General features: G+C 57.7%; 48 protein-coding genes and 2 tRNA genes (1 of these 50 only partly in view). 16 read left to right on the top strand and 34 right to left on the bottom strand.

Going from position 1 to position 57,671, the window contains the following annotated elements:
• Window positions 1-1,259: the 5' portion of an excinuclease ABC subunit UvrB gene (gene uvrB / locus FDY93_RS08780; protein WP_138235364.1), read on the bottom strand. It extends 766 nt beyond the left edge of the window; 1,259 of the gene's 2,025 nt are visible here — the first part of the coding sequence; its start codon is at window positions 1,257-1,259; its stop codon lies off the left edge, out of view.
• A gap of 232 nt (window positions 1,260-1,491) precedes the next feature.
• On the opposite strand from uvrB, the gene FDY93_RS08775 reads away from it, so the two are divergent.
• Window positions 1,492-1,567 (top strand) — tRNA-Asn (locus FDY93_RS08775).
• A 78-nt stretch (window positions 1,568-1,645) separates the two neighbouring features.
• Window positions 1,646-1,721: transfer RNA gene (locus FDY93_RS08770), tRNA-Asn, on the top strand.
• 77 nt (window positions 1,722-1,798) lie between these two features.
• On the opposite strand, the gene FDY93_RS08765 is transcribed toward FDY93_RS08770, so the two are convergent.
• The 14 genes from FDY93_RS08765 to gyrA form a co-directional block, all read right to left on the bottom strand.
• The gene (locus FDY93_RS08765) at window positions 1,799-3,799 is read right to left on the bottom strand and encodes a polysaccharide biosynthesis protein (RefSeq protein ID WP_246068518.1); all 2,001 of its coding nucleotides are present in this window, start codon (window positions 3,797-3,799) and stop codon (window positions 1,799-1,801) included.
• A 90-nt stretch (window positions 3,800-3,889) separates the two neighbouring features.
• The gene (locus FDY93_RS08760) at window positions 3,890-4,771 is read right to left on the bottom strand and encodes an MraY family glycosyltransferase (protein ID WP_171018943.1); all 882 of its coding nucleotides are present in this window, start codon (window positions 4,769-4,771) and stop codon (window positions 3,890-3,892) included.
• An 11-nt stretch (window positions 4,772-4,782) separates the two neighbouring features.
• A complete protein-coding gene (locus tag FDY93_RS08755; RefSeq protein ID WP_138235362.1) occupies window positions 4,783-5,712 on the bottom strand; it encodes an NAD-dependent epimerase/dehydratase family protein in 930 nt (309 codons plus the stop codon).
• Window positions 5,713-5,809: 97 nt separating this feature from the next.
• The gene (locus tag FDY93_RS08750) at window positions 5,810-6,106 is read right to left on the bottom strand and encodes a ComEA family DNA-binding protein (RefSeq protein ID WP_138235361.1); all 297 of its coding nucleotides are present in this window, start codon (window positions 6,104-6,106) and stop codon (window positions 5,810-5,812) included.
• 197 nt (window positions 6,107-6,303) lie between these two features.
• Window positions 6,304-7,020, bottom strand: a complete 717-nt coding sequence (gene pyrF, locus FDY93_RS08745) for an orotidine-5'-phosphate decarboxylase (RefSeq protein WP_138235360.1) — start codon at window positions 7,018-7,020, stop codon at window positions 6,304-6,306.
• A 56-nt stretch (window positions 7,021-7,076) separates the two neighbouring features.
• Window positions 7,077-8,264, bottom strand: a complete 1,188-nt coding sequence (gene lapB / locus FDY93_RS08740; protein WP_138235359.1) for a lipopolysaccharide assembly protein LapB — start codon at window positions 8,262-8,264, stop codon at window positions 7,077-7,079.
• A gap of 1 nt (window position 8,265) precedes the next feature.
• Window positions 8,266-8,574 (bottom strand): lipopolysaccharide assembly protein LapA domain-containing protein, encoded by a 309-nt coding sequence (locus tag FDY93_RS08735; protein ID WP_246068517.1) that lies wholly within the window; start codon window positions 8,572-8,574, stop codon window positions 8,266-8,268.
• A 76-nt stretch (window positions 8,575-8,650) separates the two neighbouring features.
• Window positions 8,651-8,959 carry an integration host factor subunit beta gene (gene ihfB, locus FDY93_RS08730; RefSeq protein WP_138235358.1) on the bottom strand — a complete coding sequence of 103 codons (309 nt, stop codon included), beginning with the start codon at window positions 8,957-8,959 and terminating at the stop codon, window positions 8,651-8,653.
• A 140-nt stretch (window positions 8,960-9,099) separates the two neighbouring features.
• Complete coding sequence (rpsA, locus tag FDY93_RS08725) at window positions 9,100-10,779, bottom strand: 30S ribosomal protein S1 (protein WP_138235357.1); 1,680 nt, start codon at window positions 10,777-10,779, stop codon at window positions 9,100-9,102.
• Between the two features lie 180 nt (window positions 10,780-10,959).
• Window positions 10,960-11,646: a (d)CMP kinase gene (cmk, locus tag FDY93_RS08720; protein WP_138235356.1), complete on the bottom strand. Its 687-nt coding sequence runs from the start codon at window positions 11,644-11,646 to the stop codon at window positions 10,960-10,962.
• A gap of 87 nt (window positions 11,647-11,733) precedes the next feature.
• Window positions 11,734-14,007: a bifunctional prephenate dehydrogenase/3-phosphoshikimate 1-carboxyvinyltransferase gene (locus FDY93_RS08715; protein ID WP_138235355.1), complete on the bottom strand. Its 2,274-nt coding sequence runs from the start codon at window positions 14,005-14,007 to the stop codon at window positions 11,734-11,736.
• Window positions 14,008-15,111, bottom strand: a complete 1,104-nt coding sequence (gene pheA / locus FDY93_RS08710) for a prephenate dehydratase (protein ID WP_138235354.1) — start codon at window positions 15,109-15,111, stop codon at window positions 14,008-14,010.
• Between the two features lie 40 nt (window positions 15,112-15,151).
• A complete protein-coding gene (gene serC, locus FDY93_RS08705) occupies window positions 15,152-16,231 on the bottom strand; it encodes a 3-phosphoserine/phosphohydroxythreonine transaminase (protein ID WP_138235353.1) in 1,080 nt (359 codons plus the stop codon).
• Window positions 16,232-16,482: 251 nt separating this feature from the next.
• Window positions 16,483-19,065 carry a DNA gyrase subunit A gene (gene gyrA, locus FDY93_RS08700; RefSeq protein ID WP_138235352.1) on the bottom strand — a complete coding sequence of 861 codons (2,583 nt, stop codon included), beginning with the start codon at window positions 19,063-19,065 and terminating at the stop codon, window positions 16,483-16,485.
• 247 nt (window positions 19,066-19,312) lie between these two features.
• Here gyrA and FDY93_RS08695 point away from each other — a divergent pair, with 247 nt between their 5' ends.
• From FDY93_RS08695 to FDY93_RS08675, 5 genes are all read left to right on the top strand, one after another.
• Window positions 19,313-20,668 (top strand): TRZ/ATZ family hydrolase, encoded by a 1,356-nt coding sequence (locus tag FDY93_RS08695; protein ID WP_138235351.1) that lies wholly within the window; start codon window positions 19,313-19,315, stop codon window positions 20,666-20,668.
• A 209-nt stretch (window positions 20,669-20,877) separates the two neighbouring features.
• Window positions 20,878-21,582: a bifunctional 2-polyprenyl-6-hydroxyphenol methylase/3-demethylubiquinol 3-O-methyltransferase UbiG gene (ubiG, locus tag FDY93_RS08690; protein ID WP_138235350.1), complete on the top strand. Its 705-nt coding sequence runs from the start codon at window positions 20,878-20,880 to the stop codon at window positions 21,580-21,582.
• An 18-nt stretch (window positions 21,583-21,600) separates the two neighbouring features.
• Window positions 21,601-22,266, top strand: a complete 666-nt coding sequence (locus tag FDY93_RS08685; RefSeq protein ID WP_138235349.1) for an HAD family hydrolase — start codon at window positions 21,601-21,603, stop codon at window positions 22,264-22,266.
• A 43-nt stretch (window positions 22,267-22,309) separates the two neighbouring features.
• Complete coding sequence (locus FDY93_RS08680; protein WP_138235348.1) at window positions 22,310-23,065, top strand: YciK family oxidoreductase; 756 nt, start codon at window positions 22,310-22,312, stop codon at window positions 23,063-23,065.
• 513 nt (window positions 23,066-23,578) lie between these two features.
• On the top strand, window positions 23,579-24,232 hold the full coding sequence (locus FDY93_RS08675) for an OmpW family outer membrane protein (RefSeq protein ID WP_240914202.1): 654 nt from the start codon (window positions 23,579-23,581) through the stop codon (window positions 24,230-24,232).
• A gap of 84 nt (window positions 24,233-24,316) precedes the next feature.
• On the opposite strand, the gene FDY93_RS08670 is transcribed toward FDY93_RS08675, so the two are convergent.
• Window positions 24,317-24,697 (bottom strand): VOC family protein, encoded by a 381-nt coding sequence (locus FDY93_RS08670; protein ID WP_138235346.1) that lies wholly within the window; start codon window positions 24,695-24,697, stop codon window positions 24,317-24,319.
• 232 nt (window positions 24,698-24,929) lie between these two features.
• Between FDY93_RS08670 and murQ the strand changes: the two genes are divergently transcribed.
• Entirely contained in the window at window positions 24,930-25,865 is a 936-nt protein-coding gene (gene murQ, locus FDY93_RS08665; protein ID WP_138235345.1) for an N-acetylmuramic acid 6-phosphate etherase, read from the top strand.
• Window positions 25,866-26,145: 280 nt separating this feature from the next.
• Here the strand turns inward: murQ and FDY93_RS08660 are convergent, their stop codons facing one another.
• Window positions 26,146-26,472: a hypothetical protein gene (locus FDY93_RS08660; protein ID WP_138235344.1), complete on the bottom strand. Its 327-nt coding sequence runs from the start codon at window positions 26,470-26,472 to the stop codon at window positions 26,146-26,148.
• Between the two features lie 170 nt (window positions 26,473-26,642).
• Between FDY93_RS08660 and FDY93_RS08655 the strand changes: the two genes are divergently transcribed.
• The 4 genes from FDY93_RS08655 (at window position 26,643) to FDY93_RS08640 (ending at window position 30,524) form a co-directional block, all read left to right on the top strand.
• Complete coding sequence (locus FDY93_RS08655) at window positions 26,643-27,089, top strand: hypothetical protein (protein WP_138235343.1); 447 nt, start codon at window positions 26,643-26,645, stop codon at window positions 27,087-27,089.
• 299 nt (window positions 27,090-27,388) lie between these two features.
• Window positions 27,389-28,540: a sigma-70 family RNA polymerase sigma factor gene (locus FDY93_RS08650; protein WP_138235342.1), complete on the top strand. Its 1,152-nt coding sequence runs from the start codon at window positions 27,389-27,391 to the stop codon at window positions 28,538-28,540.
• A gap of 232 nt (window positions 28,541-28,772) precedes the next feature.
• Complete coding sequence (locus FDY93_RS08645; protein ID WP_240914201.1) at window positions 28,773-29,309, top strand: acyloxyacyl hydrolase; 537 nt, start codon at window positions 28,773-28,775, stop codon at window positions 29,307-29,309.
• Between the two features lie 201 nt (window positions 29,310-29,510).
• Complete coding sequence (locus tag FDY93_RS08640) at window positions 29,511-30,524, top strand: glycosyltransferase family 4 protein (protein WP_138235340.1); 1,014 nt, start codon at window positions 29,511-29,513, stop codon at window positions 30,522-30,524.
• 15 nt (window positions 30,525-30,539) lie between these two features.
• On the opposite strand, the gene FDY93_RS08635 is transcribed toward FDY93_RS08640, so the two are convergent.
• The gene (locus FDY93_RS08635) at window positions 30,540-31,739 is read right to left on the bottom strand and encodes a glycosyltransferase (protein ID WP_138235339.1); all 1,200 of its coding nucleotides are present in this window, start codon (window positions 31,737-31,739) and stop codon (window positions 30,540-30,542) included.
• A 268-nt stretch (window positions 31,740-32,007) separates the two neighbouring features.
• Here FDY93_RS08635 and FDY93_RS08630 point away from each other — a divergent pair, with 268 nt between their 5' ends.
• Together FDY93_RS08630 and FDY93_RS08625 are read left to right on the top strand one after the other, a co-directional pair.
• A complete protein-coding gene (locus tag FDY93_RS08630; protein ID WP_138235338.1) occupies window positions 32,008-32,937 on the top strand; it encodes a TraB/GumN family protein in 930 nt (309 codons plus the stop codon).
• Window positions 32,938-33,100: 163 nt separating this feature from the next.
• On the top strand, window positions 33,101-34,342 hold the full coding sequence (locus FDY93_RS08625; protein WP_138235337.1) for an OprO/OprP family phosphate-selective porin: 1,242 nt from the start codon (window positions 33,101-33,103) through the stop codon (window positions 34,340-34,342).
• Between the two features lie 90 nt (window positions 34,343-34,432).
• Here the strand turns inward: FDY93_RS08625 and FDY93_RS08620 are convergent, their stop codons facing one another.
• The gene (locus FDY93_RS08620; protein WP_138235336.1) at window positions 34,433-37,999 is read right to left on the bottom strand and encodes an indolepyruvate ferredoxin oxidoreductase family protein; all 3,567 of its coding nucleotides are present in this window, start codon (window positions 37,997-37,999) and stop codon (window positions 34,433-34,435) included.
• Window positions 38,000-38,252: 253 nt separating this feature from the next.
• Between FDY93_RS08620 and FDY93_RS08615 the strand changes: the two genes are divergently transcribed.
• Window positions 38,253-38,723 (top strand): Lrp/AsnC family transcriptional regulator, encoded by a 471-nt coding sequence (locus FDY93_RS08615; RefSeq protein WP_010131435.1) that lies wholly within the window; start codon window positions 38,253-38,255, stop codon window positions 38,721-38,723.
• 390 nt (window positions 38,724-39,113) lie between these two features.
• On the opposite strand, the gene FDY93_RS08610 is transcribed toward FDY93_RS08615, so the two are convergent.
• Window positions 39,114-39,623 (bottom strand): shikimate kinase, encoded by a 510-nt coding sequence (locus FDY93_RS08610; RefSeq protein WP_138235335.1) that lies wholly within the window; start codon window positions 39,621-39,623, stop codon window positions 39,114-39,116.
• A gap of 60 nt (window positions 39,624-39,683) precedes the next feature.
• Window positions 39,684-40,406, bottom strand: coding sequence for an acyltransferase (locus tag FDY93_RS08605; protein WP_138235334.1), 723 nt, complete (start codon window positions 40,404-40,406; stop codon window positions 39,684-39,686).
• A gap of 150 nt (window positions 40,407-40,556) precedes the next feature.
• Here FDY93_RS08605 and FDY93_RS08600 point away from each other — a divergent pair, with 150 nt between their 5' ends.
• Window positions 40,557-41,213: a class I SAM-dependent methyltransferase gene (locus tag FDY93_RS08600; protein ID WP_138235333.1), complete on the top strand. Its 657-nt coding sequence runs from the start codon at window positions 40,557-40,559 to the stop codon at window positions 41,211-41,213.
• Here the strand turns inward: FDY93_RS08600 and FDY93_RS08595 are convergent.
• The 13 genes from FDY93_RS08595 to FDY93_RS08535 form a co-directional block, all read right to left on the bottom strand.
• Window positions 41,139-42,260: a prenyltransferase/squalene oxidase repeat-containing protein gene (locus tag FDY93_RS08595; protein ID WP_138235332.1), complete on the bottom strand. Its 1,122-nt coding sequence runs from the start codon at window positions 42,258-42,260 to the stop codon at window positions 41,139-41,141. The genes FDY93_RS08600 and FDY93_RS08595 overlap by 75 nt on opposite strands.
• Entirely contained in the window at window positions 42,257-43,045 is a 789-nt protein-coding gene (locus FDY93_RS08590) for a class I SAM-dependent methyltransferase (RefSeq protein ID WP_138235331.1), read from the bottom strand. The genes FDY93_RS08595 and FDY93_RS08590 overlap by 4 nt, the downstream gene beginning before the upstream one ends.
• On the bottom strand, window positions 43,045-44,451 hold the full coding sequence (locus tag FDY93_RS08585) for a glycosyltransferase family 4 protein (protein WP_138235330.1): 1,407 nt from the start codon (window positions 44,449-44,451) through the stop codon (window positions 43,045-43,047). The genes FDY93_RS08590 and FDY93_RS08585 overlap by 1 nt, the downstream gene beginning before the upstream one ends.
• A 229-nt stretch (window positions 44,452-44,680) precedes the next feature.
• Window positions 44,681-45,472 (bottom strand): OmpW/AlkL family protein, encoded by a 792-nt coding sequence (locus tag FDY93_RS08580; protein ID WP_138235329.1) that lies wholly within the window; start codon window positions 45,470-45,472, stop codon window positions 44,681-44,683.
• 364 nt (window positions 45,473-45,836) lie between these two features.
• Entirely contained in the window at window positions 45,837-47,225 is a 1,389-nt protein-coding gene (locus tag FDY93_RS08575; RefSeq protein WP_138235328.1) for a glutamine synthetase family protein, read from the bottom strand.
• A 79-nt stretch (window positions 47,226-47,304) separates the two neighbouring features.
• A complete protein-coding gene (locus FDY93_RS08570; RefSeq protein WP_138235327.1) occupies window positions 47,305-48,654 on the bottom strand; it encodes an aspartate aminotransferase family protein in 1,350 nt (449 codons plus the stop codon).
• Between the two features lie 339 nt (window positions 48,655-48,993).
• Window positions 48,994-50,283, bottom strand: a complete 1,290-nt coding sequence (locus tag FDY93_RS08565; protein WP_138235326.1) for a cyanophycinase — start codon at window positions 50,281-50,283, stop codon at window positions 48,994-48,996.
• A complete protein-coding gene (locus tag FDY93_RS08560) occupies window positions 50,280-50,684 on the bottom strand; it encodes a helix-turn-helix domain-containing protein (protein WP_166215413.1) in 405 nt (134 codons plus the stop codon). Before FDY93_RS08560 ends, FDY93_RS08565 begins: the two co-directional genes overlap by 4 nt.
• A gap of 14 nt (window positions 50,685-50,698) precedes the next feature.
• Window positions 50,699-51,871 carry a beta-aspartyl-peptidase gene (gene iadA / locus FDY93_RS08555; protein WP_138235324.1) on the bottom strand — a complete coding sequence of 391 codons (1,173 nt, stop codon included), beginning with the start codon at window positions 51,869-51,871 and terminating at the stop codon, window positions 50,699-50,701.
• A gap of 19 nt (window positions 51,872-51,890) precedes the next feature.
• Window positions 51,891-53,402, bottom strand: coding sequence for a putative basic amino acid antiporter YfcC (yfcC, locus tag FDY93_RS08550; RefSeq protein ID WP_138235323.1), 1,512 nt, complete (start codon window positions 53,400-53,402; stop codon window positions 51,891-51,893).
• A gap of 81 nt (window positions 53,403-53,483) precedes the next feature.
• Window positions 53,484-55,778, bottom strand: coding sequence for a TonB-dependent receptor domain-containing protein (locus tag FDY93_RS08545; protein WP_138235322.1), 2,295 nt, complete (start codon window positions 55,776-55,778; stop codon window positions 53,484-53,486).
• The gene (locus FDY93_RS08540; RefSeq protein ID WP_171018940.1) at window positions 55,732-56,343 is read right to left on the bottom strand and encodes a TonB-dependent receptor plug domain-containing protein; all 612 of its coding nucleotides are present in this window, start codon (window positions 56,341-56,343) and stop codon (window positions 55,732-55,734) included. The genes FDY93_RS08545 and FDY93_RS08540 overlap by 47 nt, the downstream gene beginning before the upstream one ends.
• Before the next feature lie 386 nt (window positions 56,344-56,729).
• Window positions 56,730-57,530: a PPC domain-containing protein gene (locus FDY93_RS08535; protein WP_181954061.1), complete on the bottom strand. Its 801-nt coding sequence runs from the start codon at window positions 57,528-57,530 to the stop codon at window positions 56,730-56,732.
• Window positions 57,531-57,671: the final 141 nt, after the last annotated feature.

The following is a 57,671-nucleotide window of genomic DNA, read 5'->3' as shown; positions in this document are numbered from 1 at the left end:
TCCACAAGCCCGGTAGGACGCACCAGCTGTTCCACCACTGCGCCGGCATGCTCCGCTTCATACTTGCCCGGCGTCGCAGAAACAAAAATGGTTTGCGGCGCAAGCTGCTCCCACTCCTCAAATTTGAGCGGCCGGTTGTCCAGCGCCGAAGGTAAACGGAAACCGTACTCCACCAAGGTTTCCTTGCGCGAGCGGTCGCCGCGGTACATGCCACCGATTTGCGGCACGGTGACGTGGCTTTCATCGATAAACAGCAGGGAGTCGTGTGGCAGATAGTCAAACAAGGTGGGCGGCGGCTGCCCGGCATCGCGCCCCGAGAGGTAGCGGGAGTAATTTTCCACACCGTTGCAGTAGCCGAGCTCCTGCATCATTTCCAAATCGTAACGGGTCCGCTGCTCGAGGCGCTGGGCTTCCAGTAATTTGTTGTTTTCGCGCAACCGCTCCAAGCGATCTTTCAGTTCCTCCTTGATCTGGTCGATCGCCTCAAGAATCGTCTCCCGCGGTGTCACGTAGTGGGACTTGGGGAAGATGGTGATACGCGGCACCTTCTGCAGCACTTCTCCAGTCAGCGGATCAAACAGGGTGATCTCTTCAATTTCCTCATCAAACAGCGACAGGCGCACCGCTTCCAGGTCAGAGTCCGCTGGATAGATGTCGATAATATCTCCTCGCACGCGATAGGTAGCACGGCGGAAGTCGGCGTCGTTGCGGGTGTACTGCAGTTCCGCCAGGCGGCGCAATATAGTTCGCTGGTCGACGATATCGCCCCGGTCGAGGTGCAGCACCATCTTCAGGTACTTATCCGGGTCGCCCAGACCGTAAATGGCAGACACCGTGGCGACGACGATCACGTCCTTGCGCTCAATCAGTGCCTTGGTGGCAGACAAGCGCATCTGCTCGATATGCTCGTTGACCGAGGCATCCTTCTCGATAAAGGTGTCGGAGGAAGGCACATAGGCCTCCGGCTGGTAGTAGTCGTAATAAGAAACGAAATACTCCACCGCATTGCGCGGGAAAAACTCTCTGAGCTCCCCATACAGCTGCGCCGCCAGCGTTTTATTGTGCGCCATGACAATGGCGGGCCGCTGCAGCCGCTCAATGACATTGGCCATGGTGAATGTTTTACCGGAGCCAGTCACGCCCAGCAGTGTCTGGTGTGCCAGACCATCATTGACCCCCTCTACCAGCGCCTCGATGGCGGCCGGTTGATCACCCGCGGGCGCGTACTTACTGGCAACCTGAAACGGTCTAGACTCCATAGTATCCACCTGATCTGTCCTGGACCCGAAGCGGGCACATGCAAGCGGGAAATTGTAGGCGCTATCCCCCGAATAGGCCAAACCGGCAGAATTCAGGTGGCGCTGGGCAGAATATAAACACAGTAAAATCAATGAGTTATTTTTGATTAAAGAGGGTTGACCTACCCGGAGGCGCTCTATAAGATACGCGCCATCTGAACGACACCCCATTCACGGACCGATCAGACACAATTCCGCCTTAGCTCAGTTGGTAGAGCAAATGACTGTTAATCATTGGGTCGCTGGTTCGAGCCCAGCAGGCGGAGCCAAACAGAAAAACCTCGCAGTAAAAACATGCTGCGGGGTTTTTATTTAGAGAGACCAGAAGAGCCTCTCAAGCACGATATTCCGCCTTAGCTCAGTTGGTAGAGCAAATGACTGTTAATCATTGGGTCGCTGGTTCGAGCCCAGCAGGCGGAGCCAAACAAAAACCCCGCACCTGAAAAGGTTGCGGGGTTTTTCTTTTTCACGAAGCTTGAAAACCAACGGGCCAGAGGAGATCACACCTCCGGCACCTCCCCGGTCAAACGCTGCACTCTTCCATGAGCAGTAACAGGCAGGTGTTTGATCTCTGCACGAACAACCGGCACCGAAGATAGCCCCTCTTCGATTCCCGCCGAAGCCCGGACCCATACCGTATCAACCAGCGATTGCCGGGGTGCATAATCTTTTACCGATGCTACTAGCAGGCGATGGACAGCCTCTGCGTCCTGGCGGAGACAAGCCTCTTTCAACTCACCAATAAACAACTGCAGCTGCTCGCTGGGCAAACGCTCCTCTTCCGCGCGCATGATCATCGGATGGTCGGTTCCTGCCACCGCATCTCCCAGCAAAAGCTCTTCGTACAACTTTTCTCCGGGGCGCAGACCGGTTATCTGAATTTCAATATCCCCATCAGGGTTGGTTTCATCGCGCACAGTGTGGCCCATGATCTGAATCAGACGGCAGGCGATGTCGAATATTCGCACCGGCTCCCCCATATCCAGCACAAAGACCTCCCCTTTGCGCCCCATGCTTCCCGCCTGCAACACCAGCTGTGCAGCCTCAGGGATAGTCATGAAATAGCGAGTTACTTTGGGATGGGTAACGGTAACTGGACCACCTGCATTGATCTGATCGGTGAACAAAGGGATAACGGAGCCCGAAGACCCAAGCACGTTACCAAAGCGCACCATACACACGCGGGTGCGCCCGAAACGGTGGCCAAAATCCTGACAGATTAGCTCAGCAAGCCGTTTGGTCGCCCCCATCACATTCGTGGGGCGCACCGCTTTATCCGTGGAAACCAGTACAAACTGCTCAACCCCACAGGCTTCCGCCGCCTCCAACACAGACAGGGTTCCCAGAACGTTATTTTCAGCGCCCATCACAACATTGTGTTCTACCAGAGGCACATGCTTGTAGGCCGCCGCGTGGTAGATGGTGTGCACACTGAATGATCGAATAATTTCGCTCATGCGGGTGCGATTGCGAACATCCCCTAACAGCGCTGTCACTTCTACCTGAAGATTTTCATCATGCTGCTGCTGTCGCAGCTCGCGCTCAATCTGATAGAGGGCAAATTCGGAGGCCTCGACCATAATCAGCCTGGCCGGCTCCCAGTGCAGAATTTGACGACAGAGCTCCGACCCGATGGACCCCCCAGCACCGGTCACCAAAACCACTTTGCCGGCAATTGACGCAGAAATCAGTTCTTTTTGAGGCTCGACCGGCGCTCGCCCGAGAATGTTTTCGTAGATCTGGGAAACATCAGAAACCCGTCCGGCGCTGTCCACCAGCTCTTCCATACCGGGGATGACCTTCACCACAACCCCTCTCTCCCGCAGGTTACGCGTGATTTCCCGCCGGCGCCGCTTGGGAACACCGGGCATAGCCAACAAAACTTCTGAAATGTCCCGCTCGGCGATTACCTCAAGGATATTCGCCGGGCTGTAAACCAGAACACCATCAATCAGGGTATTTTGCTTTGAGGCATTGTCGTCAAAAAAGGCCACAGTTTTATACATCTCACCGTGAACCAATCCCTTGAACAATTGCAGACCCGCGGTTCCAGCACCATAGATCGCGACGCGGGTTTTATGGATTTCCAGCGCCATCTGATAGTAGACGCGCACCAGCCAGCGTGAACCGCCAACCGCGATCAGGGCAAAACACCAATAAATAACCGGTACAGAACGGGGCACACCGGCATAGGTGAGGTAAGACGCCACGGCAAGCACCACTGCGGAGGCAGTGACCCCCTGAAGCACAGCAACCAAGGCCTGCTGCCCCATATAACGAATGACCGTGCGATAAAGCCCAAGACGAAGAAAAATGAAGCTGCTGGAAACCAGTGTCATGACAAGACACAGCATCATCGTGGAGTGGGCAACAAGCGCCGCACCGTTGAAGCGGACCGTCATCGCCAGCAGAAAAGCCACGGTCAGCATCAACAGGTCATAGCACAGCATCAATACCGGCTTGTAGTTATCTTGTGCGACTTTGTAAAAGCGCCTCACCATCCTCCCCCCAATGTATCCCCTCGCAGGGCCGCCTTGGCCCATCCCCTATACAAGTACATCAGAACCTTCCAATGGAACTAAGCTTAGGAATCAAACCAAGCCGAATATTACCAGCAAAAGCGCCGCTGCCGACGTGCATAGCATCACGGTCATTTCTAGAAATAACGCAGTTTTCACGCCGAGTTTCAGTGCCGCCCGCTGATATAAATGCTGTCGGTGCGGTTCCCACCAACGCTCCCCTTTCGCCCCCCTGGCCAACAGCGTCAGTGTGGCATCAAGCCAGAAAGGCAGAAAAATCAGAAGTGGAACCACTAGGTCAAATACGCCCCGCTGCCACCCGGCAGTACTGACAGCAAAGACGGCAAGCCCGATGACTGTTGACCCGGCATCCCCCATGAAGATTCGCGCCTGCGGCCAATTGTAGTACAGAAACACGACACTACTTGCCGCAAGTAAAAAACAGATTCCCGCGAGCTCACCTGCCTCCTCTCGCAGGCAGATTAACCCCAGAGCGCCAAAGCCGATAGCGCTCATACTGCCTGCGAACCCATCCATGCCGTCCATGAAATTGTACAAATTGACAACCCATACACCGGTCACAACCAGTGGGATCCACAATAACCAGTGGGAAAGCTCCGGCTCCAGGCTAATCGACAACAGCGTTACGGATGAGATTTGCGCCACAAATCGAAACCGGGCACTCAAAGAACGCAAGTCGTCTGCCAGTGATACGGCCAGTAACAGAAAAAACGCAATCGCAGCACCAGCAGAAAAATCCACTCCCGCCACTAGGATTCCAACAGACACTCCACCCAGAATCGCCCAACCGCCTGTACGCGGTACCGGAACTTCGTGGAGCGAGCGATGGTTGGGTGTATCCAGAGCAAACTGGGACAATCGAGAGAGCAGCAGCCACAATCCAACAGCGGTCACGGCGGCGGACAGCATCAGCGGCATCCACCACAACTGCATTAGCGCCCCCATCACCCCCTCCTCAAGAATTCAACATATCGTACCCTAGGCTGCCAAGCCAGGCGCGTTTTCAGCCGCGCCGCACTATAAAGCTCACTTCTCTGTGCATCAAGAATAGCTGCCTTAACACCCAGAGCTGCCAATATCTCAAATGGCAACATGATAAATAGCGTCATAATACAGCTGCTCTTCATATGCCTTCCGCTGGCGGCCGAACCGATGGCCGCGAGATCGTAGTAAGCAGGCTCAGCGGCAATGAATATATCACCGTCACATGCGCGCTCCTCCAGCAACGCAATCGCGACCAGCAGGTCGTCAATCGCCACGAAACTGCGATACCCCGTCGCCGGAACAAACGGGAAGTAGCGGCTCAGACGCCTTAGCCCGGATTTCCAGGCAAACGCACGGCTGCGGTGGACGCCCTGCACCCCGCCTTTCCCGCCATATTCGCCGTAAACGGCGGCAGGGCGCAGGACATTGACCCGAATCTTACCCGGGTATGCCAGTAATCGCTGTTCCGCACGCCACTTACTTTGACCGTAGGGATCGCTGGCGGGCTGCCCGGAATCTTCGCAAGCGATCCCCCCACACAAAACCTTCTTCGCTTTCACACTGGAGAGATACAGAAAACTTTCGGCGCCAGCGCCGTTGGCCAGTTCAAGAAGAGCTACAGGCAGCCGACAGTTAAGCCAATCCGCCAGCTCCGGCTGTTGGCGACACCCGGGAATACTGGCAAGACCAGCGGCATATACGATCCTGTCGCCCGCTTTGAACAGACCGCGAAACCATTCATCTGAATACTCCGGGATTTGTTGATGATCGGCACCCTCCATATGCTCACCACGGCGAGAAACCGAGAGAACAGGGAGCCCCCTGTCAACCAGATAACGACACAAGGCCGATCCTATATATCCCGAACTGCCAATAATGACCCACCGCATAACGCTGAATTGTCACCTCTAGAAAAATTCAGCCCCGACACAAAATCAGGCATTACTGAAAAAAAACAGCGCCCTGAGGCGCTGTCTGGAGATTTGGTTACAACTGAATCCGACTCTTGTTTTTCTCCAAGGTCGCCATTCCAATCCCCTTTACTTCGAGCAATTGCTCAATACTGGAAAACTTTCCATTCTGGTCCCGGTATTGGACGATGAGCTCTGCCTTTGCAGGGCCCACGCCCTCCAGGGCTGCGGACAGCTCCTCCGCTGTTGCAGTGTTCAGGTTGATCAGAGTCTGCTCCTTAACAACAGGTTCTTCAGCACTGACCTGCTGGACATTAAGCAGCAACAGTGAAATTGCGAAGAGTGCCGCCAGCGGGATACGGAAAAGTTTCATGGTAAATTCCTTTTAGTCTGTTTATGGGTCTTCATTCCATGGGACCACATACTTCCCCAAGAGGGATTGACTTTACCAATAATTTCTCCGGCTTTTGACCCCTCCGCCATTACACGCCATTACACGCCGTTACAGGTAAATACAACTGGACACAAAATAAGACCCGGTAAAAGCGGCGGCCTCATCTTTCGTGTCCATCAGACACCGCTACTGCGGATATCCTCCACAATTGCCCGCAGAGCGGCGGAGGGATCTTCGGCACCGGTAATCGGCCGCCCGATCACGAGATAGTCCGAGCCATTTTTCAGAGCGTCAACAGGTGTCACGATTCTGCGCTGATCATCGGCGGCGGAGCCGGCGGGGCGGATACCGGGGGTAACAAGAGAGAAGGCACTACCACAGGATTGCTTGAGAGATTCTGCCTCCATCGCCGAACAAACCACGCCGTCGAGACCACTGTTTTTTGCCAGTTGCGCCAATGCCAGCACCTGCTCTTTCAATGGCCGGGTGACACCGACCGGCGCCAACTCCTCTTCCGCAGTACTGGTCAGCACCGTCACCCCGATCAACAGTGGACGCTTGTCACCGAACGATGCCAGCGCTTCTACCGCAGCGCGCATCATCCGCTCGCCGCCACTGGCGTGAACATTGACCATCCATACACCCAGGTTGGCCGCTGCGCGCACAGCTGCGGCAACTGTGTTGGGAATATCGTGAAATTTCAGATCGAGAAATACGTCAAACCCTTTTCCTACCAGCACCCGCACCAACTCCGGGCCAGCGATGGTAAAAAGCTCCTTGCCCACTTTCACGCGGCATATTGCCGGGTCAAGTTGCGCAGCCATCGCCAGCGCGGCTTCCGCATTGTCGTAGTCCAACGCCACAATTACCGGGGATGCAACAGAGTCAGTCAAGGAACACCTCAAAATTTCAAAAAAACGTTTGCCGCTAGTTGCGACCCGCACGGGCGCTACTCGCCCTCGATGCCCTTCACCGAGCGCACGCTGCCCCAGTGTTTACAGCTCGGGCACAACCAGTGCAATTGATTACCGGAGAAACCGCAATTATTACAGCGATAATGGGGGCGACTGGCGATCAGCTGGTCGATCAAGTTTTTGAGCAGGGCCAGGTTTTCTCGAGAACGCCCTTCCGCACTGTCGACATGCAGATTGAGAAAATGCCCCAGGCCTCGCAACGACGGCCGCAGGGCGAGCTGCTGCCCCATGAAAGCTGCCGCTTCCGCCTCGCTCTGCTGTTGAATCCGCTCGGTGAGCGCTATCAGAACACTGTTGGACGGATGCTCCCGAAGCAACGCGCCAAGATATTGTTCCAGCCCCTGTTCGTCATCCACCGCTTCATAGCAGGTGATCAGCAGATCGAGAATTTCCGGAATATAGTCCGGGTTCTGTTTCGGCACCCGCTCGAGCACCTTGATAGCGTCTTGGGGGCGTCCGAGCAAATACTCCAGCCGCCCCAGCAGCAGATTGGCACGCACCGAGTGTCGATCGTAATTGAGCGCTGCGTCGATATGTTTACGCGCACTCAGATAGTCTTTGCCGTTAATCGCCTCTTCCGCGAGTTCGCAGCAAAAATGTGCCTGTACCGGAGCCCACTCTCCCGGCAACCGCTTGAAGCGACGCCCGTGCAACAGATTGACCGCGTGGATTGCCTTGGCCCACTCGCGTTCATCCCGGTATACCTCTACCAGGTACTCAAGACTGGTGTTGCGCAGCTCAGCAGAGGTTTCCACCAGCTCCTGCAGCAGGCGCTCTGCGCGGTCGAGCCAGCCTGCGGCGATATAGTCCCGGGCAAGTTCAAGCTGCGCTTTCTGCTGGCTGATCCGATTCAGGCTGGGGCGGGCAAGCAGGTTCTGATGCACACGAATGGCCTGATCGTGCTCACCGCGCTTGCGCAGTAGGTTGCCGAGAGCGAGGTGGGTTTCAAAGGTGGCGCTACTGACTTCGAGCGCATCGATGAATTTTTCGATAGCGTCGTTGTGGCGTTCGCTGAGCAGGTAATTGAGGCCCTGCGCGTAGGATTGCGCCAAGGCGTGGTGCTGGTTGTTTTTGGCACCTTTCTTTTTGCCACTTTTGCGACCGAGATACCATCCGATGGCGATGGCCGCAAAAATGAAGATGAAAAACGTCAGGTCGCTCAACTCATTCTCCGGCAACCTGGCGACGCACGGTCTGCAGCTCGCGCTCGGTGCGCAACAACTGGCGCTCCAATCCTTTCACCCGGCGCCGCTCCGTCCAGTAGGGCAAAAGACTCGCGAGAAATCCCAGCAGTGCGCCGATCAATAAAAAACCGATCAGCCAGAATCCGACACTGCCCGCAAACAAGGGATAACCGGCAAATCGCGGCGTAATACTTTCCGGATTATCCACGGCGAAATAAACGCCCAGGGCGATACAGGCAAGAGCCAGCACCCCAAACAACAGACGCGAAATCCAGCGCAGAAATGACAAGAAAACCTCCGGCTCCCGAAGGAGTGAAAAACGATAAGTCCGTTACAGTGTTAGCTCACTGCGATCAGCCCGGCAATCACGCGCTTTCATATGTGTCGCGCTGCAACTGCTGATTTACCCTGTCCCTGAGTTCTTTCCCCGGCTTGAAATGCGGCACATACTTGCCCGCCAGCTCTACGGAGTCACCGGTTTTGGGGTTGCGCCCGGTTCTCGGCGCCCTATAGTGCAGGGAAAAGCTGCCAAATCCGCGGATTTCTATCCGCTCCCCTTCCGCAAGGACACTCGACATGGTGTCCAACATGACTTTGACCGCCAGCTCGACATCCTTTACCGGCAGCTGATCCAACCTCAGAGCAATCTTTTCGATCAGTTCAGACTTGGTCATGCAGTCCGCAATCCTTTCTAAGTCATTGATTATTCTGGAATAGCGGCAATCATCTAATAGAAAGCCGGACTGGGCAACCCCAGTCCGGCTTTCGGGCAGCTTCAACTCATGGAGCTGAAGCCTTGAATAGCAAGGACCTATTAGTCTTTGTTATTCATTTGCGCCTTGATCAGGTCACCGATAGTCGCCGGCTGAACCTGCTCAGCCTGCTTCTTGCTGTGATCCTTGATGGCCTGCTTCTCGTCGTCCTGATCCTTGGCTTTGATGGAGAGGCTGATCACGCGGTTCTTACGATCCACGCTGGTGATCTTGGTCTCAACTTCTTCGCCTTCTTTCAGGGCATTACGGGCATCTTCAACCTTATCGCGGCTGATTTCGGAAGCGCGCAGAACACCTTCCACTTCGTCCGCCAGGGTGATGATCGCCTGCTTGGCATCAACTTCTTTCACGGTACCGGTCACGATGCTGCCGCGATCGTTGGTGGCAACGTAGTCAGAGAACGGATCGGATTCCAGCTGCTTGATACCCAGGGAGATACGCTCGCGGTCGGAGTCGATACCCAGGATAACGGTTTCCAGCTCGTCGCCCTTCTTGAACTTGCGCACGGCTTCTTCGCCAGCTTCGTTCCAGGAGATGTCGGACAGGTGAACCAGACCGTCGATGCTGCCGTCCAGACCGATGAAGATACCGAAGTCGGTGATGGACTTGATCTTACCGGAGATTTTGTCGCCCTTGGCAAACTTACGCGCGAACGCGTCCCAGGGGTTTTCCTGGCACTGTTTGATACCCAGGGAGATACGACGACGCTCTTCGTCGATGTCCAGAATCATTACCTCGACCTCGTCGCCAACATTGACAACTTTGGACGGGTGGATGTTCTTGTTGGTCCAATCCATTTCGGAAACGTGTACCAGACCTTCCACGCCTTCTTCCAGCTCTGCGAAGCAGCCGTAGTCGGTCAGGTTGGTGACAACAGCCTTCACGCGGCTGTTCTCCGGGTAACGCTGCTTGATGGATACCCACGGATCTTCGCCCAGTTGCTTCAGACCCAGGGATACACGGCTGCGATCGCGGTCGAACTTCAGAACCTTGACTTCGATTTCGTCGCCAACGTTCACAATCTCGCTCGGATGCTTGATACGCTTCCACGCCATATCGGTGATGTGCAGCAGGCCGTCGATACCGCCCAGATCTACGAACGCGCCGTAGTCGGTCAGGTTCTTCACGATACCTTTAACTGCCATACCTTCTTGCAGGCTGGCCAGCAGAGCTTCGCGCTCTTCGCTGTTGGCCGCTTCCATCACAGCGCGACGGGAAACAACAACGTTGTTGCGCTTGGCGTCCAGCTTGATGACTTTGAAGTCGAGCTCTTTGCCTTCCAGGTGCGCGGTGTCGCGAACCGGACGAACGTCTACCAGAGAACCCGGCAGGAACGCGCGGATGTTGGCAACGTCAACAGTAAAGCCGCCTTTAACCTTGCCGCTGATAACACCTTTAACCACTTCGTCTGCAGCGTGTGCAGCGTCGAGGATTTTCCAGGCTTCAGCGCGCTTGGCTTTTTCACGGGACAGACGGGTTTCACCGAAACCGTCTTCAACCGCTTCCAGGGCAACCTGTACTTCGTCGCCCACCTGCAGCAGCAGTTCGCCTTTCTCGTTCTTGAACTGTTCCGCAGGAATCACACCTTCAGACTTCAGGCCCGCGTGTACGGTAACCCAGTCTTTGTCCACGTCGATTACAACACCGGTAACAATCGCACCCGGTGCCATTTCAACGCTTTTCAGGCTCTCTTCAAATAGTTCAGCAAAGCTCTCGCTCATTACATTACCTATATATATGGACCCTACCGATGGCAACTCTGGATATTAGTCAGCTACCAGTAAGAGTCCCACCGCGCTGCCAGCACGCGGGTCGGATTACAACTGCGGCCGGGCGATTCTGGCTGATCCCGGCCGCTGCTGTTAAAAATCAAATTGTAGGAACTGATTCCCAAAGCGGCATCAACGGATGCGCTGCTTGACCAGTTCGAGCACTTTTTGCAGAACACCGTCTATGTCGATGCTCGTGCTGTCCAGCACCAGGGCGTCTTCCGCCGGCGCCAGCGGGGAGGCTGCGCGGTTCATATCCCGGTCATCCCGGGCGCGGATGTCCTCCAGCAGGTCGCGGAGGCTAACAGAAACCCCCCGCCCCTGCAACTGATCGAACCGCCGCCGGGCGCGCTCTTCCGCGCTGGCGGTCAGGAAAATCTTGACTGGCGCGTCGGGGAAGACAGTGGTACCCATATCGCGGCCATCGGCAACCAGGCCGGGAGGTGCGCGAAAGTCCCGCTGTCGTTGCAGCAGCGCGTCCCGCACCGCGGGAACGGCAGCCACTTTGGAGGCCGCCATACTCACCCGCTCCATGCGGATGTCGCGACTGACATCCCTGCCTTCCAGCAGCGCGCTCACCTCGTTGTTGGCCACGGCAAACTGGATATCCAGATTGCTGGCGATTTCCGCCAACCTCCCGGCATCCTCCAGGTCCACTTCCGCATTCAGCGCAGCGAGCGCCGTCAGCCGGTAAAGCGCGCCGGAATCCAACAGGGCGAAGCCGAGCTTGTCCGCCAGCAACTTGGCGATGGTGCCTTTGCCGGAACCGCTCGGTCCGTCGATGGTGATTACCGGTGCTTTTGTGGTTGCTTCAGTCATAACTAATTCGGTACCGCGTGAGTTAGTTTTGGGGTCGTACGGGGATGGACGCGCGCGAAGCCCGCCCCCACCTGGCAGCACAGGCTTTCAACGCACGTCGAGATTCATACCCGCGCCATTTGCCAGCTCGGCAAAATTCGGGAACGAAGTGGCCACATTGGCGCAGTGCTGGATGCGGATATCCGCACTGGCACGCAGCGCCGCCACCGCGAAGGACATGGCAATGCGGTGATCACCGAGACTGTCCACTTCGCCACCACCAAACACCGCGGCCTCACCATTGCCCCCCTTGCCCTGGATGACAATGCCGTCCGGGGTGGGCTCGGCATTGATACCCAGAATCTTCAATCCGTCCGCCATGGCCTGAATACGGTCGCTCTCTTTCACCCGCAGCTCTTCTGCGCCGGTAAGTACCGTCTGACCTTCCGCACAGGAGGCGGCGACAAAGATGGCTGGGAACTCGTCGATGGCCAGCGGCACCTGATCCTCCGGAATCTGGATGCCTTTGAGCGGCGCGTAGCGCACGCGGATATCCGCCACCGGCTCACCGCCCACCTCGCGACGATTCTCAAGGGTAATGTCCGCGCCCATGGCCCGCAGAATATTGATTGCACCATCGCGGGTGGGATTGATACCCACATGCTGCAGCAGCACATCAGAGCCCGGAGCAATAGACGCCGCCACCATAAGGAAGGTGGCAGAAGAAATATCCGCCGGCACATCAATGTGACAGGCCGCCAGCTTGCCGCCACCGGTCACGCTGGCGCGAGGGCCGTCGCGGCGCACATCGTAACCGAACCCCGCCAGCATGCGCTCGGTGTGGTCGCGGGTGGGCGCAGGCTCGGTGGTGCTGGTCTCACCCTCAGCGTAGAGTCCCGCCAGCAGCACACAGGATTTTACCTGGGCACTGGCCATGGGCAGGGTGTAATCGATGGCTCTCAGGGCCTGGCCACCGGTAATTTTCACCGGTGGGCGCCCGTCCTCGCCGGTCTCCACCGCGGCGCCCATCTCACGCAGCGGATTCGCCACGCGATTCATCGGGCGCTTGGACAGGGACTCGTCCCCGGTCAGCACCGAGTCAAACTGTTGCCCGGCCAGCAGACCGGCAAGCAAACGCATGGAGGTTCCGGAGTTGCCCACGTAGAGCGGTCCGGGCGGTGCCTGCAGGCCGTGCATACCTACGCCGTGAATGGTGACGCGACCATTGACCGGCCCCTCAATCACCACACCCATGTCGCGGAACGCCTGCAGGGTTGCCAGAGCATCCTCCCCCTCCAGAAATCCCTCCACTTCGGTGACCCCCTCCGCCAGAGAGCCCAGCATAATGGAGCGGTGTGACATGGATTTGTCACCCGGTACCCGCAGATCACCATTCACAGCGCCGCCCGGACGGGCGACAAACGTTACTTCCTTCGCTTCCATAGTTTCTGTGTACGCTTTTTTGGCCAGCATTTTAGTGAAATGATCCCGCGCCGCCTTGGCCCGGGTAAATACCCCCATCAAATGTTCGCTGTCGCCGCTGGCAATGGCACTGCGCAGAGATTCCAAATTGGAGGTATAGAGATCGATAGACTTGAGAATCGCGTCCCGGTTGGCAAGCATAATGTCCCGCCACATCACCGGGTCGCTGGAGGCGATGCGGGTAAAATCGCGAAAGCCGCCGGCGGCGTAGCGGAAAATATTTTCATTTTCCGCATCGTGGGCCAGGGTATCCACCAAGCCGAAAGCAATCACGTGAGGCAGATGACTGGTAGCCGCAAGTACTTCGTCGTGCTCTGCCACCGGCATGGACAACACCTCTGCCCCCACCGCTTCCCACATGGCGTGAATGCGCTGCACGTGATCCGCACCGGTATTTTCAAGTGGTGTGAGAATGATGCGATGGGCGATATATAGATCGTCGCGTGCCGCGGTCACTCCGCTCTGCTCGGAGCCGGCAATCGGGTGACCCGGCACCAGGAAGTCCGGCACCCGCCCCCAGACATTTTTTGCCGCCGCGATCACGCTGCCCTTCACACTGGCACCATCGGTCACGGTGACACCCGCGGGCAGACGGTCTTTCAGCTGCGCAAACACCGCCTCCACTGTCAGTGTGGGCACGGCAACAAAGATGACATCGCCCGCTTCCAGCTCCGGCAGGATGTCTCCAAGGTCCGTCACGGACCGATCCACCACACCGAGCGCCACCGCCTGCTCGCAGGTCTGCGCGCGACGCGCCACGCCGATGACTTCACGACAGCCGCTGGCCGCCTTCAAACTCAGCGCCAGGCTACCGCCGATCAGACCGATACCAACCACCACCAGGCGGCCGACAATATTTCCGCGGGCTCCCTGCCCGTTCTGCGCTCCTGCCTCAGACATTTACAGCACTCCGCGGGGGTAGGAGCCGAGCACTTTCATATCCGAAGCGCAGGCGCCAACAGCTTTCAGCGCCGCCGCCACATTCTCGCGCTCGCGGTGCCCAACAAAATCGATAAAAAACACGTAAGTCCAGTTGCCGCTCTGCGCCGGGCGGGTCTCCACCCGGGTCAAGTCGATCTTGTGAGCCTGGAACGGCGCCAACAGATCGTGCAGCGCACCCGGCTCATTGCGCATGGACACCATCAGTGAAGTCTTGTCATCGCCGCTCGGCGGCACAGCCTGGGAGCCGATGATCAGAAAGCGCGTGGAATTATCCGGGCGGTCCTCGATTTTTTCATTGAGGATCTTGAGGCCGTACAACTCCGCCGCCATGTCGCCGGCGATGGCTGCCGCGTTCCACTCCCCTTTCACGCGCTTGGCCGCCTCGGCATTGCTTGCCACCGCCACGCGCTCCACATTCGGGTAGTAGGAATCCAGCCACTTGCGGCACTGCGCCAGGCTCTGGGCATGAGAGTAGATACGGGTGATGGATTCCTTGCGGGTGATATCGGAAATCATCAGATGCTGGTGAATTCGCAGCTCCACTTCGCCGCAGATTTTCAGGTTGGATGTCATGAAGTTATCCAGGGTGTGGTTCACCACGCCCTCGGTGGAATTCTCCACCGGCACCACACCGTAATTGACCGCGCCCGCTTCCACCTCGCGGAATACCTCGTCGATGGCCGCCAGCGGCTTGGATACGGCAGAGTGGCCGAAGTGCTTTAGCGCTGCCTGCTGGGTAAATGTGCCCTCGGGGCCGAGGTACGCCACCTTGATCGGCTCCTCCAGCGCCAGGCAGGCAGACATGATCTCGCGGAACAGCCGCGCCATCTCCTCGTTGGTGAGAGGGCCCGGATTGCGCTCCATGGCCCGGCGCAACACCTGCGCCTCGCGCTCAGGGCGATAGTAAAGCGCGTTTTCGCCATTGGACTTTTTCACTTCCGCCACTTCCAGCGCACAGTTGGCGCGCTCGGAAATCAGCCGCGCAATTTCGCTGTCGATATTGTCGATGCGATCGCGCAGTTCGAGCAGGCGCTCGTCCTGCTTCGGCTTATCTTCAGACATAACTCTTGCCCAAATCCTTAAATTAGTTTCAAACGCCGCATCAACCGTGACGCTGCTCGAAGTCCGCCATAAAAGCAACCAGTGCCTCAACCGCCTCCAGCGGCACCGCGTTGTACAGGGATGCGCGCATGCCACCCACGGAGCGGTGCCCTTTCAGGTTCAGTAATCCGGCCTCCTCTGACTCTTGCAGGAACTGCTTGTCCAGCTTGTCGTCCGCCAGGACGAAGGGGACATTCATGCGCGAACGGCTGTCTTTTGCCACCGGGCTTGAGAAGAATGCGCTGCGATCAAGAAAACCGTACAGCAGCCCGGATTTCTTCAGGCTGAGTTCCGCCATGGCGTTCACCCCACCCTGGGCCTTGAGCCATTTGAACACCAGCCCGGACAGGTACCAGGCGAACGTCGGGGGAGTGTTGTCCATGGACTGGCCGTCGGCGGCAATCTTCCAACTCAGGCTGCGGGGAATTTCCGGCAGCGCGCGATCCAGCAGATCTTCGCGCACGATACCCACCGCAATCCCGGACGGACCGATGTTCTTCTGCGCACCGGCGTAAATAAAGCCAAATTTTTCTACGGGGATCGGTTGCGACAGAATAGTGGAAGACATATCCGCCACCAGCGGGCTCTTCACCTCGGGAATATACGGAAACTCCACACCGCCGATGGTCTCATTGGGCGTGTAGTGGAAATAAGCCGCATCCGCGCTTTCCTGCCAACTGTCCGCTGCCGGCGCGTAGGAAAAATTGCGGTCCTCCGCCGAGGCCACAATGTTGACCTCACCATAGCGCTCCGCTTCCTTGATCGCCTTTTCGGCCCACTGGCCGGTGTGAATGAAGTCCGCCTTCTTGCTGCCGGCGCCAAACAGGTTCATGGGGATCGCGCTGAACTGGGCGGTGGCGCCACCCTGCAGAAACAGCACTTTGTAGTTGTCGGGAATATGCAACAGATCCCGCAGGTCCTGCTCGGACTGCTCCGCCACCGCGACAAATTCCGGAGAACGGTGACTGATTTCCATCACCGAACAGCCCATACCCTGCCAATCCAGCAACTCTTCCTGCGCCTGGCGCAACACCGGCTCCGGCAGCGCCGCAGGACCCGCACAGAAATTAAACTTCCTCATTGATTTCAATTCCCAGAAGATAAACAGACCTGAAGGACGCCTCTAAAAAACATCGCCACCTGGCGCGCGTAGTAGATTTTTGAGGCGCCCCGGATTAAATCTTTGCCAATTCCAGCCATTGCTAAACTGGCAATCACGGAATTCACTCACGCAGGTTACAGGGCTTTCGCCCGCAACCCGATCTGGCCAGCTGAAGTCAAAAAAGGCCGCGAGTTATCGCAGCCTTTCCAGGGTTACAGCGGGCGCGGCCATCACTCGTCCGCAGCGCCATCATCGGCAACGGCCCCGTCTTCGCTGTTGGCATCGTCCGTTTCCTGGATCCGCGCCAACCCCACCAGCTTCTCGCCCTCTTTCAGGCGGATCACCCGCACCCCCTGGGTGTTGCGACCAAGTACGGAGACCTCATCCACCCGTGTGCGCACCATGGTGCCCTGATCGGAAATCAGCATGATTTCCTCACCGGGATGTACCTGGCATGCACCGATCAGTGCGCCATTGCGCTCACTTTCGGCAATGGCGATCACCCCCTGGGTACCGCGGCCCTTGGTGGGGAAGTCGGACGTAGCGGTGCGCTTGCCGTAACCATTTTCGGTCACCATCATCACCGAGCCGCCCTCTTCCGGAATCACCATGGCGATCACGGAAACCCCGTCTGCCATGCGGATACCGCGCACACCGCGGGACACACGCCCCATGGAGCGCACGTTTTCCTCGGCAAAACGGGCGGCCTTGCCGGCGCTGGTCAGCAGCAGTACATCGCGGCTGCCATCGGTAATCGCGGTGGCGACCAGACGATCGTCCTCGTCCAGGTCGATTGCCCGCAGGCCGACACTGCGCGGACGCGAGAAGGCGGTCAGCGGGGTTTTCTTCACCGTGCCATTGGCAGTGGCGAAGAAAATGAAATGGTCTTCATCGTATTCGGACACCGGCATCAGGCTGCTGATGCGCTCACCCTCCTCCAGCGGCAGCATGTTCACCATCGGACGGCCGCGGGAGGCACGGCCAGCGGTAGGCACTTCGTACACCTTCAGCCAGTACACTTTGCCGTGGTTGGAGAAACACAGGATGGTGTCGTGGGAGTTGGCGATCAGCAGGTGCTCGACAAAATCCTCATCTTTCACCTGAGTGGCCGACTTGCCCATACCACCGCGGCGCTGGGCCTGATAGTCGGCCAGCGGCTGGCTCTTGGCGTAACCGCCGTGGGAGATAGTCACCACCTTGTCTTCCGGGGTGATCAGGTCTTCTACCGACAGATCCTGGCGGGAGGCAACAATCTCGGTGCGGCGGGCATCGCCGTACTCTTTTTCCAGCACTTCCAGCTCTTCGCGGATCACCTGCATCAAGCGCTCGGGACTGCCGAGGATTTCCAGGTATTCTGCAATCTGCTCCAGGCGCTCGCTGTACTCCGCCAGCAGTTTGTCGTGCTCCATGCCGGTCAGGCGGTGCAGGCGCAGCTCGAGAATGGCCTGGGCCTGGGCCGGAGACAGGTAATAGGCGCCGTCGCGCATGCCGAATTCTTTTGGCAGCTCATCCGGGCGGCAGGCATCGGCACCGGCGCGCTCCAGGAACTGCTGCACATCACCCACCGGCCAGCCCTTGGCGAGCAGCGCTTCGCGGGCATCCGCGGGGGTGGCAGAGGCTTTGATCAGCTCGATTACCGGGTCGATATTGGAAATGGCGATCGCCAGACCTTCCAGAATATGCCCGCGCTCGCGCGCCTTGCGCAGCAGGTATACGGTGCGACGGGTAACCACTTCCTGGCGGTGGCGAATAAAGTACTCAAGCAGTTCTTTCAGGTTCAGCAGCTTGGGCTGGCCATCGACCAGCGCCACCATATTGATACCGAACACGCTTTCCAGCTGGGTCTGGGAATAGAGGTTGTTCAGAACCACATCCCCAAGCTCGCCGCGCTTGAGCTCGATCACTACGCGCAGGCCGTCCTTGTCGGACTCGTCGCGCAGTTCGGAAATTCCCTCGATCTTCTTCTCTTTCACCAGCTCGGCGATGCGTTCGATCAGGCGCGCCTTGTTCAGCTGGTAGGGAATCTCGTGGATGATGATAGTTTCGCGACTGGTTTTTTCGTCGCGCACCACTTCCGCCTTGGCGCGCACGTAGATACGGCCGCGGCCGGTGCGGTAGGCCAGCAGAATACCGGCGCGGCCATTGATGATGGCGCCAGTGGGGAAATCCGGACCCGGGATGTACTCCATCAGCTCATCGATGGACAGCTCACTGTTATCGATCAGCGCCAGGCACCCTCTCACCACCTCGCTCATATTGTGGGGCGGGATATTGGTCGCCATACCCACGGCGATACCCGAGGAGCCGTTCACCAGCAGATTCGGCACCCGCGACGGCAGCACTTCCGGCATCTGCTCGGAGCCGTCGTAGTTGTCGATAAAGTTGACCGTCTCTTTATCCAGATCCGACAACAGCTCGTGGGCGAGCTTATTCATGCGGATCTCGGTGTAACGCATGGCTGCCGCGCTATCGCCGTCGATAGAACCAAAGTTACCCTGACCATCCACCAGCATGTAGCGCAGAGAGAATGGCTGCGCCATCCGCACGATGGTGTCGTACACCGCACTGTCGCCGTGCGGGTGGTATTTACCGATCACGTCACCCACCACACGGGCGGACTTCTTGTAGGGTTTGTTCCAGTCGTTTTTGAGTTCGTTCATGGCGAAAAGCACGCGCCGGTGCACCGGCTTCAGACCGTCGCGCACATCCGGCAGCGCACGGCCCACAATCACGCTCATCGCATAGTCGAGGTAGGACTGCTTCAGCTCTTCTTCGATATTGATCGGAGAAATTTCTTTGGCTAATTCGCCCATATTTTCAGGCATTCCTTATCGTTAACGCCAACCGCGGGGCAGGCCCCGGCTTCACCCATTGCCGCCGCCGCGCTTTGGGCGGACATCGCAACAGACTGGGAAACTGTTGGGGCCTGCTGCTCGCAGACCCCGATCAAGCGGGCGATTCTACCACAACTGGCGCGCGGTAGGACGACTTGTAGAGACTTGTTCACACCCCCACACATCGCTAAAGTCTGCGACTTTCTTCCAGAACAAAAATCGAGCAATGCCAAGCACCAGCACCCCCACTCAAAACAAGCGACAAACCATCGACACACTGATTCACGCCCGCTGGATCATCCCCGTGGTGCCCAGCCAGCGGGTGTATGAAAATTGCTCACTAGCGATCGACGATGGGGTCATCTCTGCCATCCTCCCCACCGCGGAAGCACGCCACCGCTTCAGCGCACGCGAGGAACACCAGCTCGACCAGCAGATCCTGATTCCCGGCCTGATCAACACCCACAACCACGCCGCCATGAGCCTGCTGCGAGGCTTTGCCGACGACCAGCCGTTGATGACCTGGCTGGAAAAACACATCTGGCCGGCGGAACAGCAGTGGGTCAGCCCTGAGTTCGTCGGCGACGGCACCCGCCTCGCCATGGCGGAAATGCTGCGCAGCGGCACTACCACCTTCTCCGACCAATACTTCTTCCCCGAGGCCGCAGCCGCCGCCGCGCGTGAAGCCGGTATGCGCGCCCAGATCGCCTTCCCGATCATCGACTTCCCCAACGCCTGGTCCAGAAACGGCGACGACGCCATCGAAAAAGGCCTGACACTGCGGGACGACTACCGCTCCCATAGCCGAATCGGCCTCGCCTTCGCCCCCCATGCCCCCTATACCGTGGGCGACGAAACCCTGAAGAAAATCGCCATCTACGCCGATGAACTGCAGATGCCCGTGCAGATGCATCTGCACGAAACCGCAGGCGAGGTGGAAAAAGCCCTCAAAGACACCGGCCTGCGCCCCACCCAGCGCCTGCACAACCTCGGCCTGCTGTCTCCGCAGATGCTCTGCGTCCATATGACCGCCCTGGACGACAGCGACATCGCCCTGGTCCAGAAGACCGGCGCCCACGTCAGCCATTGCCCGCGGTCCAACCTCAAACTCGCCTCCGGCTTCACCCCCGTGGCGAAACTCCTCGATGCCGGCATCAATGTCGCCCTCGGCACCGATGGCGCCGCCAGCAACAACGGCCTCGACATGCTGCTGGAAACCAACACCGCCGCCCTGCTCGCCAAAGCCGTATCCGGCAATGCCGACGCCCTCCCCGCCCACCAGGCCCTCGCCATGGCCACCATCCACGGCGCCCGCGCCCTGGGAATCGACGACGTGACCGGCAGCATCGAAGTGGGCAAAGCCGCCGACCTGTGCGCCATCGACCTGAGCGAACTGGAGCAGCAGCCGCTGCACGATCCGCTCTCGCAACTGATTTACACCGCCAATGGGCACCATGTGCGCAATGTATGGGTGGCGGGGAAACTATTGCTGCGAGATCGCAGACTAATGACCCTGAACGAGGAAGAACTGCGGCAACGGGTTGGGGTGTGGCGTGATAGAATTGCCGGTCGCACAACCTGACACCTAGCGAACGAAGTCAGAACTTAGAATTGAAGCTGGCGCTCCCGGTAACCGTTTCCGGGACCGTCTGCGGCCAGGACGGCCGCAGCCGAGCCCCCATGGATGGGTTAAGGGGGGGCGCCGAGCCCGTGTCCCGGAAACGGTTACCGGGAGCGACGGCGCCAGTGAAGGTGGGGAAAAACGGACCCCACAAACGCAATAAGGCCCAAATGACCAACGTAGATCCGGCGGAAATCGCCAAATTTGAACAATTGGCCAGCCGCTGGTGGGACCAGCAGGGTGAATTCAAACCCCTGCACGAGATCAACCCCCTGCGCGCCAACTACATCGACCAACGCGCCCCCGTCGCCGGCAAAAAACTGCTCGACGTCGGCTGCGGCGGCGGCATTCTCACCGAAGCCATGGCGCAACGCGGCGCCGACGTCACCGGCATCGACCTGGGCGAAGCCCCGCTGAACGTGGCCAGACTCCACGCCCTGGAGAGCGGCGTATCCATCGATTACCAGCGCATTCCCGTCGAAGAACTCGCGGAAAACGCACCCGCCAGCTACGACATCGTGACCTGCCTGGAAATGCTCGAACACGTACCCGATCCGGCCTCGGTCATCCGCGCCTGCGCCCAGCTCGTCAAGCCCGGTGGCCACATCTTCCTCTCCACCATCAACCGCACCCCCAAAGGCTGGCTCTTCGCCGTGGTCGGCGCCGAGTACGTACTGCGTATGCTCCCCAAAGGCACCCACGAATACGGCAAATTCATCCGCCCGTCGGAACTCGGCCGCTGGGTGCGCGAGGCCGGCCTACAAACCCGCGACATCACTGGCATGACCTACAATCCCCTCACCAAGCAGTACAAACTCAACCCGAGGGACGTAGACGTCAACTACCTGATGCACACCATCCGCCCAGCAGAATAAATACTGAAGTACCCGGATATGAAAGCTGTACTCTTCGACCTCGACGGCACTCTGTTCGACACCGCCCCGGATTTCGTGGTGGTGCTCAACCAGCTGCGCCAGCAGGAGCAACTACCACCACTGGCGGACGCCACCATCCGCGAAGTAGTCTCCAACGGCGCCCGCGCCATGGTGCGCCTCGGTTTCGGGGTCGACGAAGGCCAGCTCGGTTTCGACGATCTGCGCCAGCGCCTGCTGGATCTGTACCTGATGCACCTGGCCAAGCACACCGTGCCCTTCCCCGGGATTGAGCGACTGCTAAACCAGCTGGCAGAAAACGACATCGCCTGGGGTGTGGTCACCAACAAACCTTCTGCCTACACCATTCCACTGCTGCAGGCATTCGCGCACCTACCCACACCGGGCGCCGTAATCTGCCCGGATGACGTAACCAACCGCAAGCCGGACCCGGAGCCTATCCTGCTCGCCTGCAGCCGCATTGGTTGTGAACCCGCGGAAGCGGTGTACGTGGGCGATCACGAGCGCGACATCGCCGCCGGACGCGCCGCCGGGATGCCCACCATCGCCTGCAGTTATGGCTATATCGACAGTGGCGACGATCCGGAAAACTGGCACGCCGACCATCTAATTCATGATGCCAGTGAAATCTGGCCACTGTTGCAGCAGTTTTATCTTAAAAAGTGATCGCGGCGCGCGATCGACAATCCATCAACGAGCCCAATCCCCGATGTCTGAAACCATCACCGACTACCAGGCCCCTGCGGACCTGCTGAAAGACAAAATCATCCTCGTCACCGGCGCCGGCGACGGCATCGGCCGCGTGGCCGCGAAAACCTATGCGGCCCACGGCGCCACCGTGATTCTGCTGGGCCGCACCGTGCCCAAACTGGAAGCGGTGTACGATGAAATCGAAGCCGCCGGCGGCGCCAAGCCTGCAATCTTGCCTGTGGATCTGTCCGGGGTGAAATGGGAAGAACTGGAGTTTCTCGCGCAGGGCGTGGAGCAGGAGTTCGGCCGTCTCGATGGTCTATTACACAACGCCAGCCTGCTGGGGCAACGGACCCCCATGGCCAACTATCACTACTCCGTGTGGCAACAGGTTATGCAGGTGAACGTGAACGCGGCCTTCGGCCTCACCAAGGCGATGCTGCCATTACTAGAGGAAGCCAAAGCCGCGTCGGTGATTTTTACCGGTTCCGGTGTCGGCCTCAAAGGCCGCGCCTACTGGGGCGCCTACGCTGTGTCAAAATTTGCCACTGAGGGCATGATGCAGGTATTGGCGGATGAAGTGGATGGCGTGTCGAATATTCGCGTCAACAGTATCAATCCCGGCGCCACACGTACCAATATGCGGGCTGCCGCCTACCCTGCTGAAGATCCGAAAACCGTCGCCACACCGGAAGAAATAATGCCCACCTATCTCTACCTGATGGGCGATGACAGCATTGGCGTAAACGGAAAACAGTTCAACGCGCAAAAATAACTCATACCCGCCAGACCGAACCAAGCCCTCTTACACCTACCGAAGATTGACGCCCCGAAGTCCAGTGCTCATAAACACTGGACTTTGAAGAACTCCGTTAAATTTTTCACCAGCCTGCTGAAAACCATTTCCCTGTTGACGCAATTTCTTGTTTTTGCGCTTTTTTCCAACTTCGCTTCGCACCTCACCTCGAAAAAGATCCCGCCATAAAAAAAACATACACGCCTATTTTGCGTAAAAGTTCCTCAATGGCACGAAAAATTGGTTGTTTTTCCCACAGATCCAAATTTTCAGAATTACACTTTTCATGAACTTCGATGAGTTTTGTTTTCCAATGGTATTTAAGGGGTTACCTCGATGAAATTGACACATTCTTTTGCGCCTTTGTTGTTAGCACCGTTAGCATGCGCGATTTCCAGCGTGGCACTCGCAGGTGACTCTGGCTATGCACCAATGCCGCCGGCACCACCTGTACAGACACAGGAATTCATCGTGCGGGTCGGTGGTTCGTACATGTCACCGAGAAATGACAAAGTCAGCTTTGTGGACGAAACATTCCAGTACTTTGATGCATTCCGCGCTACCGTGGACCCGGATGACGAGTGGGGCTGGCTGATCAATGTCGAATGGAAACCGGTAGATCACTGGGGTTTCGAACTCGGCTATGTCAACGGTGAAACACATTCGGGCGGCGATGCCGACGGTTATCTTTCACTGGTTCTCGATGGCGAGCGCTTCGGCGATGTCGCCAGATTCGAGGCAGACGTCAGCACTGCGAGCCTCAAGTTCTACCCCCTGGATCCATCCTGCATGGTCCAGCCCTACGTTGGTGGCGGGATCAGTTATACCGATTTCAATGGGACCAATTTCCGGGGCGCTACCCGCGCTAATCTGGAAAGCCTGGGGCTTCGCGGTGAATTCGATATCGGATATTCCTGGGGTTATACCTGGCAAGCCGGTGTCGATTTCAACTTCGGCCATGACAGCTCCTGGCTGGTGAATGTCGCCGCCGTGTACGCACGTTCTGTGACAGACATGAGATTCCGGGTGTTCGACGACGTTCCCCCGCCCGCGGGTGAGGATGCGTTCTTCGATTCCTACTCCGGCGATTACATTTATGACCCGTGGATGTTCAATCTGTCTGTAGGTTATAAATTCAGTTTCTGATGATTTGATTCGGCTGATTAAACAGGGCGCCTCGGCGCCCTTTTTTCATACTGTGCGCAGAGCAACGGTTTCCCTTGTGACCACCTACCCAGAGCGCTCGACTCGCCACGGCGGGTTGAGCCGGTTTTCCCCCGCCCAGTAGAGTTTGATCTTATTGCCACTGGGATCATAAAGCACCGCTTCGCGCCACAGCCAGCGCATATCCTCCGGTAGCTGTGCGAATTCGACTCCTTTTTCCTGCAGCATCGCTACCCGCCGATCCAGATCCTGACACTCGAAATAGATCACCGCACCATTGTGAAATTCGCCCTCATCCAGCGACAGTGAAAAACTACTTTCGCCCTGTGGGCATTCAAAGCGCGCGTAGTGCGGCGTATCCACAATTTGCAGGCAACCGAGACGGCGATAAAAGGCCGCGGCCAGCGGCATATCGCGCACCGGCAGGGTTATTTGATTCAGATTCATTGATTGCAACCTAATGTTTTTTTATTCCGGCAAAGCATAACCTCTTGCCGAACTCATGTGCATCCGATCATTTCCCGGCAACTCGGTGGTGCCAACCATTGGGCAGGATTACACTTCAACCATGCACAGACATCGTCCTCCAGACTCACACCGCCAGGAACATGGACCCAAGCGGCCACAGAAGCGCGTATTACCCGTGAAAATAACCGTGCGCCGAACCGGCGGGGAAGATATGAAACAGACACTTGCCAGCGAACTCGGATCGCTCGCCAGCGAGTCGCGCAATCCCGACACACTGGATATCGACCTGCTGCCAACCCTTGGCATTCTGGAAAAAATCAACGATGCCGACAGCCATGTTCCCGGTGTGGTTCGCCAGGTACTGCCGGAAGTGGCGCAGGTGGTGGATGCCGTGGTGGACGCCTTTCGCTGCGGCGGGCGCCTGATCTACATGGGCGCGGGTACCAGCGGGCGTATCGGCCTGTTGGATGCCGTGGAATGCCCGCCAACCTATGGCGTACCGGAGGGCATGGTTATCCCGCTGATCGCCGGCGGGGAAGCGGCGGTACACCGCGCTCAGGAGGGCGCGGAGGACGATCCGGCACTGGGGGCTGAAGACCTCAAAAGCATCGGGTTGACCCCCCGGGATATTGTCGTCGGCATTGCCGCCAGTGGTCGCACGCCTTACGTGACCGGTGGGTTACGCTACGCCCGCAGCCTGGGTTGCACTACGGTGGCACTGGCCTGCAACAAGTCCGCAGCCATTGCAAAAGAAGCGGATATTGCGATCCTTCCGGAAGTGGGCCCGGAAGTACTCACCGGTTCCACTCGGATGAAAGCGGGCACTGCGCAAAAGCTGGTGCTGAACATGATCACCACCGCCAGCATGATTCGCAGCGGCAAGAGTTTTTACAACCTGATGGTGGATGTAAAGGCCACAAATCAGAAGCTGTTGGATCGCACCCGGCGTATTGTGGTGGAGGCAACCGGGGCATCCTATGAAGAAGCAGACCAAGTGCTGGATCAGTGCGATCACAACGCCAAACTGGCGATCATGATGATCCTCAGCGGACTTGAGCGCGCGCCGGCGGAGGCCGCACTGAAGAACGCCGACGGTTTCCTGCGTCTGGCGTTGCAGCGCCTGGAGCGGGAGGCAAAATCCGACTGATCTGCGTCCGCTTACTATCGCTTCAAACAAAAAAATACCTGGCGTTTTCCGTAATACTGTTCACTAAGCAGAATATCGGGCGAAGGTGGCGATGGCGGGTGCGCTCTTGTGAGACCTTCTGCGAGAGGGACCTCGCAGAAGAGCCCCCATGGATGGGTCTACGGCGTGTCTCACAAGAGCGCACCCGGTAGCGGCACCGCCACAGAGCTGCTTAAGAGAACACCACTACGGCGTTTTCCGGGTATTTTTTGTCTGAAGCGATATTGGAGATGCGCTTCTGCTACTCGTGCGCGTGATCAATCTCGGCATCGGATTCTGGCACGGTTTCCATATCGCCCCCGGCTGTTTCCGAGGTTTCATCCAGCGCATGCTCCATGGCCTCAGGCACGTCCGCGAACACATCCTCATCCGCTGCTGCCATCACGTCCTTATCGGCCGGGCTGACGCTGGGCCCGGCGGCCTCAACCTCCGCCATCGCGGCCTGTACCTCTTCGACCATGGCGTCTTCGGCAGTAACCGCGTGGGGTGCCGTAACCTCGAGGTTGGTGTAGTAAAAGTAACCACCTACTGCCGCAATAACGAGCGCGGGAAGTATCAGTTTTTTCATTTCGGACCCCTGATTGTGTTGACTTATGCTTATTCTTACCTGCAATTCCATTGTTCCATGGCCTCACGGGAGGAAACGTGACAAGTGGCTCACTTTGCATTGTCCGCTCCCGCGGCTTGAGGCAGAATTTCCCGTACTCAACGATCGAAACTGACTAAATGGAAAAAATAATGCCGCCCCACTCCCATACATCTCTACTGCTTCCAGCCCTGCTACTGGCGGTGATCTCACTTCCCGCTGCCGCAGTCGAATCTCTCCGCGAACAGTTACAGCAGTGCAGTCAGTTCAGTGACAACAACAAACGTCTCGACTGCTTCGACCAGATTACCGGCAATCTGCACCAACACGCGGAGCAGCAGTTTGGCCAGGAACAGAAACAGGTCATCGACGAGGCTCCCGAGTCCATTACCGCCACCATTGCAAGCGCAGCGGAGGGGGCTTTCGGCAAGTACATCTTTACTCTGGACAATGGTCAGGTGTGGCAACAGGTGGAAAGTGGTAACCGCGCCATTTGGCGTGGCGGCGAGCAGGTCGCCCTGGAGCGCGGCGTATTCGGCTCCTTTTTTATGCGCAAGGTGAGCGGTGGACGCGCCTTGCGCGTCAAGAGGATTGAGTGAACAGATGTACCGCTACTCCCCCGCCAAACCTTTCCGGAATTATATTGTTGAGCAATAAAGCTGTAGGCTTTTTGAACATTTTTGACTATCCCCCCGCCTCAGGCGCGATCTTGCGGTGAGAAAACCCGGGAGTCGCTTTTTCTCCGGCGCACTATTCGACCGTCATCTATAGTCAGTAAGTAGACATGGCGATTTGTGCGCCATACCGCAATCCTGCGAAAGGATGACGCCGGTGGTTTTACGGCAGGCAGAACGGTCGAGACGGCTGCACCGCCCTGCCCCAGCATAAGGTTCAGACTTTGTCCCGAGTAAACATCAACTCAAGGGATGATGAATGGCTGAAGGATAATGGCAACAATCTGACCGGGGATGACTTCCAGCAGGAAGACCCTGAACAATCCATTGAAGCCTCCGGGGATATGATCGAGGAGGACTCCGTATCCGACGATACCCTGGGCGACAGTGTCGGCACACCGATGCAGAACTATCTGAAGCATTTGTATCGTCTAGACCTGCTGACCCCGGAAGAGGAGCACACCACCACCTGTCTGTTGCGGGAACTTGAAGAAAAAATCATCGCCCTGCTGCAGAAACGCGGCACCGATCTGGTTGAGCTGCGCAGTGAAGGTGTGGAGCAGCGCGGCAGTACCGGTGCCTACGATCACGGACTCATCATCGCCAGGGCGGAAGCGTTGCTCAAGGGAGATAAAATCTCTCACCGCGACCGCAGCACCCTTCAAAACCTGATGAAACGCTTCAAGGAACAGCGCAAGAAGCTGATCCAGTGCAACCTGCGGCTGGTCATCGCCATCGCCAAGCGCTTCCGCAATCCCTCAGTGCCGTTTATCGACCTGATACAGGAAGGCAACGTGGGGTTGATGAAGGCCATTGAGCGCTTCAAACCACAGATGGGCTACCGCTTCTCTACCTATGCGTATTGGTGGATTCAACAGGAAATCCAGCTCACCCTGCGGCGCAATGACGACCTGGTGCGCCAACCCGCCAATGTGCAGGACGACCTGCGCAATATCTATCGGGCTATCAATCAGGTGCGATCGGAGGGATTGCCAGCATCAGACGAGAACATCGCCAAACAGAGTGGGCTGGAGCTGGAACGGGTGCAGAGTCTGTTGAAACTGCCCGGCCCCACCAGTTCGCTGGACGACCCCATCTCCGATGATCAGAACAGTACACGGCTCGACTACGCGCCGGCAAACGAGATGCTCAATACCGACGAGCTCGTATCCAGCCAGGAACTGGCGCAGAGGTTGCGGGATGCGGTGGCCAAGCTGCCTCCGCGGCAACGTACGGTGTTGAGCCTCCGTTACGGCCTGATCTCAGACCGCGACTGCTCCTTCCGCGTCATCGGCGAACAGCTGGGACTCAGCCAGGAGCGCGCACGCCAACTGCACTCGGATGCGCTGCGACAGCTCAAGCGGCAGTGGCGCTGACGCGTCTTCATCGCCCTCTTCTCACCCCAGCACCCCCGGCAGTCCGGGCGGTGCTGTTTGCGATCGCGGCGAGAACGGCTAATCTTGCAAAGACCGGCAGCATTCTGCATCCCGGTATTTAAAAGCAATAACTGGCGAATCAACTGGCGATAGCACTATGCCCCGTCCCCGATCTGGCGTTTCCGCAATACGACATTTTTATCTGATGCTCCTGGTCTGCGGCATTGCACTTATGAACGTTCCCGCACACGCCCAGGCACAGAGCAAAGGCGGCTGGATGGAGGGGGCTCAGGAGTTCATCTTGAGCGGTGGCAAGGGGTTGGGAGACGCGCTGATCCAACAGTACTCCATTGCCGGGGCCAATATGGTCGGCGCCAACTGGTCCTATCAGTTTTACGATTACCCCGGCAATCACCACTTCCAGTGGTGGGCCCAGGTGAGCTACAGCTATATGTGGCACGATTACCGAGGCGAAGACCAGACACAACATATCTGGGAGTTGAAACCCATAGTGCGCTGGTATCCACGCAGTGAGGCACAGGGCCTGTTTGGAGAAGCAGGCGTCGGAGTGGCCTACCTCGATGAACGCAGCTTTGGCCGGATTGATCTTTCCACCAACCTAAACTTCTCCCTGCACTTTGCCGCCGGGTATACCCTAAACAGCGGCGACACCCTGTCATTGCGCTACAGCCATTTTTCCAACGGCTATACCAACACCCCGAACCCGGGGTTCGACTTTGCCTCACTGAACTGGCACAAAAAATTCTGACGCACCAACTACCCATCGCCATAACAAAACGGTCATATGGCAATCAAAATCCTGTCACACAGCACAGTAATAATAGCGTCCTCATTAACAGCCGAACTGGCTGACTGGCTGGCGCCGTAATTACACCGGAAGTCTCCGGTGCCCTGCCCAACCGCAATAACAATCATCGCGGCGCTCCAGAGATACCGGACCTGTAGCCGCATGATTCAAACCATCTGCCATCTTATTGCCAGCCGGGAGCACGGCGGGCTCGAAAAACACGTTGCCGACCTGTCGCGCTGGCAGGCGCACAATACCGGCGCTCACATCGCTGTCATTGCCCATCCCCGCTATCTGCAAACTCTGGATGAACGCATCCAATTCATTCCTTTGAATACTGACCGCAGCCGCCACCATCCCAATCTGGTCTGGCGCCTGGCGAGCCTGATCCGCAAGGGCGGTTACCAGATAGTACATGGCCACGGGTCAAAATCTGCACAACTGATGGCCGCGGTGCAGCCCTACACGGAAACCCGCCAGGTCATCACTCGCCACAACGTGCGCCATCCGCGCGACAAACTCGCCAGCGCCTTCGATGCGCGTATTGCCATCAGTCACACCACCGTCGCCAATTCCAAACTGGAGTGGAACATCATTCCCAACGGGGTGGAGCTGTCGGCGCCTGCGGCCAACACGGTGCTGCCTGGGCTGCCGTCCTCTGACGGACCGACGCTGCTGGTGGCAAGTCGCTTAATCAAAGCGCGCTGTGTGGATCAGCTGATTACCGCAATGCCGTTGCTACCCGGTACGCGGTTGATGGTGTTGGGCGACGGGCCGGAGAAAGAAGCCCTACAACAGCTGGTCAGCCGCCTGCAGCTGGACAACCGTGTCGCCTTTTTTGCGGGGAACAATACATTGGCGGACTTCATGCAAGCCGCAGATCTGGTCATCATCCCAGCAGCAGCGGAGAGTACTCCATACACGCTGCTGGAAGCACTGCTGCACCGCACGCCGGTGATTGCCAGCGCGAACGGCAATGCCATCGACCTGCTGCCGCCTGCCTATCTGCTCGACGACGTCGAGCCCATACACATCGCAGAAAAAATTCAGGCGACGCTGCGGAGCACGACATTAGACACGGATTTCGCGCCACTGTTTGCCCGCGCTCAGCAGGAATTCACTCTGGATTCCATGGCCCGGGCCACCTGGCAGGTCTACACAGGGCTTATTGCCTGAGACGGCGGGCGCAAATCACGCAGTCTCTGCAACCCTGCTTCCGGTTGCCGCACGCCCTTCACATAACTGCCGAAACCATCCCACCGTCTGAGTCGTAGTTTCCGCCAGACTGAAGCCGGTGAAATTCACATTGGGTGAGTGGTTCAGAATGGACTCGCAGGTATCGGCAAGTCGCGCGGCCAGGGTCGCATTGCCGCTGCTGGAAAGATCGGGCAACAGCCCCTGCGGAAAACACTGCTGTAAAATTTCTGTGCCAGTTCCAGCCAGCGCCACGGCGGGACAACCCATGGCGAGCGACTCGGTGATGACCCGGCCGGTACCAGCCGGATCACCCGAGAGATCCAGTGTCAACCGAGCGCTGGCGTAAAGCTCACGCATATCGCGGCGGGCCCCAAGAAACAGTACATACTCGGCAAGCCCCATGGTTTCAGCACGGTGCTCAAGACGCCGGGCAAACTTTTCTTGCCCCGGCACCACTTCACCGACAATCAGGCCAAAGATATCCGGGAGCGTCTGTTTCAGCACCGCCAGCAGTTCAAGAAAGCACTCCAGCCCTTTTCCCGGTGCGATGGGTGCCGGCAACAGCAGCCAGTTGCGCCCCTCCAACTGTGGAAACTGGTTCAACAGCTTCTGGTGCCAGTGTCCGGAGACCGGCGCCCACCGGTCCAACTCACGGGTGTTTACCCCGCGGTAGCGCACCTGAGGCCCTGAAGACGCGTCACCATTTCCTCCCGCGGTCGCCTGATTGAGGATGGCGCCGTAGCGCAGTTGCAACTCGCGGGCCAAAGACCCGGATGAAGCCATGACTAACTCACCGCGCGCCAGCGCGCCGTTCACTCGTCCACGGAATAGACCACTGGGCGGCAGAGTATGCAGTGCTGTTACCAGACGCGGCCGCATCGCCTCGGGGAGGGATTGCCACACACACCAAGCGTGCCAGCTGCACAGTGCGTCACGGGCCAGCAGGATATCCGGCCGCAGATTTTCCAGCAGCCGGCGCAGCCTGCCGTGAATGCGCGCGCGAAAAAATGGTTTCTGGTCGACGGGTAATTGATGATGCTGGCAATTGTGCAACGTCAGGCGCGAGACCAGAGTTCCCCCTGCGGAGATCACTGCAGATTCATGCCCCTGCCTTGCGAGCTCCTGAGCGAACTCCAGCGTCTCTTGCGCCAGTTCGCCACCGTCCATAGAAGGTACCAATTGCACAATCCGCATAGCCGAGCAAACTCCATTCCACGATTCAAGATCACCTGCCGCCCGTGCCGCTTTCCGCACAAGATCAATACTTGCACAGGATGCGCGATCAAAAGGCCGGAAGAAAATATCGGAAAAACACTTCCGCAACCAATCTCCCGTCAATTCGGCTTCACAATTGTACCGCTGATTTCTGCGCCAGGGCGCACAATTCTCGTAATGGCGATATAAATCACAAGTCTGGTGGAATCCGGTAGAATTTTTTGACAGAAAATATAAGGAGCACAATATGGAACTCTTCAATCCAGCCCGCCCACCCAGACATCGCACCCACAAAAGCCTCCTGCTTCACTGGTTGCTGCTGTTAATTACCGCGCTGGCAGCGGCTCAGGTCCAGGCGGCCAATGACCGCGGTCTGTTACTGCAGGCCACAAAGGGAGAACATACCGTCTACCTGCTGGGCTCGATCCACCTCGCCGACCAGAGTTTCTACCCATTGCGGGACACCATCATAAACGCCTACAACAACAGCAGTGCGCTGGTGGTAGAAGCGGATGTCGTCGCCATGGAATCCGACCCGCAACTCCAACAGAAAGTCATGCTGGAATCCTTTTATCCACCGGGCGATCAGTTGAAAAACCATATTCCCCCCACCTTGTATGGCGAACTGCAGACCTGGTTGCGGAAACGCCAGATTCCAGAGACACATTTCAGCCGTATGCGCCCCGCCATTGCCATGATTACCTTGAGCATGGTAGAGATGCAGGCGCGCGGGCTGGACCCGAAAGCCGGCATTGACCGCCACTTTTTATTGCAGGCACGCCAGAAGGGCAAAACCACACTGGAACTGGAAAGCGTGATTCAACAACTGCAACTACTGAACAGCCTGGAAAAGCCGGAGCTCTATTTGCAGCAAACCCTGGATCAACTGGCGGAAATGGACAGGTTCGTGCCGCGTATGACCGGGGCCTGGAAGGCCGGCGATCAACAGGCACTTTACGACCTGGTGTTTCGCGAAGGAATTGACGAACACCCTGAATTTGAACAGCTGCATGAGCTACTCTTCTATCGGCGCAACCGCGAGATGGCGAAAAAAATCCAGGATTTCAGCCAGCAACACCAAACTCTGTTCGTGATCGTGGGCGCCGGGCATCTAGTGGGCGACAGGTCTGTCACCGATTTGCTGAAAGGTGTCGGCTTCCATATTACCCAGATCTGATTCGGCGCCCATTACATTAATTTTGTTACCATAATGTGACAGTTGGAAACATTTAATTTTATGGATGTCAATTGTTTCAAAAATGTTTCCAATTTCTGACGAAAATCATGGGCTGATAGTATTCGCCGCCAATAAGACAGCCAAATGATATGGAATCAACACTATGGACCGCCCCCACCAGAGCCTGCTGGCTCTTTCCATAACCTGCCTGCTCTCAGGTACCGCCGTTGCCGATCAAGCAGAAACCAAAGGCAACCTGAAAATCGTTTCCGATGACGGAAACTTTTCCGCGTCTCTCGGCGGCCGTATTCATTTCGACACCTACCTGTTCGACAGCGACCAGGTCAACGCTATCAGCACCACGGAGTTCCGTCGCGCACGTATTACTCTGAAAGGTGACATCTACGACTGGAGCTACATACTAGAGCAGGATTTTGCCGGTGGCAGCACCCTCGATGGCTTCCGCGACGTGTACCTGGCGCACAAGTTCCTCGACGGCGAGGTGCGTATTGGCCAGTTCAAACCCTTTCGCTCCATGGCGGAAATGACCAGCTCCAACGAGCTGACTATGCTGGAGCGGCCATTCTCCAGCGCTACTGGCCTCTACGATGGCAACCAGTTTCAGCAGGGTATCGGCTGGACCGGCGTCCTGGATTGCTTCACCCTCGGTATGATGGCGTTCAATCTGCGCGATGCGGGCACCCCCCGCAACGAGGGCCTGGGAGCCGCCGGCCGTCTGGCCTGGCATCCGGTCAATACCGACCATGAAACCCTGCACCTGGGCACCTCCATCAGCTATGAAAACGCCAATCAGAACTCCAGCGACCTGATGGCCGAAGCAGATTACGCAGGCCGTCGCGGCCCGTCTCAGCTGATGGCACTCACCCCGGGTGACCTTGGCGGAGACGCCAGCACCGCAGCGCTGGAGCTGGCCGGTAGCTATGGCCCGCTGTATCTGCAGGCGGAATACACCGTCGGCGGCTTCGAGGGAAATTACTATCTGACGGAAGAGGACTTCGAGGACGAATTCGGGGCGCCGGCACCCTTCCCCTGCGATCCCGAATTCGGCTGCTTTATCGGCGACCAGACCATTCACACCTGGTATGTCCAGGGCAGCTGGATGCTGACCGGTGAGCACAAGCCTTACAGCCAGAAACGCGGTGCTTTCAGCTCAGCGAAGCCCAGCGGTGACGGTCTGTGGGGAGGCGCCTGGGAGTTGACCTTCCGCTACGACACCATGGAAAACCGGGATTTCGATCACCTGCAAGCCAACAGCACCACGGTGGGTCTCAACTTCTACGCTAATCGCAACGTGCGTTTCATGCTGAACTACATCATCGGCGACGATGATTTCACCGGTGATGGCACCGACCAGTTGGGGTTTCGGGCTCAGATCGGCTGGTAATCGGCTCGATTCACAAAAAAATGGCGAGCCAATCGGCTCGCCATTTTTTTACTTTCGGGCAAAAACGTGGGCATTGCTACACGCGGTGGTTTAGCCCACTTGCTGCGCCTTGGCCGGGTCGAATACTTCCACCTGTGCCGCCACATCCTGCATGCCAGTGCTGGGATTGTAGAAACGTTGCAAGGACAGCAGTTTTACGCGATTCGCCTTCTCTACATTTTCGTCTTTGATCAGACCGTATCCGCGGATCATGTCGGGGTAACTGAGCAATTCAATGGCCGCCGCGTGATTTTCCGCATTGAGCCTGCCGACAACTTCGTTGACCAGTTTTTCGTACTCCGCAATCAGAGCGCGCTCCATTTTGCGTTCGGCGGTATAGCCGAAAATATCCAGCGCCGAACCGCGCAGAAAACGCAGCTTTGCCAGTACACCGAAGGCACGATGCATCCAGCCGCCGAACTTCATCTTGCGCGGGCGCCCGAGGTTTTTATCAAAGCGGCTCAATAGCGGCGGTGCCAGATTGAATTCCAGCTCGAAGTCACCGGCAAAATTTTCCCGCAGGGACTGCATAAAACGACCGTCGCTGTAGAGACGTGCCACCTCGTATTCGTCCTTGTACGCGAGCAGTTTGGCGTAGTTGCGCGCAACCACTTCTGCCAGCGCTTCACTGCCCGGTACTTTCAAAATTTCCGCCGCCTTAACCCGATCCACCAACGCGCGGTAGCGGCGCGCCAACGCAACATTCTGGTAACCGGTAAGATGCGCCACCCGGTGCGCCACAATATCTTCGAGCCCCTGCGGCAGGGATTTTTCTTCGCCTTTTGCCAGCAGCCGATCCAGCGCCGGCCTGTCGGCCGCGGCGAGACGGCCGGCAGCGAACCCTTGCAGGTTGCCCTCCACCGCCACGCCGTTCAGTTCGATCGCCTGCTGGATGGCGTTGAGCCCGAGGGGAATCAGACCTTTCTGCCAGGCAAAACCCAGCATGAAAATATTCGCCGCCAGGGTGTCGCCGAGAGCCGCCTTGGTCAGGGTATGACCTTCGACCACATCGAGCTCCAGCACGGCATCCTTGATGGTGTCGAGTACCGCCTGGGGCGAGTGGATATCCTCACGCCCCAGCACCGAGGCCGCTGTCGGGCTAAGGTGGGTGTTGACCACGGCGCGACTCAAGGTTTCGTCCAGCTTGGCGAGACTCGCCGACAGGTTGCCGGCAGCAATCAGGTCGCAGGCCATCAGGGCATCGGCGCGACCGTCGGAAATCCGCACCGCTTGCAGCGCTTCCGGGCGCTCGGCAAAACGCACATGGGAGTAAACTGCCCCGCCCTTCTGCGCGAGACCGGTCTGGTCCAAGGTGCTGCAGGCGCGCCCCTCGATGTGCGCCGCCATCGCCAGCAGCGCGCCGATGGTCACCACACCGGTGCCGCCGACGCCGGTCACCAGCAGGTTGAAGGGCTCGGAGAGATCCGGCATCTGCGGAACCGCGAGCTTGTCCGCCGCCTGGCACAGGGCGTCGCCGACACCAGCGCGCTTGTTCAGCTTGCCGCCTTTCACGGTGACAAATGACGGACAGAAGCCATTGACGCAGGACATGTCCTGGTTGCACGTGGTCTGGTTGATCCGACGCTTGTCGCCGAGCGCGGTATCGACCTTCTCGACCGCGATACAGCTGGACTGGGTAACGCAGTCACCACAGCCCTCACACACCAGTTCGTTGATGAACGGGCGCCCTTCCGCTTTCGGCAGCAGGCCGCGCTTGCGTTTGCGGCGCAGCTCGGTAGCGCAGGTCTGGTCGTAGACGATGACGGTACAGCCGGGCTCTTCACGCAGCTCCTTCATTACAGTGGGCATATGGTCGCGATGGCGGACCTCCACTTCGCTGGGGAAGCTCAGAGCCCCCTTGAACTGTTCGGTCTTGTACTTCTCGGTGTCGTCCATCACCAGCACGACTTTCTTCACGCCTTCCGCCAGCACCTGCCGGCAGATCATGTCCGGGCGCAGCTCGCCGTCGTGGGGCTGGCCGCCGGTCATGGCGACGGCGTCGTTGTAGAGGATCTTGTAGGTGATGTTCACCTTCGCCGCCACCGACGCGCGAATGGCGAGAATACCGGAGTGGAAGTAGGTTCCGTCGCCCAGATTGACGAATACATGGGGCTCGCTGGTGAAGGCGGCCTGCCCGATCCAGTTGACGCCCTCGGCCCCCATTTGGGTAAAGGTGTAGGTTTCGCGATCCAGCCACTGGGCCATGTAGTGGCAGCCGATACCTGCCAGTGCACGACTGCCTTCCGGCACACGGGTGGAGCGATTGTGCGGGCAGCCGGCACAGAACATGGGCAGGCGCGCGACGCTGGAACCCGCCTGGGCGGAAATACGCTCCGCCAGCGCGTCGAGGCGCATCAGGCGGTGGCGGGCGCGCTCGTGCAGTCGCTCCTCCCCTAGCAGGTAACCCAGTACCTGCGCCACCACGGCCGGCGACAGCTCGCCGTACATAGGCAGCAGCGGGTTGTCGTGCTCATCCACCTTGCCGAGGATGCGCGGAAAGTGCGGATCGCGTACATGCACGTTGTACAGCTCTTCTTTCAGCTGCACTTCCATCAGGCTGCGTTTTTCTTCGAGCACCAGCAAGCTGTCGAGACCGCGGGCGAACTCCTGGATACCGGGCACGTCCAGCGGATAGGTCATACCGACCTTGAGGATGCGGATACCCAGCGCGCGAGCGCGCTCTTCGTCGATGCCCATGTCCTCGAACGCCTGCATCAGGTCGAGATGGGCCTTGCCGGCGGTGACGATACCGAGTGTGGCATCGGGGTTGTCGAGCACCAGCCTGTTCAGCTGGTTGGCGCGGGCAAACGCCAGCGCCGCGGGCCGCTTGTAGCGCCACAGGCGCTCTTCCTGTTCGAGGGGGTTATCCTGTTTGCGGATGTTGAGCCCGCCCGGTGGGCGCTCGATTTCGGGATAATTGAAGGTGACACTTTCCGGATCGACGTCGACCGTAGAAGCGCTGTCCATATTCTCGGCGAGGGTAATCATTGCCACCCAGCAACCGCTGAAGCGGGACAGCTCGAGTCCGTAGAGGCCATAGTCCAGAACTTCCTGCACGGTGGCGGGGTTCAGCACCGGGATATGCATGTCGACGAACGCGAATTCGGACTGCCCGGGATAAGAAGAGGATTTACAGCCGTGATCGTCGCCGGCAATGATCAGTGCCCCGCCCTTGGGGGACGATCCGGCGGCATTGGCGTGGCGGAAGGCGTCACAGGAGCGGTCCACACCGGGTGTCTTGCCGTACCAGATACCGCACACGCCATCGACCTGGGCGCCTTCAAACAAGCCCACCTGCTGGGAGCCCCACACGGACGTGGCCGCCAGCTCTTCGTTCACACCGGGCACAAAGCGGATGTTGTATTCACTCAACAGCTTCTTGGCACGGCTCAACTGCTGGTCGTAGCCGCCGAGGGGAGACCCGCGATAGCCGGAGATGAAGGTGGCTGTATTGAGGCCGCGGGCGCGGTCGATGCGCATTTTGTCGATGGGAAGCCGCACCAGGGCCTGGATGCCCGAGAGCAGTACCCGCCCTTTGAGGATGGTATACCGGTCATCGAGAGAAACCGGTCTGGTGGCTGGGGCCTGAGACTCGGTGTTCACTTTATGCTCACTCATACGCCTACTTCTTTCCTCTGCTGGATGCCTGCTGCAGTGACCGGCATCCGGTAATTATTGTGATTCGAGGCGCGCGTCGCGGGTTTCGGCGCCTGCTCAGACGTCTTATGCTGCGGCAGCCGGAAGTTGCGACGGCGTGGTCAAGCCATACTAGTGCCTTCGGCACATGGAAACATTGCTTTATTTACGGGTTTGCACGTAAAATTATGACAGCCATCTCGATCAAGACTAAGACTGTAGGATAGGAGTTTATATGAAGCGCTCAACAGACCTGGATGATTTCGACCGCAAGATTCTGCGGGCGCTGCAGGAAAACGCCGATTATTCCATGGCTGAGCTTGGAGACAAAGTAGGCCTTTCCCACACTCCCTGCTGGCGACGCATCAAGCGTCTTGAAGCTGAGGGTATCATCCGTGGTCGCGTTACTCTCCTTGATCCGCGCAAGCTTGACTTGGGGGTCACAGTATACTGCTACGTGACGATTCACAACCACGACGAGGATTCCCTGAACAATTTTGAATCCGCCGTGCAGGATGTGCAGGAAGTTGTGGAATGCTACTCCACCAGTGGCGACAAAGACTACGTTCTGCGAGTGGTGGTTGACAGCGTGGAGCACTATGAACAGCTGCTGAAGCGCTCGCTGGTTCACCTGCCCAATGTGGCTTCTGTGAATTCTACCTTTGCTTTGAAGCAGGTTAAGTACACCACCCAGCTTCCTCTTTGATTTTTTGCGCCGAGCTCCGATTCATCAAAGAGCTCTGTTCAAGGTTTTGTGGCGGCCAAGCACCGGGTATTTGTTTTTGAAACCGCCATGAATACATCCCTGTAGGCTGCGTCGGAAACATCCCTGTTTCCGACGCTTTCAAAAACAAATCCCCGGCACTCGACCTTCAATTCGAATTTCTTCACTTCGTTAGCAACTGCCAATACCTGCTTGGTAGGAAAAGTATTCGGAACCAATCGCGAAGGTGTCGATACCGGGTATTGCCTCGTGAGACCTTCCGCGAGAGGGACCTCGCGGAAGAGCCCCCATGGATGGGTTCACGGCGTGTCTCACGAGGCAATACGCGGTAGCGGCGCCGCCACGAAACCATCTACGAAGCACACAAAAGCTTCAGCGGTCGCCCAGTAAACCGACTACCTGCGCAAGAACCTGCTCCATATCCCGCCCATCACAATCCACCACAATATCCGCATACCGGCGATACAGAGCCTGCCGCTCTTCAAACAATTCCTCAAAGCTCTGCCCCGGCGCCTTGGCGATACCACGGCTTTCGTAGTTGTGAATCCGCCGACGTAACTCATCCGCCGTACAGTTCAGAAACACCGCAGGGCCGAATTTCAGTAGGTTGTGCATGCCCTCTTCGCTGTACACCGCACTGCCACCGGTGGCGATAACATGATTGGGCAGAACCGCTTCGGCAATCACCTCCCCTTCGATACGGCGCAGGTTCAGATAGTCGCTCTCGTTCATGATCTCCTGCAGGGTCTTGTCTTCCCGCAGCTGGATCAGCACATCGGTATCCACAAAATCCTTCGCCAACTCCTTAGCCAGCAACACCCCAAGCGTACTCTTGCCCGCACCCGGCATCCCGATCAGTACCACACTGCCCTGTTTACTCATTTTTTCAAACTTCCCGCTATCAGACTTCCAAATTGATGACCCAGCGAACGGCACGATGAATCAGTCTCCACGCCGCGGCAGAACAACCGACCGCAGCCACCCCAGCAGACTGTTGCCGGTGAGCAGCATTTTATCCAATTCGTCCAGGTTATGCGCCTGGCGGAAGCTGTCGGCGAACAGCGCTTCTCGGGTAATCATGCGCCGGCGGGGGTTGATCTGCTTGATCTCACGCGCGGGGTTGCCGGCCACGATGGCGTTTGCAGGGACGTCTTTCGTCACGATGCTCCCCGCCCCTACCACCGCGTTATCACCTATGGTCACACCTTTACAGATGATCGCGCTGTCACCGATCCACACATTATTGCCAATGGCAACGGCTTCCGTGCAGCGGAATGGACGTGTGCGGTTATAGAGCCCGTGCCAGTCGGAATCGGAGATGTAGACGTTGGCGGCGAGCATGCAGGCATCGCCGATGGTGATGGACTGGCCAGCAGAGATGCGCACGCCGGGGGAGATCAGTACGTAATCACCGATGGTGATTTCCGCATCGCCACCCCGATGTCCCATGGCGGTAAAGCGGATGCAGTTGTCTGGGGTGGAGATCAAGTGGGGGAAATCGCCCAGGCGAATGTTGCGACCGAACACCTTGACCGAGGCCGGATGCATCACTTCCGGCTCACGGCCGACGGCATCGAACTGTGGCAACAAGAAGTGTCGCGTGCGCCAGCTGCGAAATTGCAGCATCAGGCGCTTCAGCCAGTATGGTCTATGATCTTTACGCATATTTTTCACATTGCCTGCAGACGTCACTGCAGGGAAATTTTCAATCGTTTGTGTGGAAACTATTTGCCAGCGGATTTGCGCTTCACATCCATTGCAAACCCGGTAATCCGCCGCTACTGTCTTGTGCGATCAATAAAGCCGAAGAAGAACATGGAAATTTCACACACACTCGAACAGCCTCTCGCCCTGCCCGAGGACCTTCCCGTCGACATTGACAGCATTAAAGGTTTTCTCGACCCGCAAGAGGGCGCGACACTTTATCGACTTGCGGCTGAGGCCGGCGAGCTGGGACCCTGCCTGGAAGTGGGAAGCTACTGCGGTAAATCCACGGTTTACCTGGGCAGCGCCTGCAAATTGATGCGCAACACCCTGTTTGCAGTGGATCATCACCGGGGATCGGAAGAGCACCAACCCGGCGAGGAGTACCACGATCGCGATCTGTTTGACGAGCGCAGCCAGCTGATGGACAGCTTTCACCATTTCCGCAGCAACATGCGCGCAGCCGACCTGGAAGAGTTCGTGGTGCCGATCGTGGCGCCGTCCGCGGTGGCGGCTCGCCACTGGAGCACGCCCCTGGGCCTGGTGTTCATTGACGGCGGCCACTCGCTGGACGCAGCGATGACCGATTACCGCAGTTGGTCCCGGCATATCGTGCCCGGCGGTTACCTCGCCATTCACGATATTTTTCCCGATCCCGCCGACGGCGGCCAGGCACCTTACGAAATCTACAAACTAGCCCTGGCCTCCGCTCAGTTCGAGCTGGTGGCGATGGTCAAGACGCTCGGCATTCTGCGCCGAATCCAGTAGCGCCACCCTGGTAAATAGCGTGCTGGCGGGCGTGAGCCCTGCCAGCGCATCCGCGGCGAGTAACATGGCACCGACGGTCCAGGTGGTTTTTTCTTCCGGCCAGATGGCGTCGTCACGATAGACATAGCCAGTCCAGTAACCGCCGTCTTTGTCCTGCCAGCGGTGTAAGCCGCGATAGAGTTCTTCCGCCTTACGCATTTCGCCGGCGGCCACCAGTGCCATGGTCAATTCACAGGATTCCGCTACTGTCACCCAGGGCTCGTCATTCACACAGCGGCAACCGAGCCCAGCCACTACAAACTCATCCCACTTCTGCCACAGGCGCGCCTTTGCATCCGCACCATCAAAGACACCCGCAAGCACCGGATAAAACCAGTCCATGGAAAAACGTGCCTTGCTCTCCCAGGTGCGATCAAACCGCTCCGGCATTGCTCGCAACGCATAGCCCAGTTTCGAGCGCGCAAGCGTCCAGTTTGGTTTCGGTCGGCCCAGCGCCTCAGCGATATGGATTCCGCACTCGAAACTCTTATAGATAGAGGAACAGCCGGTGATCAGAGAGTCCCACATGGGCTCACCCTGAGCATCCACCGCCCACTGAATATCACCATACTCCGACTGCAATGCCAGCACGAAGTCCAGTGCCTTTTCCACCATTGGCCAGAAGCGCGATAGAAATTCGCGGTCGCCAGTAATCAGAAAGTGGTGCCAGATACCTGTCGCCACGTAAGCGACAAAGTTACTTTCCCGGCGCTCGCGACTGTCGGCTTCACCATTTCTGTAGGCGGCCCACCAGCTGCCATCCGCGAGCTGTTCTGCCGCAAGCCAGGCATAGGCCTTTTCGGCGGCGTCATACTCGCCGGCGATACTGAGCCCCATGGCGGCCTCCACGTGATCCCACGGGTCCGCGTGGTGACCAGTAAACCAGGGGATGCAGCCACTTTCCAACTGCTGCGAAAGAATATAGCTGGCGCTGTGCCGGATAAAATCGCGGGGAAACAATGTCTGCTCTGTACTGTTGGCGACAGCTGCCGCAACAGGCCGGCTCACGCGGCCACCTCGCGTTCCGCGTCCTTACTTGGCAATTCGGATCTCCGCTCCGGTGAGCCCCCCAGATCTGGCTCCGGGTACGATGCCTTCACAAAATACAGTGCGATGCTTTTGCCGAGCACCGGGTTGAGCAACTTCTCCATCCAGCGGGTCAGTCTCGGTTTTTGCATTAGATCCCACACCAACAGGCGATGATAGGCCGCCACCAGCGGTTGCCTGTCGCGCTCCCAGAACAAACATTTCAACCACCAGTAAGGCGCGTGTAGTGCGTGGGCCTTATGGCGGGCAAAGTATTGATACCCTTGCTGTTCTACGCTCATGCGTAATTGCTTCTCGCGGAAAATCCGGATATGTCCACCTTCCACCTGGTGATAGGCGTCAGACAGTTTCCAGCATACCCATTCAGGGAAGAACGCCGGCACTGTCGCCGCGAAGATGCCCGCGGGTTTCAACACCCGGGTAATTTCGCTCAGGACGCCTTCGTAATCCTCGATATGCTCGAGAACCTCGGAGCAGATCACCACATCAAAAAAATCGTCGGAAAACGGCAACCGCAGGGCATCGCTCACGACAAACTGCACACGGCCGGATACATTACCGGCCGCCATAAACGGCTGTGCTTTATCGCAGGCAGTGCGAATATCTCGCTGGCTCAGGTCCACGGCGAAAATATCCACGGCATCGGTGATCAACAAATGGATGGCGTGACGGCCTTCGCCACAGCCGAGATCCAAAACCCGCTGTCCGGGCCTGAGATTCAGCAACCCAGGGTTGACGGTAATCATCAGGCCGCCTCCCCCCGGTTCTTCCCTTCTGACGGATAGGTGTCCGCGGAGATTCCCGTGCTGCCGGTGTAATTCTGGACCTGCAACGCAGTACCAGTAGCTGCGGATTCAGGAACGTCGCCGAACGCCGCAGCAGCGCCGATGATATCGCGGTAATAAGACACCAGACTTTTCGCCGCCACCTGCCAGGAAAACTGCTCCTCAATTCTCCGTCGCCCGGCCTTTGCCATTTCAGCGCGCAGCGAAGGATCCGACAACAGGCGTTCAATCCCGCGGGCGAGCGCACCGCTGTCTCCCGCAGGTACCACCAGACCGGCGTCGCCCACTACTTCCGGCAGAGCTCCACCATCACTGGAAATAACCGGCACGCCACAGGCCATCGCCTCGCCCGCTGGCAGTCCGAACCCCTCATATAAAGACGGGCAGACCACCATCGCCGAAGAGGTATAGTGCTCAACCAGTTGCTGGCTGGATATACCCGAGACGAAGCGTACGTGTTTATCCAGCTTTAGCTCCTGCAAAAGCTGCTCTGTTGCGCCGCCTTCTTTCAGCTTTCCAACCACCAGCAACTGCAGCTGCGGAAAACGCCCGTGCAGCAATGCCATGGCCTGCAACAGAAACCGCAGCCCTTTGAGTGGTTGGTCCGCAGAAGCGGTGGTCATGATCTGGAAAGGATTGACCGCGACCTGGGGCTGCGGCGAAAAAATATCCGTGTCGATACCGTTGTAAATCAGTCTGAGCTGGGACGGCGAGACACCGAACTGTTCGACGACATCGTTGAGAGACTGTGTCGAAACGGTCACGATATGCTTGAGGCGGCGGGACACCTTGATCTGCATATTCAGAAAACTGTGCCAGCGGCGCACCAGAAGGCGATAAAACCAGTCCGGCGCTGCGTCCAACGCCAGCTGGCGGTCGCGGGTAATCGGATGGTGAATGGTTGCCACCACCGGGATTCCCGCCGCTTCAATATCCAGCAGTCCGTAGCTGAGTGACTGGTTATCGTGCACGACATCGTAGTGATTGCCGTGGCGACGCAGGTAGCGCGCGGCCCTTCTCCCAAACGCATAAGGCTCCGCAAACGCCCCGGTCAACTTGCCAAACCACTCGTAAAAATCCGCCCAGCTCAGCAGGTGGCGCAGCTTCAGCGCACGGGTGGGATTTTCGTGTTCGTAAAGATTGAGACCGGGCATTTTGATCAGGCGCACGCGCGCATCCAGATCGGGATATGGCTGCCCGGAGATAACATCGACGTTGTGACCGGCCTCCACCAGCGCCTTACTCAGGTAATGCAGGTAAATGCCCTGGCCGCCACAGTGGGGATGGCTGCGATAGCCGAGTAAACAGATATTCAGTGGCCGGTTGCTGGCCGTCGGACCGTCTGTATGATTGCCCAAGGCGGTCATAGATTCCCCAGAATTATTGTTTTGGCGAACGCAAAAAGCTCAGGCGCCGTAAAAGGCGAAGAATACACCGGCAAAGAAATGACTGCCAGACCGAATCCGTCCACACCAGAGGAGAGACCAACCAGTCTGGATGTTTGTGAGCCCCGAGACCAACACCCTCAAAACAAAGCCCCGGTATGCGCTGGTGCGGGCATACCGAGGCAAGAGTGTCTGGAGCATTCACTAAAGATCAGAAGCTGAATTTGTAACCAACGCCCAGGTTGAAAATCCAGGCATCGAGATCCAGATCGTCCCTGTAGCGGATACTGTTGACCGCCAACCCATTACTGAGAACAACCGAGTCAACACCAATTTCGATTTCGGGTTCCGCATCCACATACATGGCAGAGGCATTGAAGAGCCAGTTGGCGTTGCGCCCAAACTCAATATCCACACCAATCTGCGCGGTCCATCCCCAGGAACTGCCGAGATTGATCAGGCCGTAATTGACATTGTCATAGGTAAACGCTGGACGCAGGAAATCCTGCTCGATGTCCGTGTAATTGACCCCAATGCCCATATACGGCTGAATCCAGGACTCCACGCACACAGGGTACCAGTCGACAAAAAAGCTGGTTACCGATGTTTCGAAATCCCCCAGTCCATTGGCGCTCCGGGCGTTAATTCCTGCACCACGAATATCGGTGTTGAAATTGGCATCAAGGTCCGCACTGTTCAGGTGGTAGAGCTCAACCGCCACGTGATCCATAATGAAATAAGTGCCGTTGATAAACCAGGTCGTATCGTTATCAAGATCCACCGATTCTCGGATATCCACAGTGATGGTGGCATCCGGATCGTTGGGGTTGTTGGGATCGGGGATTACTACACGCTCGGGTCGCGAAAATACGGAATCGTCGGCCTCCATATAGCCAGCACCGACACGCAGAATGAAATCGCCAGCATTGAAGTCGGCGAATGCCGGCGAAGTTGCGCTTGCGGCGGCAACTGCCAGTGGAAAAAGCAGGGACTTGGTTCGCATGAGTAACTCCTTTTAGCTCTGAAATGCTCCATGACGGCCGAGCCACAGGATAACTGTGACCCGCGCGTACGGTCAGAATCAGTATAGGTGGAGTTTCGGATGAAACAGCAAGTACTGCCTAAGCATTCGCTGACAAATGGGAAGAAATTTCTGCTAGTTTGCGTCCTCCAAAAAAATGCCCGCCATAAGGCGGGCCAGTTTTCTCGAACACACTTTCAGGAGGAGAGTTTGCGACGCGCTGCACACTCAAGTGCACAGCTGTCTGATTAAGGTATAGCAGAGCATTTTCCGCTGCCTGCCACACTGACACAAAAGCCGTTGATTACGGGTCGCAATCCACGCCTCTACATTCACCGGCAGCGCATCAAACCCGTTGCAGATAACTCTCGTACTCTACATCCGTCACCCGGGAAGCAATTTCCGCCTGTTCCTGACGCTTCAACATCACAAACAGATCAACGAACTCCGGATCGAAGTAGTCTTTCCACAATGTGCTCTCTTCGAACTTGTCGAGCGCGCCACTCCAGGTGTTGATCAGTTGCTCTTCACACTCCATCTGGTAGGCATCCCCTTCCACCGGCTCTGGTGGCTGCAGGCGATTTTCCAGGCCGTGGCACACGCCAGCGAGAATGGCCGCCAGTACCAGATAGGCATTCACATCGGCACCGGCAATGCGATGTTCGATACGTCTGGCATTGGAGTCACCGGCGGGGATGCGGAAGGTGACGGTGCGGTTGTCATACCCCCAGCACAGATTCAGCGGCGCGTGGCTGCTTTCCTGGAAGCGCCGGTAAGAGTTGCTGTGGGGTGCAAAAATCGCCATGGCATCGTTCGCCGTCGCCATCATGCCGGCCACGGCATGGCGCAACAGGTCGGTGCCCTCTTCGCTGCCATCGTCAAATACATTGTTGCCGTCTTTATCTTCGAGACTCAGATGGACGTGCATCCCGTTGCCGGCGAGATCGCCAAACAATTTGGCCATGGTGCTGACACGCAAACCGTGGCTGCGGGCCACTCCTTTCAACAGCCGCTTGAACAGCAGCGTCTGATCGGCCACCTTTACCGGATCGTTACAGTGCAGCAGGTTGATCTCAAACTGACCGGGAGAATATTCAGAGATAATCGAATCCGCAGGGATGTCCTGAGCCTCACAGGCTGCGCGCACATCGGCGAAGAAGTGTCGCTGGGAATCGAGTTCCGAAAGGTCGTAAACGTCGGTGGACGGCACCAGATCTGAGTCGTTGTCGCTGACAGGGCGAGGATGGCCCAGCTCATCAGCTCCTTCCCGCAGGAGATAAAATTCAAGCTCGGTGGCACACACCGCCTTGTAACCGAGGCGCTCAATCCGCGCCACGACTTTTTGCAGCTGGGAGCGCGGATCGGCGAACAACACCGAGCCATCGGCCTCGAACAGCTGCATGTGCAGTTGTGCCGTCTGCTCGCGGTGCCACGGCGCCATGCAGATGGGAGATACCGGCATACAGATGCCATCACTGTCGCCACTGGCGAAGACCAGAGGACTGTTCTCTATATCCCGCCCCCAGATATCCAGGCTGACGGCACTGCGCGGCATCTGCAGGCCGCCGCCAAGCAGCTTGTGCGCAGAATCGGCCGGTAACCATTTTCCTCTGGGAACGCCGTTGATATCGAATGCAAACCCTTCAATCCATTTGAGTTTCGGATGCGCGTCAAGAAAGGCTTCAGACGCTGCAAGCAATTCCCTGGACGGCTCATATTGTTCTTGTGCTGCCATAACCAATTCACTTCTGGAGGTATTTCAATTCCCACGCCCGCGCGGGAAATCCGCGCGAACGGGTACTGTATCATGCAGTTTACGCCATGGCTTTGGCAGTATCATCCAGCGCGCGGCGGGCTTTTTCCACCAGTTCGTCAATTTGTTCGGTGGTGAGAATCAACGGTGGTGCGATAATCATCGTGTCACCGGTGGCGCGCATCACCAGCCCATTCTTGATGCTCATATTTCTGCAGACGCCGCCTGCGCTAGCCTTGTCGTCAAAGCGCTCCCGGCTGGACTTGTCTTTGACCAGTTCCAGCGCACCGACAAGCCCGAGCGACCGCGCCTCACCCACAATAGGATGATCCGCCAGCTCCGCCCAACGCTTGGCCAGGTATGGTGCCGTGTTGTCGCGCACGTTTTGGATAATGCCTTCATCCCGCAGGATATTGATGGTGGCGAGTCCCGCCATACAGGCTGCGGGGTGCGCGGAATAGGTGTAACCGTGGGTGAACTCTCCCCCCCTGGATTTGATCACTTCGGCCACACGGTCACCGACCATTGTCCCACCCAATGGGAAATAGCCGTTGGTGACGGCCTTCGCAAAGGTCATCAGGTCCGGTTTCATTCCGTAATAGTCAGATCCGAACCACTCGCCGGTGCGGCCGAAGCCGAAGATGACTTCATCCATCACCAGCAGTATGTCGTATTGATCCAGAACTTTTTTCACTTCCGGCCAGTAGGTTTGCGGCGGAATGATCACACCGCCAGCCCCCTGAATAGGCTCGGCAATAAAGGCGGCGACCTTTTCCGGCCCCAACTCCTGAATCTTTTCATCCAGACAGCGCGCGGCGTAAATACCGAATTCATCGGGCGACATGTCGCCACCCTCACCAAACCAGTATGGCTGCTGGATATGTTCGATATAGTCCAGCGCCTGGAATTGCTTGTGCATGCCACTCATGCCACCCAGGCTGGCGCCGGCGATCGTCGAACCGTGATAACCATTTTTGCGCGAGATAACGATGCGCTTCTCCGGCTGATCTTTCAGATCCCAGTAACGGCGAATAATGCGCAGATTTGTGTCGTTGGCCTCACTGCCGGAGCCGGTGAAAAATACATTGTTCATGTGTGCTGGGGTGACTTCCGCCAGCAGGTCCGCAAGCTCAATGGACGGAACCGTGGTGCACTGGAAAAAACTGTTATAGAACGGCAGCCGATTGAGCTGCTCGTAAATAGCCTCGGAAATTTCCCGGCGGCTGTAACCCAGATTGCAGCACCACAGGCCGGACATACCGTCGAGCATTCGGTGGCCGTCAATATCGTTGATATAGACCCCTTCCGCGCTGGTAATTACACGGGTGCCCTGCGCTCCCAGGTCATGAAAATCGGTGAAGGGGTGCAGCAGGTGCTCGCGGTCATGTTGTTGTAACTGGCTCTTGTTCATGAACTCACTCCTGTTTGTGTAGTGCCTGCCTTACTGATTGCCCCGACGGCGGCAAGTGACACCAAAATGTGATCACATTCTAGCTACTGGGAAATGGAGGGTGCAAGCGATATTCAACAAAAGCTGGAAGCCCCGGTCCCAGCACAAGCGTAGTGCCAACGGCCACCGTGTGGTGGCCACTGGACGCTTACTGAGCATATTTCAAGCAGAATAGCCTGTTGTCAGACAACGGCGACGGGTGAACAGAAGGCAAAAACCGGAGGTGGAGGGAGACCGGGAGATCGACGGGACGGCGTGGCGCCTCGACACGAGCACGCCACTTGACCATTAAGTCAGCACTCAGGGACGGGAGGAAACAGAGACGGAAACAGGCGCTATCTCCAGCTCAACACCCACAACAGAATACTGGTCCTTGGTACCGGAGCTATAACGCCAGTAACCGCGGCTTTCATCGGTTTGACGAAAACGAAAAAGGACACCCTTTCCCGATTCTTCGTCGAAAGTAATACGGCGCAGCTCGCGGGCTTCAGTATTGTCCAGCAGAGAGAATCCCAGCAGCTGATCCAGCCGTGGATTGCCGAGAGCCATACCCGCGCCGTGGATTACCTTGTAACCAAACGCTTCCCGCTGTTGCGTTTCGCCGCCGGAAAGGCCGTAGCGGTTTGTGCGCCAATTGTAAGTGTCGCCCGCGCTCAATACAGAGAGCTGCAGGCCCCTCGCCGCAAATGCCTGCTCCCCGTCACTGAACACCGCCCCGCGCCCATCCGCGAATACAAGATTGCCAGCCCCCAGCACGGTCATTTCCGCGCTGGCAAGGTCTACCAGTACCGCGGTGTCCTCGTCGACACCAAAGCCCAGGCGGCCCGCCGTATCCCCCACCAGTGCCAGGGTACGCACAAGTCGCCCGAGCCGCGCCTTGCGGTCGAAGTGCTGATCCACCACGCCAACGGGCAGAAATCCCAACCCCTGCGACAGCATCAGCTGGCCGGACTCCTGGCTCTCCATTCCCACATACTGATCCGTCGGTGGCATTGTCAGAGCGCTCAAGGCGTCTCCGGCGGCAATCATGGTGCGACTCATGATGGCCGCTCCCGCACTGGTCCCTCCAATGACCGCACCGGGCGACAATTGCCGACGAATCGCTTGCAGCACCGGCGTTTCCATATTGTTCTCTGCGTACAGCGCAGTAGTAATACGGGTCTGATCACCACCGACAAACCAGATGCCACCGACCTCACTCAAGCTTGCTGCCAATGCGAGGTCGCCGCCGCCGGAACGCCACAGGCTTTCATCCTCGGCGTCGGTAGACGGGTCATCCACCATCGCAATGGGCAGTATGCGGATGTCACCGTTAAACCCATGGCGACGGAGGTCTGCTGTGAACTGCTGTGCATAATATGCCGGTCGCCCCGACGCGACAGGCACAATAGCAATCTCGGGAAACTGTGCGGGTATGGCGTCGATAAATGCGCGATATACCGCCGTGTTATCACTGCGCAGTGCGCCACCGACGATCAACAGACTGCCAGATCCTTCCGGTGCATCCCGGGATACTTCGGCACCACCACATGCGCTCAGCAGAGCCACGAGCAAGCCGAGAATCGCGCGCGTTTTAATTTCCGCTTTCATGAACTGTGCTCCACGCCAAAGAATTCAGATTTCAGTGAACTCGCGAAAGCGTGTTGCAGACGCGCAGGCATTTCCCGCCGTTTGCGCTCCTCTCGCGGACTGTGCCCAACAAAGTCCCGGAAGCAACGGCTGAAATGCGAGGCGGAACTGAAGCCGCAGCGCCGCCCGATTTCATCAATGCCCAGCCCGCTGCCGTGCAGCAGGCCTCGTGCCAGCTCCAGCCTCAGTGAGCGATAAAAGCGTGCGGGTAACTCTCCGGTATATCGGCGAAATATCCGCTCCAACTTCTTGGGAGTAATACCGAGATAAGCGGCCAACTCGCCAGTCTGCAATGGCTCGGAGAGATTGTTGTGCATCAGTGCCAGCGATTCCTCAAACAGATGTCGATCTTGCCGCATCATTCCACCCTCACCATTCAAACAGACACCCGCGCAGCGCGGAGTTGGTGGTCCACCATCTGCCATCGCCCTCGCGCCATGACATGCGTGATCTGGAAACGATCGGGATCAACCAGGATCAGGTCGGCATCCCGTCCGGTAACAATCTGGCCTTTGCGCTTGAGCCCGAGCGCGCGCGCGGGATTGAGCGTAACGACCTGCAGCGCCTGCGAGAGTTCTATCCCTTCGTCTTGCACCGCGCGCCGGAACTCATCGAACAAACTGGCAATTGAACCCACCTCAATATCCCGCAGTTCACCCTGTTCGCAGAAGTTGGTCAGCGACCCCTGTGCATCAGAAGAAAACGTAATTTGGTCTATTGACGCCCCCTGCTCCTGCGCCATCCTCAAAGCCCGGCTCGCGCGTAACTCGCCTGTGGCGAGGATTTCCGGAGTGGTTGAAGTGGTAAAATCAATGAAGCCGCCAGCGCGCACGAAGCGAACCCCATGCGCCAGCAGGGCGTCGTTGCGGTTCATGTGCGTCGGGTAAAACTGCGTAATCGGGATTTCAGAGTTTTCAACGGCGTCGAATAATGGTGATAACCGCCCGGGGCCATCCCCCACATGTATAGAGACCACGCCACCTTTGCCACTGAGCAATCCCGCAACGCGCGCGTCAGCGGCGATCCGGATCAACTCATCGCGAGAGGGGTGTGAAGAACGATGATCAGAAATCGCCAGCTCACCGACGCCGATAATATTGTCCACCAGCATGACATCACTGCGCACACTGCCGGTCAGGGTGTTGACCGGTACCTGGTAGGAGCCGGTCTGGATGAAACAGGTAATCCCCTGCGCTTCCAGCGCCTTGGCTTTGCCGAAGAGTTCATTGAGTGTGCGGGTGATTGCATCGGTTCCAAGGGCGCCCACCACGGTGGTCACGCCCGAACTCACAGCATCCCGCACATCCAGCTCCGGCGTGCGCGACGCAAAGCCGCCCTCACCACCACCGCCACTGATATGCACCAGAGAGTCCACCAGCCCGGGCATCAGCCAGGCACCGTCGGCATCCACTGTCTGTCCAAGATAATCCGGAAGATCGATGTTCTGATCGATTTTGGCCACACGCTCACCGGCCACCAGCACGTCACAGCGACCCAGACTGCGCGGGGCGAATACGTTCGCGTTCTTTATCAGAGTAATTTGAGACATATCCCTACAACTTAATTATTCAGAATCCAGATATCGCGGCGATAACCACGGCGACGGAGGCAAATAGAAACAATATGCCCATCAAAGGAAGCACGAAGCGCAGCCACACGCCCCAATCCAGACGCGCGGCCCCCAGGCACCCCATCAGTGATGCAGATGTCGGCACCACGATATTGCTGAAGCCGTCGCCCAACTGGAAGGCGAACACCGCTGTCTGGCGGGTTACACCGACGACATCCGCCAACGGCGCCATGATCGGCATTGTCAAGGCGGCCTGGCCGGACCCCGAAGTAATGAAGAAATTGAACACGGTCTGGAACAGCAGCATGAACCAGGCGGAAACCGCGCCGGACACATCCGCGAGACCATTGCCCGCAGCATGCAATACGGTGTTGAGGACGCTGGCGCCCTGTGGGTCATCGCCGCCGAGCAGCAGCACAATGCCCTTGGCAAACGCCACTACCATGGCCGCGGGCAACAGCTGTTGCGCCCCTTCACGAAAAGCCGCGGCTGCCTTGTTGGCAGTGAGCCCATTCAATCCGAACAGGATGGCGACTGCGGCAATTACAATGCCCATGGTAAAAAACTGGGTGGCGATCTCCGGCAGAAAATAATTGCGCTCCACCACCCCCCAGATCATCCAGGCGATGCCCGCACAAAACAGCAGCAGCACCCAACCATCGCCGCGCACCATGGATTTCAGTGCTGAGACAGACTGTGTCTGATTGCGAAAAACCTGATCAGAGCAGTACGCCAAGGACAGCGTCGGACGGCGCTGAATGCGGCGCGCATAGATCACGGTGTAGAGCGCGAGCCCACAGGTGGCGAACAGCCACAACAGCATGCGCGGAACACTGCCTGACATCACCGGAACCCCGGCAATACCCTGGGCAATACTGACCCCGAACGGATTCATCCACGACGTGGCGAAGCCCACCTGGGTGGCCACATAGGTCACCATTATTGCGGTGATACTGTCGTATCCCATGGACACCAGCAGCGGCACCAGAATCAAGGCAAAGGGAATCACCTCCTCCCCCATTCCAAACACAGCCCCGCCAATGGAGAACAGAAAACACAGCAGTGCCAGGTAAAAATGTCCCGCTTCCCGTTTGCGCGCAATCACCTGAAACAGGCCGCGCTCCACCGAGCCACTGGCAAAAATCAGCCCGAAAGCACCGCCTGTGAGTAATATGAAAGCGAATACACCGATGGACGCGCCCCATTTGCTGCCGGACACCATACCTTCGAAAGCAAAATTCAGCAGGCCGATTTCTCCACCCTCGGCGAAGAGGGATAAACCAGCCGGTTCATCCGACACCTGCTGGTAACTGGCCGGGTCGATAACGCTGCGCTCGCTGCCATTGACCACGCTGGTCACGGTCTCGTAGGTACCGGCGGGAATGAGGAAATTGAGCGCGAACGCAATCAGAGCTACCGCGAGCAATATCAGATACGTGTCCGGCATTGCCCAGGTTTTGTTTACGGACCGCTCCACCACGTCCGGGGACTCTGTTTCACTGGTCTGCATGAAATAGCACCGCAGTAAGTTGAAAATTGTCGGCAGGTGCAAACCGCGCACCTGCCGTGATCAGTTCCTGTGGGACGCCGATCAGAAGGCGTGGGTATAACTCAGGGTGTAGAAACGCCCCATGGAGTTGTGGTTAAAGTTATCCACGTTGGCACTGGTACCCAGCACCAGCGGCGGCTCTTCATCCAACAGGTTATTGACCCGCAGGCTCAGCCAGCTGCCGTTGCTGAATTCGCGATTGACACTCAGGTCAAACACCAGCCACTTGTCCACTTCCACATCGCCGTTCTTGTCAAAGTTAACGCGGGACAGGAAATACTCGGCTCCCGGCTCCTGGATTGCCTCCAGCACACGTGGGCTGGGGTCATCGGCATAGCTGTGGGTGTAGCGCGCAAACAGCGTGGTGGACCAATCCTCCATACGCCAGCGCAGCGAGCTGTTGGCCAGCCAGCGTGGGTAGGTGTAGTTGCCCGCTTCACTCACGATGCCCAGCGCCTCAGACGGCAGCTTGTCGAACTCGGCCATGTAGGTGCCATCCAGGGTGAAGCGGAAGCTGCCCCAGTTTTCGGTATCGAAATACTGGGTGAACGCCATATCCACACCGCTGGTTTTCTGCCAGCCCAGGTTCGCCAGCTGGAAGTGGGCATCCACCACAAAGCCGTTGGCGACCTCTAGGCCCGGCTGACCGGTGGCTAAGTCGCCCTCGCCCACGACTGGAAAATCGCCAGCAAGAGCGCGCAGAATGAAGTCATCTTCCTCAACGCCAATCAGGTTTTCGTGCTCGATATTCCAATAGTCAATACTGATTTCGGTGTCCTTGCCGGGCTTCAGCAGAAAACCCATGCCCCAGGTGGTGGCAGTTTCCGGCTTGAGGTCGTTGTTGCTCACTTCTTCCGAAAACAGTGCCTCACCGTCTTCGTCGTCGAATCCGTCACAGGCCTCCGGCGTCACACTGCAGTCCACGGTGTAGCTGGAGAGCAGCGTGCCCGCGCCGACCTGTGCCAACGACGGTGCGCGGAAGGACGTGGACCAGTTGCTGCGGAAAATGATCGCGTCGTTGAAGGCATGGCGCAGGGCGAGTTTCGGATTGGCATCGCCGCCGAAGCTGTCGTAATGGTCGTAGCGCAGCGCCAGTTGCAGTTCCGTGTTAGCCGCGAGCGGGATCATCTGTTCCATATAAAGCGCCCACTGGTTGCGCGCGGCATCGGCGGAGGTGGAGCTGAAACCAAGAATCGGCTCGGGATTCAGGGTGGTGGAAATGGCATCACCGGACGGTGTGTCCGCCACGGATTCGCGGCGGAATTCACCACCGAATGCCACCTGGATGGCGCCCGCAGGCAACTCGATCCACGAACCTGAAATATTGCCGTCGATGGCGTAAAGGCTGGATTCGCCACTGCGACGGGCATCGGTGCGCACGAACTGGTCGATGGCATCCACCTGCTTGGCCTGGCCATTGAAAGGGTTGTACCAGGCAGTAGTTTTGCCCAGGTCTTCACAGGTTTCGCCGGCGCCATAACTCGTTCTACGCGGCGTCTGCAAATTCACATCCCAACGATTCACCAGCGACCCATCGGAACAGAGGTTACCGACCAGGGCATTGATGAACCCTTCGGATTTATACAGACCGGACAGGCCGCGCTGATCTGACTCCGCGCGGCCGATATTCAGTGCGGTTTCCCAGCTCCAGCCACCCAGTTCACCGCGCAGACCGCTGAGGAAGCGTACGGATGTGCTTTCCACTTCAACGGCACGGGGATCGGGGAATTTGCCCCAGGCATAAATCGGATAACCGTAAAAATCACTGAAATCACTGGTAGGAGCATCCGGGCTGAATGAGCCTTCCTCGACAATATCCGCCTTGAGCGCATCCGGCCAAAGCGGGCTCTCTGGATCCACCGGCACATAGCTGAAGTTCGCCGGTGACGAGGTACCGCGAGAAGTGTTGGTCTGCAGCATCAAGTTGTTGAACCACTCCAGCTTGTCTGAGATGTCGTAGTTGAATGTTGCCACGACACTGGCACTTTCGTATTCGTCTTGTGTGGCCACTAACGAGTTGGTATTGAACTCGCAATATTCGCCCAGTCTTCCCGATCCAAACTGATCCTCCGGACAACCGCCGGTTTCAGGCCCCTCAGTCTGGTCGTAATACATCGAATATATGTCATTGAAACTCGGGTAAATCCCCTGCTGGCTCGGGCGCACGGAATTGGCCGTGAGTTTGCGGTCGCGATCGTACATGGCATTGCGGGAGAACAGATCCACCACCACCATAGTGTGGCTGCGCTCGCCTTTGTTGCCCCACACCCAGTTCAGGTTGTATTTGCCTTCATCGCTGCCCGCGGTGGAGTTGCCGTGGGTCACGGGTAACTTCACTGCCTTCAAAGTCATCGCGCAGAACGAAGTTCACCACACCGGCCACGGCATCGGCACCGTAGGTGGCGGCGGCGCCGCTGGGCAACACTTCCACGCGTTCAATCGCGGACAGCGGAATGGAGTTCACATCCACAAACGACTCCTGTCCCTTGGCGAAGGAACTCACGGAAACGCGGCGACCGTTCACCAGCACCAGTGTGGAACTCGCGCCCAGGCCGCGCAGGGAAACACCCGCGGCCCCCACCGGGGTATTGCTGGACAGCGGACCGCCGGTAGCCGTGGAAAAGGTTCCGCTGCCGCCGCCGGTCTGGGTCAGCTGCTGCAGGATTTCGATGGGTGACGTTGCACCGGACGCTGCGATATCGTCGCGATTGATCTGCACGACCTGCACCGCGCCCTCGGTATCGAGTCCCTTGATATGGGTACCGGTAACCAAAACTTCTTCGACGGTGCTTTCCACCGGCTTTTCCTGGGCAACGGCGCCGACACTGACCAGCGAACAGCCGAGCGCCAGATGGATCGCGTTGTAGAGACCTGTTCTGTGATGTTGCTTCTTATTATCCACGTTGATTCCCCTTCCGGGCGTCTCGCCCTGTGTTGCATTGGCAATGCTTGTTATTCATGGCAGTGATTGTGCTGTTCAGACAATCATGGGCACTGGGTGCGCCAATGACGCAAAGCCGGACGGGACTGCAGGTACACGCGTTATGACCAGCCGGAAGCCGCACGACGGGCCCGAGCCAGCACCTGAGCAATTCAGGCCACACGTAAATCCTGGTAGATTGTGGAGAGCAAACGATACGGAAGGAATTCCGACGTATAGCTTCCCTGTGCTCGACGGCACGCTAAACAGCGTCGAGCGCCCGGCTATGCCGAGGCGGGAAAGCTACTCGTCGAACCACTCACTGAGGTGGTAGTCGGAAGAGGAGCGCTCAATGGCAGCAATGAAATTCACGTTGCTTTTTCGCTATTGGCGAACTGGGTCCAGTCTACCATCAGGGTTTCCACGGAATCTGCATCCAGCAAACCCATCAGGTAATCGTTGTAGCCATCACTGCCGGAGGTGCGCAGCACCACCACGTCGCCACCGCCAATTCGCGGCTTCACCCGGCGGGTGAAGGCATCATCCACATCGCTGCCGCCCCCCATCACCAGGACGCCTGGATCATTCTGGCTCACGCAGACATCCGCCTGACTGCCGCTCAGATAGCTGGTCAGCCCACCCGGCTTTGACGGCCGCGAACCGACACTGCAGCCACCACCGCTGCCGCCGCTACTGCTGCCACCACTGCTACTACTGCTGCTGGTACCACCGGAAGGAATACCGTCCACGTCGAGAGCGTAATACCCGGTTCCAGAGTAGCGGGTGATTTTCAGGGTGTAGAGACCGGCTCCACCGACGTTGACACTGGCCGCTTCCGGGCGATTGCCCGTCTCAGCACTGTAGAGTTTTTGTGAGGGGTCATACAGATGCCAGTCAAAATCATCGCCACTGGCATGGTCGAGGGAAATATTCAGGCTGGCCGCCTGGTTGATGTTGAAGTAGTACCAGTCCTGATCCCGGCGATTGGCGATATTGCCATTGACGGTCTGCTCCGAGCAGACCGGGCCGTCGGCATCGGACTCGGCGTCGTTAGATTCCGATTCGGAGGAAATGCAGGCAAATGCGCCCTGCCCAGCCCCAAGCAACAACAATGTGAGTACCCAGTGCGGAATTGCGGCCGTCAACGGCCGCGACGAAGTCTTCTGCATAAAATGCTCCTGTTAGCTGATTTTTATTTTGCAGATCCAGACTATATTCATCAGCGCAGGAAAAAATGTCCCGTTCCGCAATCGGGAGAAAACCGTCAAGTTTTGGCGAAAACAGAACACTTACGCAAAAAAATGCGCAGG

The sequence above is a fragment of the Microbulbifer harenosus genome, from assembly GCF_005771435.1.
In the GTDB taxonomy this organism is placed as follows: Bacteria; Pseudomonadota; Gammaproteobacteria; order Pseudomonadales; family Cellvibrionaceae; genus Microbulbifer; species Microbulbifer harenosus.
Note: the sequence above shows the minus strand (reverse complement) of the source record. Positions and strands in the feature narration are given on the sequence as shown.

Coding starts and splice junctions, on each gene's coding strand:
- FDY93_RS08765 (WP_246068518.1), bottom strand. CDS start 3,799: ATGGTGAGGCGCTTTTACAAAGTCGCACAAGATAACTACAAGCCGGTA.
- FDY93_RS08760 (WP_171018943.1), bottom strand. CDS start 4,771: ATGCAGTTGTGGTGGATGCCGCTGATGCTGTCCGCCGCCGTGACCGCT.
- FDY93_RS08755 (WP_138235362.1), bottom strand. CDS start 5,712: ATGCGGTGGGTCATTATTGGCAGTTCGGGATATATAGGATCGGCCTTG.
- FDY93_RS08750 (WP_138235361.1), bottom strand. CDS start 6,106: ATGAAACTTTTCCGTATCCCGCTGGCGGCACTCTTCGCAATTTCACTG.
- ihfB (WP_138235358.1), bottom strand. CDS start 8,959: ATGACCAAGTCTGAACTGATCGAAAAGATTGCTCTGAGGTTGGATCAG.
- rpsA (WP_138235357.1), bottom strand. CDS start 10,779: ATGAGCGAGAGCTTTGCTGAACTATTTGAAGAGAGCCTGAAAAGCGTT.
- cmk (WP_138235356.1), bottom strand. CDS start 11,646: ATGACTGAAGCAACCACAAAAGCACCGGTAATCACCATCGACGGACCG.
- FDY93_RS08715 (WP_138235355.1), bottom strand. CDS start 14,007: ATGTCTGAGGCAGGAGCGCAGAACGGGCAGGGAGCCCGCGGAAATATT.
- pheA (WP_138235354.1), bottom strand. CDS start 15,111: ATGTCTGAAGATAAGCCGAAGCAGGACGAGCGCCTGCTCGAACTGCGC.
- serC (WP_138235353.1), bottom strand. CDS start 16,231: ATGAGGAAGTTTAATTTCTGTGCGGGTCCTGCGGCGCTGCCGGAGCCG.
- gyrA (WP_138235352.1), bottom strand. CDS start 19,065: ATGGGCGAATTAGCCAAAGAAATTTCTCCGATCAATATCGAAGAAGAG.
- FDY93_RS08695 (WP_138235351.1), top strand. CDS start 19,313: ATGCCAAGCACCAGCACCCCCACTCAAAACAAGCGACAAACCATCGAC.
- ubiG (WP_138235350.1), top strand. CDS start 20,878: ATGACCAACGTAGATCCGGCGGAAATCGCCAAATTTGAACAATTGGCC.
- FDY93_RS08685 (WP_138235349.1), top strand. CDS start 21,601: ATGAAAGCTGTACTCTTCGACCTCGACGGCACTCTGTTCGACACCGCC.
- FDY93_RS08680 (WP_138235348.1), top strand. CDS start 22,310: ATGTCTGAAACCATCACCGACTACCAGGCCCCTGCGGACCTGCTGAAA.
- FDY93_RS08675 (WP_240914202.1), top strand. CDS start 23,579: ATGTCACCGAGAAATGACAAAGTCAGCTTTGTGGACGAAACATTCCAG.
- FDY93_RS08670 (WP_138235346.1), bottom strand. CDS start 24,697: ATGAATCTGAATCAAATAACCCTGCCGGTGCGCGATATGCCGCTGGCC.
- murQ (WP_138235345.1), top strand. CDS start 24,930: ATGAAACAGACACTTGCCAGCGAACTCGGATCGCTCGCCAGCGAGTCG.
- FDY93_RS08660 (WP_138235344.1), bottom strand. CDS start 26,472: ATGAAAAAACTGATACTTCCCGCGCTCGTTATTGCGGCAGTAGGTGGT.
- FDY93_RS08655 (WP_138235343.1), top strand. CDS start 26,643: ATGCCGCCCCACTCCCATACATCTCTACTGCTTCCAGCCCTGCTACTG.
- FDY93_RS08645 (WP_240914201.1), top strand. CDS start 28,773: ATGAACGTTCCCGCACACGCCCAGGCACAGAGCAAAGGCGGCTGGATG.
- FDY93_RS08640 (WP_138235340.1), top strand. CDS start 29,511: ATGATTCAAACCATCTGCCATCTTATTGCCAGCCGGGAGCACGGCGGG.
- FDY93_RS08635 (WP_138235339.1), bottom strand. CDS start 31,739: ATGCGGATTGTGCAATTGGTACCTTCTATGGACGGTGGCGAACTGGCG.
- FDY93_RS08630 (WP_138235338.1), top strand. CDS start 32,008: ATGGAACTCTTCAATCCAGCCCGCCCACCCAGACATCGCACCCACAAA.
- FDY93_RS08625 (WP_138235337.1), top strand. CDS start 33,101: ATGGACCGCCCCCACCAGAGCCTGCTGGCTCTTTCCATAACCTGCCTG.
- FDY93_RS08620 (WP_138235336.1), bottom strand. CDS start 37,999: ATGAGTGAGCATAAAGTGAACACCGAGTCTCAGGCCCCAGCCACCAGA.
- FDY93_RS08615 (WP_010131435.1), top strand. CDS start 38,253: ATGAAGCGCTCAACAGACCTGGATGATTTCGACCGCAAGATTCTGCGG.
- FDY93_RS08610 (WP_138235335.1), bottom strand. CDS start 39,623: ATGAGTAAACAGGGCAGTGTGGTACTGATCGGGATGCCGGGTGCGGGC.
- FDY93_RS08605 (WP_138235334.1), bottom strand. CDS start 40,406: ATGCGTAAAGATCATAGACCATACTGGCTGAAGCGCCTGATGCTGCAA.
- FDY93_RS08600 (WP_138235333.1), top strand. CDS start 40,557: ATGGAAATTTCACACACACTCGAACAGCCTCTCGCCCTGCCCGAGGAC.
- FDY93_RS08590 (WP_138235331.1), bottom strand. CDS start 43,045: ATGATTACCGTCAACCCTGGGTTGCTGAATCTCAGGCCCGGACAGCGG.
- FDY93_RS08585 (WP_138235330.1), bottom strand. CDS start 44,451: ATGACCGCCTTGGGCAATCATACAGACGGTCCGACGGCCAGCAACCGG.
- FDY93_RS08580 (WP_138235329.1), bottom strand. CDS start 45,472: ATGCGAACCAAGTCCCTGCTTTTTCCACTGGCAGTTGCCGCCGCAAGC.
- FDY93_RS08575 (WP_138235328.1), bottom strand. CDS start 47,225: ATGGCAGCACAAGAACAATATGAGCCGTCCAGGGAATTGCTTGCAGCG.
- FDY93_RS08570 (WP_138235327.1), bottom strand. CDS start 48,654: ATGAACAAGAGCCAGTTACAACAACATGACCGCGAGCACCTGCTGCAC.
- FDY93_RS08565 (WP_138235326.1), bottom strand. CDS start 50,283: ATGAAAGCGGAAATTAAAACGCGCGCGATTCTCGGCTTGCTCGTGGCT.
- FDY93_RS08560 (WP_166215413.1), bottom strand. CDS start 50,684: ATGATGCGGCAAGATCGACATCTGTTTGAGGAATCGCTGGCACTGATG.
- iadA (WP_138235324.1), bottom strand. CDS start 51,871: ATGTCTCAAATTACTCTGATAAAGAACGCGAACGTATTCGCCCCGCGC.
- yfcC (WP_138235323.1), bottom strand. CDS start 53,402: ATGCAGACCAGTGAAACAGAGTCCCCGGACGTGGTGGAGCGGTCCGTA.
- FDY93_RS08535 (WP_181954061.1), bottom strand. CDS start 57,530: ATGCAGAAGACTTCGTCGCGGCCGTTGACGGCCGCAATTCCGCACTGG.